Origin of the sequence: Streptomyces sp. NPDC052020, from assembly GCF_040680575.1 — a bacterium.
Taxonomy (GTDB): Bacteria; Actinomycetota; Actinomycetes; order Streptomycetales; family Streptomycetaceae; genus Streptomyces.
Genome location: NZ_JBFAWY010000037.1, coordinates 1 through 57671, shown reverse-complemented (window position 1 = coordinate 57671; position 57671 = coordinate 1). Strand labels below are relative to the sequence as shown.

At 72.5% G+C, this 57671-nt stretch carries 44 protein-coding genes and 8 pseudogenes (1 of these 52 running past the window's edge); 29 read left to right on the top strand and 23 right to left on the bottom strand.

Going from position 1 to position 57671, the window contains the following annotated elements:
* The 4 genes and pseudogenes from AB0L74_RS28800 to AB0L74_RS28785 form a co-directional block, all read left to right on the top strand.
* Positions 1 to 1600 carry the 3' portion of a methyltransferase gene (locus AB0L74_RS28800; protein WP_365658544.1) on the top strand. Its footprint begins 152 nt before the window's first position, so the window shows 1600 of its 1752 coding nt (coding positions 153-1752); the start codon falls outside the window, past its left edge; the stop codon is at positions 1598 to 1600.
* Between the two features lie 215 nt (positions 1601 to 1815).
* Positions 1816 to 3006 (top strand): FAD-dependent oxidoreductase, encoded by a 1191-nt coding sequence (locus tag AB0L74_RS28795; protein ID WP_365658541.1) that lies wholly within the window; start codon positions 1816 to 1818, stop codon positions 3004 to 3006.
* An 11-nt stretch (positions 3007 to 3017) separates the two neighbouring features.
* Entirely contained in the window at positions 3018 to 3956 is a 939-nt protein-coding gene (locus AB0L74_RS28790; RefSeq protein WP_365658538.1) for a sigma-70 family RNA polymerase sigma factor, read from the top strand.
* Positions 3957 to 4027: 71 nt separating this feature from the next.
* Positions 4028 to 4219: pseudogene (locus AB0L74_RS28785) on the top strand (VOC family protein); the annotation flags it as partial.
* Positions 4220 to 4288: 69 nt separating this feature from the next.
* On the opposite strand, the pseudogene AB0L74_RS28780 reads toward AB0L74_RS28785, so the two are convergent.
* Both AB0L74_RS28780 and AB0L74_RS28775 read right to left on the bottom strand, forming a co-directional pair.
* A pseudogene (locus AB0L74_RS28780) lies at positions 4289 to 4677 on the bottom strand (oxidoreductase); the annotation flags it as partial.
* Positions 4670 to 5263, bottom strand: coding sequence for a CGNR zinc finger domain-containing protein (locus AB0L74_RS28775; protein WP_365658535.1), 594 nt, complete (start codon positions 5261 to 5263; stop codon positions 4670 to 4672). The pseudogene AB0L74_RS28780 and the gene AB0L74_RS28775, both read right to left, overlap by 8 nt.
* A 91-nt stretch (positions 5264 to 5354) precedes the next feature.
* On the opposite strand from AB0L74_RS28775, the gene AB0L74_RS28770 reads away from it, so the two are divergent.
* The 5 genes and pseudogenes from AB0L74_RS28770 to AB0L74_RS28750 form a co-directional block, all read left to right on the top strand.
* On the top strand, positions 5355 to 6149 hold the full coding sequence (locus AB0L74_RS28770; RefSeq protein ID WP_365658532.1) for an MBL fold metallo-hydrolase: 795 nt from the start codon (positions 5355 to 5357) through the stop codon (positions 6147 to 6149).
* 124 nt (positions 6150 to 6273) lie between these two features.
* A complete protein-coding gene (locus AB0L74_RS28765; RefSeq protein WP_365658529.1) occupies positions 6274 to 7359 on the top strand; it encodes an LLM class flavin-dependent oxidoreductase in 1086 nt (361 codons plus the stop codon).
* 81 nt (positions 7360 to 7440) lie between these two features.
* Positions 7441 to 7758 (top strand): hypothetical protein, encoded by a 318-nt coding sequence (locus AB0L74_RS28760; protein ID WP_365658526.1) that lies wholly within the window; start codon positions 7441 to 7443, stop codon positions 7756 to 7758.
* 62 nt (positions 7759 to 7820) lie between these two features.
* Positions 7821 to 9092: an MFS transporter gene (locus AB0L74_RS28755; protein WP_365658523.1), complete on the top strand. Its 1272-nt coding sequence runs from the start codon at positions 7821 to 7823 to the stop codon at positions 9090 to 9092.
* Between the two features lie 487 nt (positions 9093 to 9579).
* Positions 9580 to 10029: pseudogene (locus AB0L74_RS28750) on the top strand (LysR substrate-binding domain-containing protein); the annotation flags it as partial.
* A 232-nt stretch (positions 10030 to 10261) separates the two neighbouring features.
* On the opposite strand, the gene AB0L74_RS28745 reads toward AB0L74_RS28750, so the two are convergent.
* The 5 genes from AB0L74_RS28745 to AB0L74_RS28725 all read right to left on the bottom strand — a co-directional run bounded on the left by AB0L74_RS28745 (position 10262) and on the right by AB0L74_RS28725 (position 15702).
* Positions 10262 to 10822, bottom strand: coding sequence for an XRE family transcriptional regulator (locus AB0L74_RS28745; protein WP_365658520.1), 561 nt, complete (start codon positions 10820 to 10822; stop codon positions 10262 to 10264).
* A gap of 4 nt (positions 10823 to 10826) precedes the next feature.
* On the bottom strand, positions 10827 to 11015 hold the full coding sequence (locus AB0L74_RS28740) for a hypothetical protein (RefSeq protein WP_365658517.1): 189 nt from the start codon (positions 11013 to 11015) through the stop codon (positions 10827 to 10829).
* Between the two features lie 5 nt (positions 11016 to 11020).
* Positions 11021 to 13195, bottom strand: coding sequence for a helix-turn-helix domain-containing protein (locus AB0L74_RS28735; RefSeq protein WP_365658514.1), 2175 nt, complete (start codon positions 13193 to 13195; stop codon positions 11021 to 11023).
* A gap of 1208 nt (positions 13196 to 14403) precedes the next feature.
* Positions 14404 to 14706 (bottom strand): hypothetical protein, encoded by a 303-nt coding sequence (locus AB0L74_RS28730; protein WP_365658511.1) that lies wholly within the window; start codon positions 14704 to 14706, stop codon positions 14404 to 14406.
* 330 nt (positions 14707 to 15036) lie between these two features.
* Positions 15037 to 15702 carry a helix-turn-helix transcriptional regulator gene (locus tag AB0L74_RS28725; RefSeq protein WP_365658508.1) on the bottom strand — a complete coding sequence of 222 codons (666 nt, stop codon included), beginning with the start codon at positions 15700 to 15702 and terminating at the stop codon, positions 15037 to 15039.
* 197 nt (positions 15703 to 15899) lie between these two features.
* Here AB0L74_RS28725 and AB0L74_RS28720 point away from each other — a divergent pair, with 197 nt between their 5' ends.
* From AB0L74_RS28720 to AB0L74_RS28700, 5 genes are all read left to right on the top strand, one after another.
* Positions 15900 to 17231, top strand: coding sequence for a cytochrome P450 (locus AB0L74_RS28720; protein ID WP_365658505.1), 1332 nt, complete (start codon positions 15900 to 15902; stop codon positions 17229 to 17231).
* A 24-nt stretch (positions 17232 to 17255) separates the two neighbouring features.
* Positions 17256 to 18470, top strand: a complete 1215-nt coding sequence (locus AB0L74_RS28715; protein ID WP_365658502.1) for a cytochrome P450 — start codon at positions 17256 to 17258, stop codon at positions 18468 to 18470.
* A gap of 264 nt (positions 18471 to 18734) precedes the next feature.
* Complete coding sequence (locus AB0L74_RS28710; protein ID WP_365658499.1) at positions 18735 to 19361, top strand: hypothetical protein; 627 nt, start codon at positions 18735 to 18737, stop codon at positions 19359 to 19361.
* A gap of 4 nt (positions 19362 to 19365) precedes the next feature.
* Positions 19366 to 20589: a DUF6545 domain-containing protein gene (locus tag AB0L74_RS28705; protein WP_365658496.1), complete on the top strand. Its 1224-nt coding sequence runs from the start codon at positions 19366 to 19368 to the stop codon at positions 20587 to 20589.
* Between the two features lie 149 nt (positions 20590 to 20738).
* The gene (locus AB0L74_RS28700; protein WP_365658493.1) at positions 20739 to 22205 is read left to right on the top strand and encodes a cytochrome P450; all 1467 of its coding nucleotides are present in this window, start codon (positions 20739 to 20741) and stop codon (positions 22203 to 22205) included.
* Between the two features lie 172 nt (positions 22206 to 22377).
* Here the strand turns inward: AB0L74_RS28700 and AB0L74_RS28695 are convergent.
* The 3 genes and pseudogenes from AB0L74_RS28695 to AB0L74_RS28685 form a co-directional block, all read right to left on the bottom strand.
* Positions 22378 to 22530 (bottom strand): annotated as a pseudogene (locus AB0L74_RS28695) (NADPH:quinone reductase); the annotation flags it as partial.
* A 396-nt stretch (positions 22531 to 22926) separates the two neighbouring features.
* Positions 22927 to 23352 (bottom strand): hypothetical protein, encoded by a 426-nt coding sequence (locus AB0L74_RS28690; protein ID WP_365658490.1) that lies wholly within the window; start codon positions 23350 to 23352, stop codon positions 22927 to 22929.
* Between the two features lie 48 nt (positions 23353 to 23400).
* A complete protein-coding gene (locus AB0L74_RS28685; RefSeq protein ID WP_365658487.1) occupies positions 23401 to 24003 on the bottom strand; it encodes a hypothetical protein in 603 nt (200 codons plus the stop codon).
* Between the two features lie 1125 nt (positions 24004 to 25128).
* Here AB0L74_RS28685 and AB0L74_RS28680 point away from each other — a divergent pair.
* The gene (locus AB0L74_RS28680; RefSeq protein ID WP_365658484.1) at positions 25129 to 25656 is read left to right on the top strand and encodes a DinB family protein; all 528 of its coding nucleotides are present in this window, start codon (positions 25129 to 25131) and stop codon (positions 25654 to 25656) included.
* Between the two features lie 325 nt (positions 25657 to 25981).
* Here AB0L74_RS28680 and AB0L74_RS28675 read toward each other — a convergent pair whose 3' ends face one another.
* Entirely contained in the window at positions 25982 to 27112 is a 1131-nt protein-coding gene (locus tag AB0L74_RS28675; protein ID WP_365658481.1) for a ParB/RepB/Spo0J family partition protein, read from the bottom strand.
* Complete coding sequence (locus AB0L74_RS28670) at positions 27109 to 28374, bottom strand: ParA family protein (RefSeq protein WP_365658478.1); 1266 nt, start codon at positions 28372 to 28374, stop codon at positions 27109 to 27111. Before AB0L74_RS28670 ends, AB0L74_RS28675 begins: the two co-directional genes overlap by 4 nt.
* Before the next feature lie 303 nt (positions 28375 to 28677).
* Here AB0L74_RS28670 and AB0L74_RS28665 point away from each other — a divergent pair, with 303 nt between their 5' ends.
* Positions 28678 to 29148 carry a GNAT family N-acetyltransferase gene (locus AB0L74_RS28665; protein ID WP_365658475.1) on the top strand — a complete coding sequence of 157 codons (471 nt, stop codon included), beginning with the start codon at positions 28678 to 28680 and terminating at the stop codon, positions 29146 to 29148.
* Between the two features lie 145 nt (positions 29149 to 29293).
* On the opposite strand, the pseudogene AB0L74_RS28660 reads toward AB0L74_RS28665, so the two are convergent.
* From AB0L74_RS28660 to AB0L74_RS28645, 4 genes and pseudogenes are all read right to left on the bottom strand, one after another.
* A pseudogene (locus AB0L74_RS28660) lies at positions 29294 to 29707 on the bottom strand (helix-turn-helix domain-containing protein); the annotation flags it as partial.
* 132 nt (positions 29708 to 29839) lie between these two features.
* Positions 29840 to 30160 carry a hypothetical protein gene (locus AB0L74_RS28655; RefSeq protein WP_365658472.1) on the bottom strand — a complete coding sequence of 107 codons (321 nt, stop codon included), beginning with the start codon at positions 30158 to 30160 and terminating at the stop codon, positions 29840 to 29842.
* 454 nt (positions 30161 to 30614) lie between these two features.
* Positions 30615 to 30869 carry a GNAT family protein gene (locus AB0L74_RS28650; protein ID WP_365658469.1) on the bottom strand — a complete coding sequence of 85 codons (255 nt, stop codon included), beginning with the start codon at positions 30867 to 30869 and terminating at the stop codon, positions 30615 to 30617.
* A gap of 9 nt (positions 30870 to 30878) precedes the next feature.
* Complete coding sequence (locus tag AB0L74_RS28645; RefSeq protein WP_365658466.1) at positions 30879 to 31250, bottom strand: beta/gamma crystallin domain-containing protein; 372 nt, start codon at positions 31248 to 31250, stop codon at positions 30879 to 30881.
* Positions 31251 to 32580: 1330 nt separating this feature from the next.
* Between AB0L74_RS28645 and AB0L74_RS28640 the strand changes: the two genes are divergently transcribed.
* From AB0L74_RS28640 to AB0L74_RS28625, 4 genes are all read left to right on the top strand, one after another.
* Positions 32581 to 33696, top strand: a complete 1116-nt coding sequence (locus AB0L74_RS28640; RefSeq protein WP_365658463.1) for a bifunctional DNA primase/polymerase — start codon at positions 32581 to 32583, stop codon at positions 33694 to 33696.
* Positions 33693 to 35222, top strand: a complete 1530-nt coding sequence (locus AB0L74_RS28635) for a phage/plasmid primase, P4 family (protein WP_365658460.1) — start codon at positions 33693 to 33695, stop codon at positions 35220 to 35222. The genes AB0L74_RS28640 and AB0L74_RS28635 overlap by 4 nt, the downstream gene beginning before the upstream one ends.
* On the top strand, positions 35219 to 35614 hold the full coding sequence (locus AB0L74_RS28630) for a DUF6009 family protein (protein ID WP_365658457.1): 396 nt from the start codon (positions 35219 to 35221) through the stop codon (positions 35612 to 35614). Before AB0L74_RS28635 ends, AB0L74_RS28630 begins: the two co-directional genes overlap by 4 nt.
* A 397-nt stretch (positions 35615 to 36011) precedes the next feature.
* On the top strand, positions 36012 to 36935 hold the full coding sequence (locus tag AB0L74_RS28625) for an endonuclease/exonuclease/phosphatase family protein (RefSeq protein WP_365658569.1): 924 nt from the start codon (positions 36012 to 36014) through the stop codon (positions 36933 to 36935).
* Positions 36936 to 37293: 358 nt separating this feature from the next.
* Here the strand turns inward: AB0L74_RS28625 and AB0L74_RS28620 are convergent.
* Positions 37294 to 37647, bottom strand: a pseudogene (locus AB0L74_RS28620) (hypothetical protein); the annotation flags it as partial.
* A gap of 496 nt (positions 37648 to 38143) precedes the next feature.
* Positions 38144 to 38974, bottom strand: coding sequence for a glycoside hydrolase domain-containing protein (locus tag AB0L74_RS28615; RefSeq protein WP_365658454.1), 831 nt, complete (start codon positions 38972 to 38974; stop codon positions 38144 to 38146).
* 363 nt (positions 38975 to 39337) lie between these two features.
* Between AB0L74_RS28615 and AB0L74_RS28610 the strand changes: the two genes are divergently transcribed.
* The 5 genes and pseudogenes from AB0L74_RS28610 (at position 39338) to AB0L74_RS28590 (ending at position 46486) form a co-directional block, all read left to right on the top strand.
* The gene (locus tag AB0L74_RS28610; protein WP_365658451.1) at positions 39338 to 39733 is read left to right on the top strand and encodes a hypothetical protein; all 396 of its coding nucleotides are present in this window, start codon (positions 39338 to 39340) and stop codon (positions 39731 to 39733) included.
* Positions 39734 to 40373 (top strand): annotated as a pseudogene (locus AB0L74_RS28605) (alpha/beta hydrolase); the annotation flags it as partial.
* A gap of 222 nt (positions 40374 to 40595) precedes the next feature.
* On the top strand, positions 40596 to 41582 hold the full coding sequence (locus AB0L74_RS28600; RefSeq protein WP_365658448.1) for a hypothetical protein: 987 nt from the start codon (positions 40596 to 40598) through the stop codon (positions 41580 to 41582).
* A gap of 66 nt (positions 41583 to 41648) precedes the next feature.
* Positions 41649 to 43550, top strand: coding sequence for an HSP90 family protein (locus AB0L74_RS28595; RefSeq protein WP_365658445.1), 1902 nt, complete (start codon positions 41649 to 41651; stop codon positions 43548 to 43550).
* A gap of 2 nt (positions 43551 to 43552) precedes the next feature.
* A complete protein-coding gene (locus tag AB0L74_RS28590) occupies positions 43553 to 46486 on the top strand; it encodes a hypothetical protein (RefSeq protein ID WP_365658442.1) in 2934 nt (977 codons plus the stop codon).
* Positions 46487 to 46660: 174 nt separating this feature from the next.
* Here AB0L74_RS28590 and AB0L74_RS28585 read toward each other — a convergent pair whose 3' ends face one another.
* Positions 46661 to 47431, bottom strand: coding sequence for an MBL fold metallo-hydrolase (locus AB0L74_RS28585; RefSeq protein WP_365658439.1), 771 nt, complete (start codon positions 47429 to 47431; stop codon positions 46661 to 46663).
* A gap of 234 nt (positions 47432 to 47665) precedes the next feature.
* Between AB0L74_RS28585 and AB0L74_RS28580 the strand changes: the two genes are divergently transcribed.
* The gene (locus AB0L74_RS28580) at positions 47666 to 49444 is read left to right on the top strand and encodes an FAD-dependent oxidoreductase (protein WP_365658437.1); all 1779 of its coding nucleotides are present in this window, start codon (positions 47666 to 47668) and stop codon (positions 49442 to 49444) included.
* Positions 49445 to 49574: 130 nt separating this feature from the next.
* Here AB0L74_RS28580 and AB0L74_RS28575 read toward each other — a convergent pair whose 3' ends face one another.
* Positions 49575 to 50201 (bottom strand): TetR/AcrR family transcriptional regulator, encoded by a 627-nt coding sequence (locus tag AB0L74_RS28575; protein WP_365658434.1) that lies wholly within the window; start codon positions 50199 to 50201, stop codon positions 49575 to 49577.
* Between the two features lie 99 nt (positions 50202 to 50300).
* On the opposite strand from AB0L74_RS28575, the gene AB0L74_RS28570 reads away from it, so the two are divergent.
* Both AB0L74_RS28570 and AB0L74_RS28565 read left to right on the top strand, forming a co-directional pair.
* Positions 50301 to 50954 (top strand): CatB-related O-acetyltransferase, encoded by a 654-nt coding sequence (locus AB0L74_RS28570; RefSeq protein WP_365658431.1) that lies wholly within the window; start codon positions 50301 to 50303, stop codon positions 50952 to 50954.
* Positions 50955 to 51012: 58 nt separating this feature from the next.
* Positions 51013 to 51982, top strand: a pseudogene (locus AB0L74_RS28565) (macrolide family glycosyltransferase); the annotation flags it as partial.
* 50 nt (positions 51983 to 52032) lie between these two features.
* On the opposite strand, the gene AB0L74_RS28560 reads toward AB0L74_RS28565, so the two are convergent.
* The 3 genes from AB0L74_RS28560 to AB0L74_RS28550 are packed head-to-tail and all read right to left on the bottom strand — an operon-like array spanning position 52033 to position 56139.
* Complete coding sequence (locus AB0L74_RS28560; protein ID WP_365658428.1) at positions 52033 to 52413, bottom strand: GtrA family protein; 381 nt, start codon at positions 52411 to 52413, stop codon at positions 52033 to 52035.
* Positions 52413 to 53363: a glycosyltransferase family 2 protein gene (locus AB0L74_RS28555; RefSeq protein WP_365658425.1), complete on the bottom strand. Its 951-nt coding sequence runs from the start codon at positions 53361 to 53363 to the stop codon at positions 52413 to 52415. The genes AB0L74_RS28560 and AB0L74_RS28555 overlap by 1 nt, the downstream gene beginning before the upstream one ends.
* 19 nt (positions 53364 to 53382) lie before the next feature.
* The gene (locus AB0L74_RS28550; RefSeq protein ID WP_365658422.1) at positions 53383 to 56139 is read right to left on the bottom strand and encodes a YfhO family protein; all 2757 of its coding nucleotides are present in this window, start codon (positions 56137 to 56139) and stop codon (positions 53383 to 53385) included.
* Between the two features lie 885 nt (positions 56140 to 57024).
* Between AB0L74_RS28550 and AB0L74_RS28545 the strand changes: the two genes are divergently transcribed.
* Positions 57025 to 57552: a hypothetical protein gene (locus AB0L74_RS28545; RefSeq protein ID WP_365658419.1), complete on the top strand. Its 528-nt coding sequence runs from the start codon at positions 57025 to 57027 to the stop codon at positions 57550 to 57552.
* Positions 57553 to 57671 lie beyond the last annotated feature (119 nt).

The following is a 57671-nucleotide window of genomic DNA, read 5'->3' as shown; positions in this document are numbered from 1 at the left end:
GATCCGGGTCCTGCTGGACGTGATCGTCACCATCGGCGGGGTCCTCGTCCGCGAGGAGGAGGGCTACGCCCTCACCCCGGTGAGCCGCAGGTATCTCCTCACCGGCGGCGCGGACTACCTCGGTGCCGTCGCCGGCACCCACCTGCACGACTTCGTGTGGGAGGCGGAGCGGCGGCTGGCCGAGTCGGTCCGGGCCGGCGGCAGCGTCGTCACCGATGTCGGCAACCCCCACGAGCACCCGTTCTGGCGCGCCTTCGCGGAGGCCAGCGGCTGGATCGCCGCCCAGGGAGGACAGGCCCTCGCGGAACTGCTCACGCCCTGGGCGCGGGAGCGCGCCGCACTCAGGGTCCTCGACCTGTGTGCCGGCAGCGGTCGCTACGGCTGCGCGCTGGCGGCCGCGCTGCCCCAGGCCGAGGTCACCCTCCTGGACTGGCCGGGTGTGCTGGCGGTCCGCCGGGACGCCCCGGAACGCCGTGCGGTGCGCGAACGCGTCGGGGAGATCGCCGGTGACCTGTTCACCGTCCCCTACGGGGAACCGTACGACCTGATCCTGCTCAACAACGTCCTGCACAACTTCGGCCCCGACCGGTGTGAGGCCCTGCTGGAGCGGGTGGCCGCCGCTCTGCGGCCCGGGGGCCGGGTGGTCGTCCAGGAGCTGGTCCCCACGGGCGCCGACGCCCACCGCGACCATGTCGCCCACGTCTTCTCGATGATGATGCTCGCCCTGACGGCACAGGGCCGGACCTACTCCCTGGACGAGCTCACGGCCATGCTCGGCACCGCGGGCCTGGAGGTCACGTCCGTGCACGACGCCCCGGACCACATGTTCACCGTCTTCCTGACGGCTGACAGGACGCCGTGCCGGGGCGGCGGGAATGATGATCCGGTCACGCACGGGGAGCCGACGAGGGGCGGCCGGATGCACCGGGAACTGATCGCGCTCGCCCTGCGCGTGCGGCCGGGGCAGGAGACGGCACTGGCCCGCGTTCTCGCCGGGACACCGGCGGACGGCCCCCGGCGCGCACGGTCCGCGCCCGCGGTGGCCACCTTCACCGCCGCGGGCCGGGTGGTTCACCTCGCGGGGGTCACCGAGCCCCTCGCCGCCCCGGACCGCCTGACCGCCGGGATGGCCGGGATCGCCGAGGGATCCGACGAGGAGCGCAGCGTCCGCGCGCTGTGCCGGGTCCCCGAGGACGTCTCGACAGCCGCCCACCTCGCCGGCGCCCGTCTCGACCGGCGGGCGCACCACGTCCGGCCGGGGCCGCCGGCCGAGCGGGTGCACCACCGGGCCCTGCTCTATCCCGTCCGGCCCGGACACGGCGAGGCGCTGTGCCGCCTGCTCGCCGCCGGCGTCGCGCCCGGCACCCCCCGGCAACTCGCCTCGGCCCTGGTGAGCAGCACGGTGTACGGCAGGGACGACACCGTGGTGCGCTACTGGACGGCCCCGGCCGAGGAGGAGCTGGACAACGTCGCCCGGGTCGCGCCGCGCTCCGGACTCGGCGCCCGGCTGAACCGCCTGCTGGACTTCGCCGCCGACCTCACCACCCCCCAGGGCTTCCGCGCCTTCTTCACCGCCTGCGCCATGACGCCGGTGAGCTGACGGGGGGCGACATCGCCCCGGTGACCCCGGCCAGGGCTGGTCGGTCGCAGGGGCCGGGCGGCACCGTCTCGGCTGCCCGGGACAGGCCAGCGCCTGACGGTGGCTCAGGTCCGACCGCTCCTCCTGGTTCGGTGACGCGCCTCACACCTGGCGCCTGTCAGCAATCGGGGCGCCGTCTCGTTCAAGGGGCACGCGAACGAGACAGGAGCAACGCCATGAAGTACCGCATCGTCGTACTCGGCGCCGGATACGCCGGGGCCTTCGCCGCCGGAAACCTGGCCCGCCGGCTCTCCCCCGCCGACACCGAGATCACCGTCGTCAACGCCGAGCCCGACTTCGTCGAGCGGATGCGGCTCCACCAGCTCGCGGCCGGCCGGGACCTCGCGTTCCGCAAGCTCGCCGACGTGTTCGCCGGCAGCGGGGTGCGGCTGCGCCTGGCGCGCGTCACCGGCGTCGACCCCGAGCGCAGGACCGTCGCCGTGACCGGCGGTGACGGCGACGGCGAACTCGCGTACGACACGCTTCTCCACGCGCTCGGCAGCTCCGTCGCCCACCATGGCGTCCCCGGGGTGGCCGAGTACGCCTTCGACGTGGCCGGACTGTCCTCCGCGCTGCGTCTGCGCGAGCGCCTGGCCGGCCTGGGCGCGGGCGGCACCGTGCTGGTCGTCGGTGAGGGGCTGACCGGCATCGAGGCCGCCACCGAGTTCGCCGAGTCCCGGCCCGACCTCTCGGTCGCGCTCGCCGCCCGCGGCGAGCTGGGCGCCTGGCTCTCCCCGAAGGCCCGCCGCCACCTGCGCCAGGCCTTCGACCGGCTCGGCATCACCGTCCACGAGCACACCGCTATCGAAGCCGTCGAGCCGGCGCGGGCGATCGCCGCCGACGGCAGGTCCGTCCCGGCCGAGGTGACCGTGTGGTCGGCCGGGTTCGCCGTCCACCCCATCGCGGCCGACAGCGGTCTGGAGGTCACCGGAACCGGCCGGATCGTCGTCGATCGCACCATGCGCTCGGTCTCGCACCCGGACGTCTACGCCGCCGGTGACTGCGTCCACGCGATCGGTGACAACGGCCGGCCGCTGCCGATGTCCTGTGCCTCGGCCGGCTCCACCGCCACGCAGGCGACGGCCGCGATCATCGCGCGCCTGACCGGCCGCGAGGTCCCGGTCACCGGGCTGAAGTACCACGGCAACCACATCAGCCTCGGGCGGCGGGACGCGATCTTCCAGATGGTGGACGGGGATGCCCGGTCGACGTCCTGGTACCTGGGCGGCCGGACCGCCGCACGGCTCAAGGCGGGCGTGCTCAAGGGGGCCGGGTGGGGCATCGCCCATCCGACCTTCGGCGTGCCGAAGCGCCGGCGCCGCCCGGCCACCGGGCCCGACCGGGCCGGTGTGAGGGCCGCCGCATAGGGTGTTCCGCCATGGACAGCGCAGCCATCGAACGGTTCGAGGCCAGCCGGGGCCGGCTGGCCTCGCTCGCGTACCGTCTGCTCGGCTCCGCCGCCGACGCCGAGGACGCCGTACAGGACACGTTCCTGCGCTGGCAGGCTGCGGACCGCGAACGGGTCGAGGCGCCGGAAGCGTGGCTGACCAAGGTCGTCACCAACCTCTGCCTCGACCGGCTCCGCTCCGCGCGGGCGCGCCACGAGCGCGCCGCCGGCACCTGGCTGCCCGAGCCGCTCCTCGAGGGCGATCCGATACTCGGCCCGGCCGACACCTTCGAGCAGCGCGAATCGGTGTCCCTGGCCGTGCTGACCCTCATGGAGCGCCTCTCACCGGTCGAGCGGGCCGTCTACGTCCTGCGCGAGGCCTTCTCGTACAGCCACGCCGAGATCGCCGGGATCCTCGGCATCACCGAGTCCGCGAGCCAGCAGCATGCCCACCGCGCCCGGACCCGGGTCGCCGCCGAGCGCCGCCGCGGCGGCGAGACCGACCCCGCGTCCGCGCGCCGGGTCGTCGAGGAGTTCCTCGCCGCCGCCGCGTCGGGGCGCACCGAACGGCTGGTGGCGCTGCTCACCGACGACGTGACGGCGGTCTCGGACGGCGCCGGACTGGCCAAGCGGCTGCTGCGGTACACGACACGCGAGCGGGTCGCCTCCCATGTGCGGGCCGGCTTCAAACCCACGCCGGCGAAGCGGCGGCTGGCCGGCGGCTCGCCCGCGTTCCATGTCGCGCTGGTCAACGGCGACCCGGCCGTCCTCGCCGTGGTCGACGGCCGGGTCGCGGGCACCGTGGTGTTCGAGGTCCGCGACGGCAAGGTCGCGTCCCTGCGCGGCATCGCCGCCGCCAACCGGCTCGCGCGCCTCAACCACGCCTGGCGGCAGCACGAACCCGACACGCCGTTCCTCAACGTATGGTGACCTGTCATCGCGATCCCATGACCTGGGTGAGAGCGAGAACGGCGCTCCTTCGGCCCCGCGCTGACAGCCTGCCCGGCACGCCCGCCCGCGTCGCCTCCTAGCTGGCCGTCGACGACGTCGACCGTCGCGCCGAAACCGCGACGGCGATCGGCGCGCGTCTTGTCGTGCCTCCCTTCGACGCGGGCGGTCAGGGCCGCATGGCGACCCTGATCGACCCGGTGGGCGCTGCCTTCTCGCTGTGGCGGCCCGGCAGGTTCTCCGGATCGACGCGCGCCCCCAGCCCTGTGCTCAAAGAGTCGGACCGGACGCGGGAGTGTCGTGGCGTCGAGAGGTCAGACGCGGAGCATGTCGGTCGAGACCGCCCAGAGGCGCTCGGCGACAGCGGGATCGAGCGCCCATTCTTGACACCGTGCGGGTGCTGCGCGAGGCCGGCGTCGTTCGTCACGGTGTAGGCCCCCGTGCGCGTCATCGGGGTAGTGGCCTCCAGAGGGGGCGGACTTTGGGGCGGCGGCCGCGACAAGGCCGGTGGCGGTCCCTGCTGGACTGTCTTGTACGTGAAGACTCCGGCGGCCTCGGCCGCGTCGAGTGACCGCTTCTGTCGCTGAGTGAGGTTCCGCCGCGGGCCCGTCGCGACACCGCCGGGGTTCACTGCGTTGGCGACGATGCCGTCGGACGCCCACAGGCGGGTCGCCCCGACGGCGAACGCGGCGTCGTCAGTCCGTCGCGGTGCGGCGGGCGTAGGCGCGGGCGGCTCGGGCGCGGTCGCCGCAGCGGGTGGAGCACCACTGGCGACGGCCGTGCTTGAGCAGGAAGCGGTTGCAGGGCGGGGAGGCGCAGGCGGCTAGGCGGGCGGCGTCCGGGGAGGTGAGCAGATCGGCGGCGTCGGCGGCGACGACGGCCAGGGCGTGCTCGACGATCGCGGTGGTGGGGTGGGGGGTGGCGCGGTAGGGACCGGCCTTCTCGTCCCACAACAGGAGGGGTGCGGTGGGGACGCGGGTCATCGCGTCGTTGATCGCCGTGACGGCGGCGGGCAGGGCGGGCTGTCCGGCGACACGGGAGGCCAGTAGCGACCTGACCTGTTCGCGCAACGAGCGCAGCTGCGTCGCGCATACCTCCGCCAAGCCGGCGTCGGCCGGGGCGAGGTCGCGCCGCGCCAGCCACCGCTCGGCCCGCGCCGGGGTTCCCAGGAGGTCGGCTGTGTGCCCGCCGGGCAGTGCGACGGCACTGTTGGCCAAGGCCAGGGCCGGATGCTCCGCCTCGCCCGGTGCCGACGGCAAGGCGGCTTCTTCCGTCACGAACTCTTCCATGCCTCTCATGGTACGGGTTGCATCCATCCGTGAGACACACGTACAGTCGACTCACGGTTAACGCGCAACCTATCCGTGAGGAACTTTTTTCGTGTCTTCCCCGACCCCGCAGACCGCCCCCTTCCCCGTCCGCGTCTTCGGCGGCCCGACTGCCCTCTTCGACTACGGCGGCCTGCGCTTTCTCACCGACCCGACCTTCGACGGCCCCGGCGAACACCAGGCACCGGCCGTCGTGCTGACCAAGACGGCGGCGGCCGACGGCAGCCCGGCCGATCTCGGCCGCGTCGACGTGGTCCTGCTCTCCCATGACGAGCACGCCGACAACCTCGACACCTCCGGCCGGGCCCTGCTCGCCGACGTCCCGCTGACGCTCACCACCCCCGGCGGCGGAGAGCGTCTCGGGGAGGCGGCCACCGGCCTCGCCGACTGGCAGTCGGTCGAGCTCGAGCGCCGGGACGGCGGGCCCGGCACGGTGACCGTGACCGGCGTGCCCGCCATCCACGGCCCCGGCCCCCGCGAGGAGGTCGAGCCGATCACCGGCCAGGTCGTCGGGTTCGTCCTGACCGGCGAGGGCCTGCCCACCGTCTACGTCAGCGGCGACAACGCCTCTCTCGACGCGGTCAGGGACATCGCCGAGCGCTTCGCCCCGGTGGACACGGCCCTCCTCTTTGCCGGAGCGCCCCGCTTCGCCGAAGTCTTCGACGGCGAGGTGATCGTTCTGGACAGCGCCCAGGCCGCCCAGGCCGCGAAGATCCTCGATGCCGGCCACGTGGTCCCCGTCCACTACGACAGCTGGGCCCACTTCACCGAGGGCCGTGACGAGCTCGTCGCCGCCTTCGCCGCCGCCGGTCTCGCCGGCCGCGTCGACTTCGGCGTCCGCGGCTGACCCCACGCACGCTGGGCACAGAGACCGGACACGGCCGGGCGCCCGCCGACAGAGACCCGCCGCGACTGTCGGCCGGCGCCCGGCGCCTCCCTCACCTCCCGCACCACCGAAGGACCGCACGACCATGACCGACCCGATCCGCGGCACCCGCCATGGCTCCGCCCCCGCCCCTCTGTCCGTACTGGACTCCGCCATGACCGGCACCGGCCAGACCGCCGCGGAGGCTCTGGCCGGCAGCATCGAACTCGCCCGGCTCGCCGACCGGCGCGGCTTCACCCGCTACTGGATGAACGAGCACCACGCCATGCCCGGCGTCTCCACCTCCAGCCCGCCCGTCCTGCTGGCCCGGCTCACCGCGGAGACCAGCAGGCTGCGGCTCGGCGCGGGCGGGATCATGCTGCCCAACCACCCGCCGCTGGTCGTCGCCGAACAGTTCGGCATGCTGGACGCCCTCGCCCCCGGCCGTATCGACCTGGGCCTGGGCCGCGCCCCGGGCACCGACCACGCCACGGCCGCCGCCCTGCGCCGCGGCGCGAGCGGCGCCGAGGACTTCCCCCAGCAGGTGGCCGAGCTGCTGCACTTCCTCGGCGACGACTTCCCCGCCGAACACCCATACGCCGGCCGCGTGTACGCCGTGCCCGGGCCCGCCCAGGACCGGCTCAACGGCGTCACCCCGCCCGCCGGCCGCCTGCCGGTGTGGCTGCTCGGCTCGTCCGGCTACTCCGCGCAGCTCGCCGCCCGGCTCGGCCTGCCGTTCGCCTTCGCCGCGCACTTCAACCCGCGCGATGTCGTGGCCGCCCTGCGTCTGTACCGCGAGCGCTTCACCCCGTCCGAGGCCCTGGCCGAGCCGTACGCGCTGGTCAGCTTCACCATCGCGGCATCCGACGACGAGCGGGAGGCCCGCCGCCAGGCCGGCACCCTCGCACACGCCATGCTCCGCATGTTCCAGCGCAAGTCCTACCTGCTGCCGTCCCCCGAGGAAGTGGACGCCTACACCTACGACGCCCAGGAACGCCAGATCGTCGACAGCTGGCTGAACCACGTCCCGCACGGCACCCCCGGGCAGGTCACCGCCCACCTGAACCAGGTCCAGCGGGACTCCGGCGCGGACGAGCTCATGATCGGCGGCGTCGGCCACTCCGTCCAGGCCCGGCTGCGTTCCACCGAGCTGATCGCCGACGCCTACGGCATGCCCGACACCCCGCGCTGACACGGGACGGACGATCCTCCGCCCGCCAACGCCCCCGTCACCCGAAGTCCCCCGATTCCCGGGAGTTCCCGAGGAGTTCTCGTGGCCACCGTTCTCGCCCTGTCCGGCAGCCCCTCCCAACGTCCCGTACCGCGCTCCTGGCCGAGCACACCGCCACGGACCTCCGGGCCCGCGGCCACCGGACCCACGTACTCACCCCGCGCGGCCTGCCCGCGGCACCGCTGTTCACCGCGCTCGGCGCCCAGGTCACCCAGGGGCCGGTTCGTCCTGGGCCGGCACAGCACGACCTCCCCGGACGGCGCGATGGCCCTCGCCCACGACGCCGAGCGGCAACTGGCCCACATCATCGGCCACTTCGTCCGCGCTCTCCCGTTCCGCGCACACCTGAACGCCGCCTGACGACCACCGGGCCCCCCCGTCCGGCAACCCGCCACCCCGGCCTCCCCGAAAGTACGGATCACATGGGCCACCCGCCCCTCGCCTCCCCACGCACCCCGCCCACCGCTGCGCTGTCCCCCTCCATAGCCGCGGCGCAGAAGCGCACCCTGACCGTCCTGCTCGTCTCCCAGGTCCTCAGCGGTGCCGGCCTCGCCGCCGGTGTCACCGTCGCCGGGCTGCTGGCCGGGCAGATGCTCCACGACACCTCGCTGTCCGGGCTGCCCATCGCCCTGCTCACCGCGGGCTCCGCCGGCGCCGCCGTCGTCATCGGACGCGTCTCCCAGCGCCTCGGCCGCCGCCCCGGACTGGCCGCCGGATACCTCACCGGCGCCCTCGGCGGTGCCGGCGTCGTCGTCGCGGCCGCGCTCGGCAGCCCCGCGCTGCTGTTCGTCTCCCTGTTCCTCTACGGCGCCGGCACCACGTCCAACCTCCAGGCCCGGTACGCGGGAGCCGACCTCGCCCCGCCCCATCAGCGTGCCCGCGCCACCTCCACCGTCATCGTCGTCACCACCGCCGGCGGCATCGCCGGCCCCCTGCTCGCCGCCCCCGCCGGGCACCTCGCGACCACACTCCACCTGCCCGCACTGACCGGCCTGTTCCTCCTCTCCACGGTCGCGTTCACCCTGGCCGCACTCACCCTCCTCGTATGGCTGCGCCCAGACCCGCTGGTGCTCGCCCGAGCCCTGCCCGCGGCCTCGGACGAGGGCGCACCCGCCCTTTTCCCCTCCCGGCCCGGCCCCGGCCTGCTCGTCGGCGTCGTGGTCCTCGTCCTCAGCCAGCTCGTCATGGTCGCCGTGATGACCATGACCCCCATCCACCTGCACGCCCACGGCTTCGGCACCGCCGCCTCCGGCCTGGTCATCGCCCTGCACACCGGTTCCATGTACCTGCCGTCCCCACTGGCCGGCCACCTCGTCGACCGATTCGGCGCCACCGCCATGAGCGTGGTGACGGCCGGCACACTGCTCGCCGCGGGAGTGGTCGCCGCCCTCGCGCCCGGACGCTCCATCAGCCTGATCGCCCTCGCCCTCGTCCTGCTCGGCGTCGGCTGGAACTTCGGCCTGGTCACCGGCACCGCGATCGTCACCGACAGCACACCCCTCGCCACCCGCGCCAAGGTCCAGGGACTCGTCGACGTCGCCATCGCCCTTGCGGGGGCTGCCGGCGGCCTGGCCTCCGGCGTCGTCGTCGCCTCGGCCAGCTACCCGGTCCTCGCCGTTCTGTGCGGCGCCCTCGCCTTCGTAGCCGCGCCTGCGGCCATCGTCGCAGCCCGCAAGCGCTTCGCGCGCGCCTGACCGGCGTGGTCGGGGCAGGGACGGGACACCGCAGCACTGGAAAGAGCCCGATCGGTGACCATCACGCTCCCCTTTTCGGCCGACCTACCGTGCCCGTTCGGTGCCCTGTCCAGCGCAGATGGCGATCTCGGCTACGCGTTCGGAGTGCGTGCGGGAACGCAGCGGGCTGGCCGGCGGTTCGGCCGGTGCGGACGCGCCTGCGGATGGCCGCGGACCTGGTGGGCGAACAGTGCGAGGGCGTGCTGCCGCAAGCGGACGGGAAGGCGGGCTACTTGTCACAGACGCCCGGTGCCTTCCGGTCCCTCACCTCGTGGTCCGCCGGCGGCTCGGGCTCGACGGCCGTACCGACATAGCGTGACGGCGCCGGTCACGAGGACGCGCACGCGCCGTCTCCCCGGGGCAGCGCGAACCGGGAGCGCGTCACCAGGAGACCTCTCCCTCGTCGTCGAAGAAGCGGCCCGTCGGCCCGTCGGCGCCGGCCGATACGCAGGCACGGTTGCTGCACGACGGCCGGGCCGACGTAGCCCTGCTGCATCGGCCATTCGACGACACGGCCGGCTTCGACACCGAGGACCTGCACTTCGAGGGTCAGGTCGCGATCCTCCCGGTGGGCCACCCTCTCAGCGCCCGCCCCCACGTGCGGCTCGCCGAGGTCAGCGACCTTCCCGACCTGCCCCTGCCCCGCTGGCCTCGCCCTGACGGCACCTTCCCGGACGGCCCCGGACCGCGGGTGCGCGACCACACGCAACTCACCCAGCTCATCGCCCTCGGCCGCGCCTGCGCGGTCGTGCCGGAGTCGGGCCGCACCGGCCTGCGCGAGGACCTCACCGCCGTACCGGTCTCCGACGCCCCCCACGTCACCACGGTCATCGCCTGGCCCCCGCACAGCCGCTCAACGGCGGTCGCGGGGCTGGTCCGCGCCGCCACCGCCCTGTGACCGCCGGCGGTGAACGCCGGGGCACCGTGCCGGATCTCGGGGACAGCGTCCGGTCCGCCATCAGCTCCCGGCGCATCGCGCGGTACGAGGTGACCGGCCCGCACCGGCGTCGCCAAAACCGCGCCCCTGGCACCGCCAGGCTCCGACGCGAAGGCACAACAAGCCTGCCTCGGTGGCACCTATCGCGCCTCGGCTCAGGCGACGGCACCTCATTTCGTCGGCGGTTCTCGCCTCAGTATTCGAGATCCAGGTAATCGATGTCGTTGATGGCGACGTCCGAGAGACCCGCAGCGCGGGCTCCGCCGTCCTGGAAGTACACGTCTTTGAACCCTTCGGCGATGATCTGGCGCATCTGCCGGTCGCCGGCCCCGGCGTCGCGGGCGTCGAACAGGCGGCGGGCGTACTGCGGGGGAAGGTGCACGGTGAGCCGCCGGAAGCGTCCGTCGTCGGTCGTGCCGACCGGCGCGGTGTACCCGAACCGGGCCCGGGTCTCCACGGTGATCCCTCGGGTGCGGGCGGCCTCGCGGCGCCGGCGCTCGCGGACCCGGGGCTGCCACCGCCGCCGTACCGCGGCCTCGATCCTCGCGGCGATGTCCTTGGGCGGGTTCTTCCTGGCGCCCCGCCGGTAGCGGTTGACGGAGTCCGCGGTGACTCCGATCTCCGCCGCCACCGCCTTCGCCGTGCCCAACCGCCTGAGCAGGTAGCCGATCTGCCCCTTGAGGGTCTTGGGGGGTTCCCGGGTGAAGGTCTCCTGTTCGGCGCGCTCGATGGCGTCCTCGATCTCTCCCGCCACGGCTTCAGCTCCCTTCGGGGGTGGGGTCCCGGCCGTCGGGGCCGGCCGGCCGGAACCAGTTCTTCCGCATCTCGCGCGGGTCATGCCGCCACAGCTCGGAGCGGAGCCGGGTGCGCGCCTCCCGGCGGCCCGGCGTCCGCTCCGGCTCCGGGCCGGTCTCCAGTGACCGGGCGGGGCGGGTGCCGGTGGTCACGGCGCTTACTCACCGTCGTCCATGACGGCGTCGCCGCCCTTGATGTGCCGGGCCGGGTTGTAGCCCTTCTCCATCAGGTCGACGGCCCACAGCAGTTCCTGGACGCCTTCCAGCTTCGCCAGGCCCGGCGTGGGGCCGAGGCGGAACCCTCCGGGCTGGGGCTTGCCCGAGGCGGCGTAGGGCAGGAAGTCCAGCGGCGAGGGTCCGGGACTGGGATAGACGACGCAGTCGGACAGCACGGCGAGCGGGTACAGGCCCGTCATCCGGGACATGTTCAGCAGCTTGCGGTGCATGTTGACCCGGGCCTTGGAGATGACGGCGGCGCGGATGTCCGGGCGCCAGGTCGGCCGCTCCAGGGCCGGCCACCGCTCCCCCGCCTGGTAGTTCTTGCCCTGCGGGCGCTCGCGCAGCTTGCCGACGCCGCCCTTCACGGTCGCCTTGATGGCGGACAGGACCGCGGCCAGGGCCGGGTCGTCCCTGTGCCGCTCCATCGCCGACAGGAACTCCTGATCGGACAGGTCCCGGGTGACACCGAGATCGGCGAGGGTGTCGACGTAGGCGGTCTTGAGCCGGTCGTGCCACGGGTCGAGGTAGGCGCCGGTCTCGCGGCGCAGGTACGCCTCCAGGGGCCGGACGTTGTAGCCGAGCTCCTGGGCGTAGGCGACGGTGTGCGTCTGGTACCAGGCCGGTCCCGTCGGGCGCTCGCCGGTCGGCGTGAACGGCGACGGCAGGCGCGGGTCCAGCTCCACGTGGGAGAGATCGACCAGCCAGGAGCCGGGGATCTTCGGGTTGAACGCCGGGCTCACGAAGTGCACCGGCTCGGACAGGCCTACCGTGAGGCGGGCGGCGGCCGCGAGGAACGCGGTGTTCAGGTCCAGGCCCACCGCGTACGGCAGGCAGCACTCCTCATCGGTCAGGAGGTCGACGTCGCGCACCCACTGGTACGCCTCCTCGTTCAGGAACCCGCCCCTCCAGCCCGAGTTCACGACGACGGGGTGCTCGGGGGTGGCCTCCGGCGGCGCCGGGTCCAGCGGCTCCGTCCCCAGCGAGCCGGGATTGTGGCCGGGCACCCAGTTCCCGGTCGCCTCGTCCCGCACCGCGCGGGTGGGCGGACGCAGCGCCGTCATCAGCTCCAGTCCCGTCACGGCGGTGGAGCCGCGCGGGGTGATGACCCGCTGGGCGTAGACGCCGAGGACCCGGGCGATGTCGGCCGGCTCCATGCCGGCGACGCCGGGCCAGGACCGCTCGTCGAGGGCGTCCCACGACAGGACCGCCAGCTGGACGCACTGCCGTTCACGTCCCTGGGCCTTGCGGTAGATCCGCGCCCAGGGGCCGAAACCGCGCTGCGTGAGCTGCCACTTCGCGCGTCCGGTCTCCTGGACCACCGGGTGGTCGTCGGGCAGGCGCAGGGAGCGGCGCTGCTCGCGGCCCTCCAGGCGCTCGGGCAGCCCGAGCCGCACGGCCGCGGACGCGGTGAGCACGATGAGCGGGTCGGAGTCCTTGCCGTAGCGGTTGAGCTTCGGGGCGCCGAGGCCGGACTCCCGCAGCGTCCACTCCACCAGCTGGGGAACCGTGGTCGCCGGGCAGTCGAGCACGATGCCGTCGGCGCCGTACGCGCAGCCGTCACCGTCCAGCACCGCGAGCGGACCGTGCGGGAACCGGGGATCCGCGGCGGCGGGTTCGGCGGCCCTCACCGCGGCCGGACGACGCGACGACGCCGCCGGGCGCGCGGCCGGACGGCCGGTACGCCCAGACGCGGCCGGACCAGTGGCACGCCCGGGCACGGCCGGGGCGGCGGGCGCCTGCACCGGCACGGCCGTCCCCGCCTCGGGCGCCTCGGAAGCGGCCGGGGCGGTGCACGCGGCCGTCCCCTCCTGCCGCGGTGCGGCGACCGGGGCCTGCGCGACGACGGGGGCGGCGGGGGTGCCGTGCGCGGGGTACTTCGCCGCCCAGCCCTTCAGCAGCCGCTGGTACGCCGTCAGGCGCGGCTCCTTGGGCTCGCTCCGGCCGTTCTCCCAGTTCTTCACGCTCTGGGTCGTCGTCTTCAGCGCGGTCGCGAGGCGGGCCTGGGTGACGCCGGCGGCCTCCCGCAGCCGGGCGCGCTCCGCCGGCGGCGGAAGCTGCGGCTCCTCCTCGAGCAGCGCGTCGACCGACGCGAACAGCTCTTCCTCGGTAGCCATCCGCACTCCTTTCGCACCTCGAACCCTAACCCAATTTATCCTTGTGTTTAGCCCATCCATGTAACCCGAGCGGGTTGAGTCCGGGGTGCGGTGTGCCGTCGATCGACAGGTGTCCAGCCCCCTCGCCCGGTGACCGTGGCTGCGGAGGGGCGAGCCGGTCTTCGACCGGGCCCACCAGATCCTGACCGAACGCGGGCAGCGCGAGCCGGACGAGGATGCCGTCGCGCAGGCTGCGGCAGAGCTACTGGACCGGGCCTCGGACGGGCCAGACCACGAGCCTGGCCGCCGGGCGGCGGAGCCTGCGCCGTGGCGGTTCGCCGCCTGCGAGGCGGTCCTCACCCCGCCCGACGCCGCCGTCCAGGGCCTTGCCGGATCGCCCGGCCGGATCGTCTTCGGCGACAACGGCGGTGGCGACCGGCTCGCGGTCGGCCTGACCCCCGGGCCCTGCGGCCGGACCGGGCAGGTCGTGATGCTGGGCCACGAGCCGTACACGGGAGCCGAGTTGGCCGCCCACTCGTCCACCGGCCCGGTACGGGGGGTCAAGCCGCGCCGGCCCCGCGCACAGTGCGAGGCGCCGCCGGTCGTGGTTCACGTCAACGTGGCCCACCTGCCCAGCGCCGAGGCCGCCGCGCAGCCGGAACTGGAGGTGCTCTGCGTCGGGGTGCGGGACGGCCCTCCGCTCGATCTCACCCCCTGTGACCGGACTCCCGCGTCCGCGGACCCTCACCGCCTACCCGGGCGCCCTCGCCGGCCTCCGGCAGATCGGCCGGCTCACCGGGCCCGAATACCTCGAAGCCGGGCCGGCGGAACGGCGGTCGCTGCTGGACTCGGGGGCCGTCCCCGCAGCCTGGCGGCGGCCGGCATCGCCGCGCGCGGACTGGGCGACCAGGGGCGGCTCGTCGATCCGTCCAACGAGATCCCGGCCCTGTGGGGCCGGCCGCCGATCGTTCGCGTCGTCATCGACGGTGACCTGAGCCCGTTGCCGCCCGCCTGAGCGTGAGGCTTCCCGGCCGCACCCGGCAGGGGGCGTCATCCCGCACCCGAGGGGAGACCCTGGCCGGCCGGCTCGCCAGCGCCCCCGAGGCCGTCGCCGGCCTCCTCGCCGGCCGCGTTTCCCGCCACGGTCACCGGCCCCGGCCACGTCGGCGGCACACCAACCGCCGCAAGATGGCGTCGGCCCCGGCCGGCGGTCCGCAGCGCTTGGCGGCTTACATCGGGCTCCAGGTGACGTCGGCGGCGATGCGGTGCTGGGTGCGGCGGGCACGTGCCGCTGTGTCGATCTTGCGGATGGCGCGCCGGGTGCGGTTCAGGCTGCGGGAGAGTTGTTCGATCACCTCACGTGCTTCGGCGAAGCCGCCCTCGGCGCCGGACGCGGCGGGCTGCCACGCTCCCGCCGCGTCGCGCTGCCGGCCGATGGCCGCGCACGTGTCGATCAATTGCGTCATCAGGATCTGGAGCTGGGTGACGTCCTCGGCGGCGAACGCGTCGGTACTCAGTCGTTGCGCGGTCAACGGGTTCCCCCTTGGTGCTCCGCCGCGCGTGTGCACCGACGCACCGGACACGGGCGTGCGGTGGTGCGTTCGTCGGCAGGCGGAGTGACGCAGACGGTTTCGGGCAAGGCAGGCTGCACAGTCGCCGTCGCGGTGTTCTGTGCCGACGGCGAACGCCCCTGATGGTGCTGCACCTCGGGCAGGGTGTCAACAATCGGAGAAAGCCCACGTCAGACGTGGTGCGCCAGGATTTCGGCATGCCATCATGCGTGGCACCCGCGCCACGATCGGCGACACGGTGGTACGCACGCGGGCCGGTCGCGGCCAGTGCGCGGTGCGGGCACCCCCGGGTCAACCGCCGCGTCGCGCGCGCGCCTCGTCGCGGAGCTGGGCCAACACCGGCAGCAGGGTGACGACGTCGATTTCGCCGGCGCCGCGCAACGCCACAGAGGTGGAGTCGAACTCCTCGGCGAGGGTGGCCAGGACGAGAGCGCGCAGGTCGGTGTCGACCATCTGGGTCAGGTGCGTGATGAGGGCGGTGGCTTCGTCCCGGTGACAGAAGCCCCGGGGCACCCGCGAGGGCGGCGTGCGCCGCTGGGAGACCTGGTCGAAAAACCTCTCCAGCCGGTCGGCGTGGGCCGCGTTCGCACTCCGCTTGCCGTTGAGCAGGCTGGAGATCTGCTGGAAAGAGATGTTGGTGGCCTCCTCCATGTCCCGCAGCGAATACGGCTCGCCTCCGCACTTGGTGCGGGTGTCGCGCAGGAAGTTCAGCCGCTCACGGAACAACCGCCTCTGGAAGACCTCCAGGGCTTCCTTGCCCTCTGGCTCGACCTCCGGCATGGCGCCCTGGAGCAGCTCCCCGACGCGCTGCGGGGTGATGCCGGTGTGGAAGGAGACGAACTGCGGGTTCAGAAACCGCTCGACGGGCTGGCCGAGATAGGCGGCGTACTTCTCGATGTCGCCGCGCAGACGCGCGATCTCGGCTGCGGCCGCCTTCTGGCGGGAGGAGTCGGTCACCAAGTCTCCAAAGGGCCACGGCGTCGGCGGTGCGCAGTGAGGGTATCCGGTCGGGACGCCGCCAACCAGAGCCGTCTTCAATTGTTGACACCTCCACAGGCGGTCCCTCAGGATCACATACACCCGGGCCGCGCTCAGCGCCCGGGCGGCTCGTGCGGCCCGGCCCCGCCTCCCCTGGTGATCACGGAACTGGTGCGATGACCTCCCACTCTCCCTACGCGACCGATCTGTCCGACACCCGGTTACCCCCGCCCGGCTGCCCGGCCCACCAGGACGCCTGCCACATCACCGGCGACGATCTGCGGCACGACCCCGCCGCCTTCTACGAGGCCCGACGGCGCGCGTACGGAGGCGTCGTACCGGTGGTCCTCGACGGCGTGTTCGCGTGGCTCGTACTCGGCTACGCCGAGCTGAAAGAGGTCACCCAGCGAGGAGAGACCTTCACCAGGGATTCCCGTTACTGGCGACCCCGCGAGGGAAGCGTTCCCGAGGGCTGGCCCCTGGAGCCGCACACCGTCTGGCGGCCGAACGCGGTCTTCGCCGGCGGCGAGGAGCACACACGGCTGCGCGGGGCCCTCACCCGCGCCCTGGGCAAGGTGAAGGCCCAGCGGGTCCGCCGGTCCGCCGTGGAGACCGGTCACCGGCTCATCGACACGTTCGTCGGCGCCGGCCGGACGGATCTGCTGGCCCGCTACGCGCTTCCGCTGCCGCTGCTCACTCTGATGCGGCTGTTCGGCTTCCCGCCGGCGGCCGAAGCGCCCCTGCAACGCGCGATCGCGGCCCTGCTGGCCTGCGGCGACGACGCACCGGCGGCCGCGCGGCAGGTCATGGACATCGTCACCGGGCAGGTGAGGCGACGCCGCGAGGAGCCGGCCGGGGACCTCACGACCTGGCTCATCCAGGAACACGATGCCATGTCCCCCGGCATGTCGCGGGACGCGGTGGACACCGAGATACGCGAGCAGATCTGGCTGACCATCAACGCCGGCCACGGAGCGACGGCCGTCTGGATCGCGAACGCCATAGAGCAGCTGGTCAGCCGCCGCGACGTGCAGGCCGGTATGTGGGCCGGGTGGATGGACGTCCAGGGAGCGCTCCGGGCAACCCTGTGGGAGCGGACCCCCTTGCAGAACGTGATCGGCCGGTGGGCGACGCGGGACGTCGTCGTGGGCGGCCGTCACATCCAGGCGGGCGACATGCTCGTCCTCGGCCTGGCCGGCGCGAACACCGACCCGTGCCACGGGTCCGCGAGCGACCGCGCGGACTTCGCCACGTACAACGAGGCCTTCTTCTCGTGGGGCAACGGGCCACACCAGTGCCCGGTGCCCGATCTCGCCCAGGCGATCGCGCGGGCAGCGGTCGAATGCCTCTGGGACCGTATCCCCGACGTCCACCTCACCGATCCCGGCCGGCCCGTGGAATGGGAGCCGGGCATCATGATGCGCTGTCCCCGCGCCCTGCCGGTCTCCTTCGATCCCGCCCAGCCCCACGCCGCGACTCGGCGTCGCGCCCCAACCGGAGGTTGCTGAATGGCGCTTGCCCTCGACGATCCCGTGACCACTCTGGATCCCTATGCCGCCGACGTGGTCGCGGAAGGGAACCGACTGCGCCGGCTGGGCCCCCTGGTGCCGATCGAGCTGGACGGCGCCGTGAGGTGCTGGGCGACCGCGGACTACGCCACCGCCGACAGGATTTTCACGAGCCCCGATTTCAGCAAAGACCCCGTCCACTGGAAGGACTACCAGGACGGCCGGATACCCGCCGGCTGGCCCCTGCTGCCGCTGATCACCATGAAGAGCATGCTCAACCGCGACGGTGCCGACCACCTGAGACTGCGCTCCCTGCTCAGCCAGGCCTTCACCCCCAAGCGGATCGAGCGGCTGCGGCCGGTGATCGAGAAGATGGCCGACACCCTGCTGGACGGTCTCTCCGCCGCCGGTGGCGCGGTCGTGGACCTGCGCCGGGAATACGCGTTCGCCCTGCCGATGGGCGTCATCTCCCACCTCTTCGGCGTCGAGGACCGCGCCGACCGTCAGCTGCTCGCCCAGTACTACGGCACGGTCATCGGCAGCCAGAGCACTCCGGAGCAGATGCGAGCCGCCCAGCTCGGCCTGGGCCGGATCATCGGGAAACTGATCGAGACCAAGCGGACCGGTCCTGGTGACGACCTCACCTCCGCCCTGATCGCGGCCCACGACGGCGAGGACCGGCTCAGCGCGGAAGAACTCGCCGAAACGCTGCTCCTGATGCTCTTCGCCGGCCACGAGACCAGCAAGAACCTGATCACCAACGCGGTCCGCTCCCTGCTGGAGCACCCCGACCAGTTCGCCAAGGCCCGCGCCGCGTCCGGCACGGACTGGACCCGTGCGGTGGTGGAAGAGACGCTGCGCTGGCTCAGCCCCATCCGCGTGGTGATGTTCTACTACGCGCGCACCGAGCTCCTCCTCGACGGCGTCCGGATCAGGGCGGGTGACCCCGTCCTGATCTACGTCGCGGCAACCGGCCGCGACCCCGAACGCTTCGGGCCGACCGCCGACACCTTCGACGTCACCCGTACCGCCGCCCGCCACCTGTCTTTCGCCAAGGGCGCCCATTACTGCGTCGGAGCACCCTTGGGGCGGATGACCGCCTCCGTCGCCCTGGACGCGCTGTTCCGCCGGTTCCAGGTGGCCTGCCCCGACCCTCGCGCCCTCGTCCCGGAATGGACGTACGCCTCCAACTCCGTCCAAGCCCTGCCCGTGACCCTCACCGCCCTGGTCCCCGCGTAGCGGCGTCCCCTCGGCGGCTCTCCCCCGGGCGGTGCTCCCGGCGCTCCCCCTCGGGCCATCACCGGTTCACCGCCGGCCTGGTACTCTCCCCCCGCAACTCGATTGGCACAGCTGGTCATGGCGTGACCAGAGGGGGGAGATGAGGCCGTCACCGACCATGACCGGCCCGCACCACCACCGCCCCACCACAGCACGACCGCCCCGCGGCATCCGCCCGGTTGTGCCCACGACCAGCGAGACCCCGGGACGGGAGGACCCACAGGCATGAACCACACCGGCGCCGCGCCCCCGTACCGCGCCGGCACCCACGGACGTGCCCACCGCGACGGAGCCGCTCCTCGCGGCCGTGCCTTCAACGGGGACGTCCGCCGAGCCCGTCGCATCTTCCGCAAGAAGCTCGGCCTGGCCCCAGGCGCAAGCCTGCAACAACTCGTCGACGCCATCGCCGACCTCAATCAGCGGCCGATCACCGTCCAGGAGATGGATCTCGACCCGGCACTGAGCGGACTGTGCCTGCGCGGCCCCACTCAGGACCGGATCATCATCAGCCGCGACAACACGGCCTGGCAGAAGTTACGCGTCAAGGTCCACGAACTGGGCCATCTGCTGCCCTGGATCGCCACGGACACGGACGACGCGTGCGTCAACGGCCACGGCATCCAGCTCCGCCCCGACCACCTGGCCCACCAACTGACCACCCTGCCACCGGATCTGGTACGCGACGTACTGAGCGCGAACCGCCCGGCCAAGCTCCGCGCCGTCTACGACTCGGGGGAAGAACTGGCGGCCGAGGCCTGGGCCACCGCCGTACCGCGGCTCCTCGCCGCCGACGGCGGCACCAACGCCGCCGCGGACGCCATCACCAGCGCCTTCACCAACCGCTCCTGGTAACGCGATGTGGCTGACTCTCCTGACCGCGGTCAACCTCACCATCGCTGTCGCCACCCTGAGCCTGGGCATCACCAAAGCCCTGGCCGCACGGCACGAGCCGGGCCGCACGCTGAAACTGACCGCGTCGGTCCTCCTGCACGCCGGCGTCATCTTCCTCCTGGCCACCCCGCCCGTCTACCGAGCCGTGGGACGGGCCGTCCACTCCGCCAACCTTCCGGCGCTGCTGATCGACATCGCCACCCTGCTCTGCGTCGGCCACGCCCAGTACATGACCCTGCTGTGGCACCCCGAACGGCACACACCGGCCGCGCGGCGCAAAGCCCTCCGGCGCTGGCTGCCCTTCTACACGGCGGTGACAGCCGCCATGACCCTCCTGTACGCCGTGGCCGACCTGCCGGGCGCGGCTCGTCCCCTCCGCTTCGCGCCCGCCTACGCCGACGTGCCCGCGGTCCTCGCCCTGAAGATCATCTACTTCGGCGCCCTCACCATCACCGTGCTCGCCACGATGAACCAGTGCCGGCACGTCACCATGCCCGACCGCCCGGAACTCGCCCAGGACGTCCGCCGCTGCATGCAATGGTTCGCCCTCGCCGTCGGGCTCGACCTGGCCACGGCCGCCTTCACCCTCACCGCGATGATCAGCGTTCTCACCGGCGGCGGACACCGACTGGACTTCCTCGCCGACGCCTCCTGGGCCGCCACCATCCTCAGCGGGATCGCCGCCAACCAGTCCCTGGGCCGCCTCGTGCTGGCCACGACCCGCAGTGACCGCCGCGACCGCCGCCTCCTCAAACCCCTGTGGCGACTCGTCGTGGCCGGACAGCCCGATCTCGTCATCCCCACGGCCTGGTGGGAAAGCAGCCGGATCAGACTCGACCGCATGATGATCGAGACCCTGGACGGCGCGCGGACCCTCAAGCCGTGGATGAGCAGCGCCCCCGCTCTCGCGGTATCCGACCTCCTCGGCGGGTCAGGGACAACACCCGGACCCGCCATCCCGGACGCGGACCATACCGCGGCCCAGGCCGCCGCCGTCCTGCGTGACGCCGCCCTGCGGCGGGCGTCGGACAGCCCTCCCGTCAGCCAGGGCAGCCGTCCCCCGTCGCTCCCCGGCGTCAACGTGCCCGCCTCCGAGCAACAGGCGTACTTGGTACGGGTCGCCCGGTACCTGCATCACCCACTTGTCGACCAGGCCCTCCAGCGGCCCGCCCCGGCGACAGCACCGTGACCAGATCACGGCGCCGCTGACGACCGGGCCGTCCGACAGCGGTCACGCGGGTGTGACGCAAAGATCAAGAACAACCCGCATTCCGGTGATCGATCTTGGGCATGCATCGGCCGCACCTCAGCGACCCCACCCGAGGAGTGCCCAGCGTCATGAACACCCCGCACCCCGCCCCCGCCCCCGCCCCCACGCCCACCGCGCCAGGCGGACTGCCGATCGTCGGACACGCCCATCACCTCGCCCGCACCCCCCTGTCCTTCATCACCTCTCTGCGGGAACACGGCAGCGTCGTCCGCATCCGTATCGGCACCACGCCCGCCTACGTGGTCACCGACCCCGTACTCACCCGCCAGGTCCTCGTCACCGACGCCGCGCACTTCACCAAAGGCGGCAAAATCATCGACGCTCTCCGGGTGTTCTTCGGTGACGGACTCGCCACCGTCGCCGACGGCGACACCCACCTGCGCAACCGGCGCCTGTTGCAGCCGATGTTCAACAAGGCCCACATAGCCACCCGGACCGACGCCATGATCGACCAGGTCGCGTCGATGGTGGCCGCCTGGGAGGACGGCGAGCCGCGCGACGTCTTCGCCGACATGAACGACGTCACGCTGGCCGCCTTCCTGGTCGCCCTGTTCGGCACCGACCTGCCGGGCCACCTCCAGGGCGAGTTCACCAGCCTGATGCCCGCCATCATGAGGGGCACCATCCGGCAGACCATACTGCCGTCCTGGGTCACCCGCCTTCCGCTGCCGGCCCACCGCGCCCACGCCGCCCGGGTCGACCGTCTGCGCACCCTGATCGACCAGGCCATCGACCACCACGCCGGCCGGCCTCTCCCTCCCCCGCCGACCTCCGCGGACGCCGCCGGATGCCCGCACGCGGCAGGCCGGACGGGGCTGTTCGAGACCCTTCTCAACGCACCTGATCCGCTCACCCGGCAGCAGTTGCAGGACGAGGCCATCACCCTGCTGACCGGCGCCATCGAAACCACCGGCACCACCCTGGCGTGGACCCTGTACGAGATCAGCCGGCATCCTGAGATCGAGCGGCGGCTGCGCGCGGAACTCGCCTCCGTGTGCGCGGGCCGGCCGTTGCGCGGCGACGACCTGGACCGGCTGCCGTTCGCACGCCAGGTGTTGCAGGAGGCCGTCCGCAAGTACGGGCCGGCCTGGATGGTCACCCGTACCGCCACACGCGACATCGACCTCGGCGGGCACCGCATCCCGCAAGGCGCCGACGTCGTCTGGAGCCCGTACCTCCACCAGCACGACCCCGACCACTTCCCCGACCCGGAGACCTTCGACCCAGGCCGCTGGACCGCCGAGCGCGCTCCGCGTACCCGCGGCTCCTTCCTCGCCTTCGGTGACGGCCGCCGCAAATGCGTCGGCGAGAACTTCGCCTGGACGGAATTGCAGATCATCCTCGCCACGGTGCTGCGGTCCTGGTCCCGCCTGGACCTGGCGTCAAGGCCGCCCCGCGCCCAAGCCGTGGTCACCGTCAAACCCGACCGTCTGACGATGGCCTTCAGCGGACGAACCAGCCAGTGCCGTGAGACCACGGCTCAGGCGGGCACCACCACGGGGACCAGTGAACCGGAACCCGCGGGATCCAACTGACCGACCTGCCAAGGCTCCCACCGAGCGCCCGGTGATGCCGGGGTGCCAGGCGGGAGCCGAACGGCCCTGCGTGCCCGGCGCCGACGATGCCGGCCGTCGGCGCCGGGCGTCAGCCACAACCCGGGCGAGTCCCTTCTCCTCACCCGGGCCGCGCACGCCGTCCCCGCCCGGCTCAGTTCACCAGCACAACCCTGCCGCACACCTCCCCCGCGTCCATCTCGCGGTGGTCCGGCACCGCCCGGTCCAGCGGCGACACCTCGTGCACGACCGCGCGCAGGCCCCCGTGCGCGGCATCGGCGAACCGGGACGACCGCACGGCCTGCCGGGCCTCCCGCCGCTTCGCCGCCTACGTGACCGAGGCGTTCCGCGCCCCACCAGAGACGGGAGCGCCTACGCCGCTGCCGCCGGCACCACGCATGCGGCCCACGCACTCGCCCAGGCCGCCGTGAATCCGTCACCCGCAGATCCGTCCGGGGAGGGCAATCCGGCGCCGCGGGCCGAGCCTACGTATCCGAGGCGACGGGCGCGGGCCCACGCGGACGCGGTCCGTCGGCGTGCCTCGGTCGCCGTCCTCATCGTGTCGGCGCTCCCCCGTCATCCGGATGGCGATCTCGACGCGCTGAAGTTCACGATGGCTGGGTATAGTACAGGCGCACCTCTTACTCAGGCGCAGGGCCGCCACCGGTTTTCCGGTGGCGGCCCTGTTTTGTCCTCAGGCGCCTCAGGCGACCTGGAGTTTCGGGCGGCCGTCCGCCGCGGGCGGGACGGCGGCGTAGGCGGGCAGCTTCAGGTTCGGCAGCTCGCCGGCCTTGATGCTGGCGATCGCGGCCCTGAAGGCGGCCTCCATGTCCTGGGAGCTGGCGTACTTCGCTGCCAGAGGGTGCAGACGGTAGGAGTTCCCCTTACCGCGGTTGCCCTCCTCGTTCTGCGGCCGCAGGACGATGTTCAGCTCGCACAGGGGGGCGATGAGGTTGCTGATGGCCTGCGGGGTGACGCGGTACTCGCTCGCCATGTCCTTCTGGCGCACGGGAAGGTAGCCGCCGAAGTCGCTGCGGTAGACCAAGTACTGCAGGAACTTGACCGTGGCCCCGGAGACCGGTAGGGCCCAGATGCGTTCGGACACGACCGGCGACATTACTTCAGCCATCGGTATCCCTTCCTCGTGCCGGGTGGTGGAGAGGTTGACGGGTGCCTATCACCCTGTACGCCTTCCCGTTCCATAGTGTGAGTTGCGGGTGAAGTCGAGGTCCAGTTCCTCTTGGTGGACGTCCGGGCCGATGGCGTGGGGAAAGGCCTCGGGGTCGCGGTCGTGCTGGACGGCGAGTTGCTCGAGGACGGCATGCTGGGCGTTGCTGTTGCCGTGGAACCACAGGCGTACGTTCAGCTGGATCACGCCGTTGCCGAGCTGTTCGACCCACTTGTAGCCCACCAGGGCCTTGATGGCCCGGTTGACCGTGGAGCGGGTGATGCGCTTGCCCCCCTTCTTCGCGGCGAGCTCGTTGAGGCCGTCGGTGATCTCCTGCTGCGTGTAGCGGGCGATGCCTGTGCCGCGCTGCTGTCCGCCGGCGACGTAGAGGAAGACACAGAGCTGGGACTTGGTGATGGAGTTGGCGACGGCGAGCTGGGCCAGGAGCTGGGTGAACCAGTTGGAGGCCAGGCTGTAGCCGGCGTCTCCCGCCATGTCGTGGACAGCCGTGTGATCGGGCTCGTACTCGAACGTGACGTTCTTGAGCTTGCGGCGGCTACGGGGGTCCGCGCTCTGGGTGACTTCGCCAAGCTGCTCTCCGAGGACCTGCAAGAGATCGTCAAAGCCCGCATCGTCCGATGCGGCGTCAGGGACGACTCGGGGCCGTCGGCGTGCTGGTGGATCGGCTGTCACAGGACCTCCTTTGATACTCAGGCGATCCAGAGACTAGCTCAAATATCAAGCGGTGCTTGCGTTTCGCTGCGGCGATGCGCCGGGCCGTCCCCCTAAGAGACCTCCGCGCCCCGGAACACCCGAAGAATCAAACACAGCTTGACTTTTCCAGCCTTCTAGCGACGAAAATCAAGCACAGGTTGACTTCCCGTGTCGCCATTCCGGCACATTCTCGCGGTTGCCACTCGCCCCGACGCACCGTTCCGGCGCTCACCGCCACCCTCCTGACCTGCGGCTTCGTCCGCCCGCGCAGGCCCCGGAGAAAATCAACCACAGCTTGATTTTCCGCCCCGAATGTGCCCGCCAGATTGACATTTCAGAGACCCGAATGTGCTCTCCAGGACACCATGGTCTTCGCAAAACCGCAGGTCACAGCCTTAGAAGCCGCCGCTGCTCTTACTAAAGAGGCAGCTGACTGCCTCGCTCCACGCCGGAGTCGGAGGAATGGAACGACGCTTCCCGGGCCCCGGTCCGGACGTTGCCGTTCTGCCTCAGCCAACCGCCGGCCCCTCACTGACCGGTACCACCGAACGCCGACCCACGTGGCGGGATGCCCGCCCACGGACAGGCGGAGGTACCCGCACCACCCACTCGGCCCAGCCACGTTCTTCTTGTGAACCGTCACGGCAGCCACCACCCGAGTCTCGGCACCGCTGGTGCTGTCCACTGCCCGCACCGCATGACGGCGCCGCACGCGAAGCGAGCGTTCGCACGGGCAGGGCCGTGTTCACCACGGACAAGAAGCCTTACAGGGCCTTGAGTCCCTCCCCCGCACCCTGGCGCTTTCGTCAGGCGACCGCTGACAAGCCTGGGGTCGCACCAGACGGCCCCGACGGTGATCTTCTGGTGGCGGCAGTCCAGCTGGTGCGGGGTTCCACCTTCTGACGCCTGGCACATCGCCTTCCGTGACGCAACGGACCTCGCACGGACGTCGACGCCGCGACGCGTGTTCGTCGTCAGCGAAGACACCCGTAGGCCGCGGCCGCCGCCGTCAGGGTGGAGCTCATGCACAGGACTCCAGATGGACGCCCCATCCCGCCCGGCAGTGCCGACGAACGCACCATGCTGGAAGCATGGCTGGACTTTCACCGTGCGACCCTCGCGCTGAAGTGCTCGGGTCTCGAAGAGGGACAGTTACGGCTTGCTGCGGCATCCCCCTCGACGATGACGCTTCTCGGTCTCGTTCAGCACATGGCCGAGGTGGAGCGGAACTGGTTCCAGCGTGTGTTCGCGGGTCGGAAGGTGTCACCGGTCTTCGGGGAGAGCAATGCCGACGGCTTCGCCCTTCACCCGGAACGAGGACTCGACGAGGCGATGGCTGCCTGGGAAGCGGAGGTCGCTCAAGGCCGTGAGCTGATCGCTGACGCATCGCTGGACGACTTCGGCCACCTGTCCGAACAGGAAGCGGGGCACGCCGGCGATGAGGGGGTATCCCTGCGTTGGATCATGGTGCACATGATCGAGGAATACGCGCGTCACAACGGTCATGCCGATCTGATCCGCGAACAGATCGACGGAGTTACCGGCGCGTGAGCGGTTGTGAGACATGCTTGCGCGGTCGGAAGGGCCGCGAGGGTCCTTTGCATATGGGCCACGAGCAGGTCTGACCGGCCGGCCTGGTTGCCGCCCGGCACGGCGGGCGCAGACCGCGGCAGCCGGTTCCGCTTCAGCTTCGACCCTGGAATTGGCCTCCTTCTGTCCGTGGGAGCTCGCCCGCAAAGTGACGGCCCCGCGTCCCGGCAGGCCGGGACGCGGGGCCGTGGCGGCGGCCCGGGCATCCCCATCGCGTCGGCTGGCGGACCGGCTCAGATGACGGCGAGGCGGCGGGCGGCCTATTCGCTGGGGTGCGGAGTGCGGGTCAATTCGCCGGAGCGTGGGCTGCCTGTTCCGCGAGGGATAGGGCCAGCTCCCGAAGCCTCGCTGGATCCCGCTGCAACCCCTTCATGCCCAAGAACTGAAGCAGGTCGAAGAAGGCATCGTCGGACTCGACCTTGCGATCCAGGAGCAATGCCAGGGCGCCGGGCTGGTCATACGGCACCTTGCGGACTTTCTGCACCTCATCAGCGGTGTTCTCGCTGGTGCCCGTTACCCGAGAGACGGTGCGTGGCTCGGGAACGCCTTCCTTCCGCTGACGCGCCTGGTGCTGGTCCGCTCCGTCCGTGGTGCCGGGGTGCTGTGGCTTGTCACTGATTACGTCGTAATCACCGCTGCTGTCGCTCGCGGTCCTCGGTGTGACCGCCGTGTCAGCCCGCTTGCCCGACTTGGCCGCCTGCTTCTCCGCTTCCTTGCGGGCTCGCTCCGCCTTCAGCTCCTCCAGAGCGCTTTCTTGGTCCTCCTGCGGCCTGTTGCCGACGGCACGCAGCAGGTCGATGGGTTCCTCACCGATGCGGGCCTGAAGTTCGGGTGTGAGGTTGAGCAAGGCAAGGCGTTGAGACACCCAGCCCTGTGAGCGGTGAAGCCGCTTAGCCAGGGCTCGTTGGCTGCCGTGGATGGCCAACAGCCGCTGAAGGGCCCGGGCTTCGTCGAGCTCTTCCAGGTCTTGGCGGTGGATGTTGGCAACCAGCGCGGATTCGAGGAGTTCCTCGGATGTGGTGCCCTGGTCGTCACTGACCATTACCTTGACGGTGCCGAGGCCGGCTTCGCGTGCGGCCGCGAGTCGGCTACTGCCATCGATGACGACGTGGGTGGTATCCGGCTCGAGGTCGGCTTCTCGTTGCGGGTTGGCCTTGACGTAGGCGTCACGGTTCATCACCGTGATCGCCTGCTTCTGGCCGTGCGTCTTCAGACTGCCCGCGAGGTCCGTCAGGTCTCCGAGGCTCGAGCGGGGGTTGTCCGGGTTGAGGCTGATCCGGTGCGGCGGCAACTCTGTGGGAGGGGCGATGCCCTCGGTGGGGACGCCGGTGGCGGCGGCCACGGCCTGACGGCGAGCGCTCACAGGCCGCACTCCCCCGCCGAAACGGCCGGCGCCAAGCCGATCTGCCTTGCTCACAGCACCTCCCTGGCGAGCGCCCGCATACCGACTGCCTGCTGTGACTTGGGCGCGTACGACAGCAGAGGTCGCTTCACTCGGACGGCTTCCTTCTGTTCCTTGAGGTCTCCGATCAGCCCGACAACGCGTGGGTCCTTTATGTCGACCCAGCCTTGGAGGGAAGACGTGGCGATGTAGCCGCGGCGGGAGTCGTAAAGGTTGACGACGATGCCGAGGTAGTCGATGTCGACTTGGAGGTCGGTGCGCAGGTCGTCGATCTGTGTGGTCAGGAGGTCGTAGGCGTCCGCGGAGCTGTCCTCGGCCTGCACGACGATCAGGGCGCCGGACTGGCCGGGGCCCTCCCCGTCACGACGCCGTCCGTAATAGACGGCGGCGTCCATGCTGAGGCCGAGGCTGGGCGGGCAGTCGACGATGATTACGTCGTAATCACTCTCGAGCGGGGCGAGAGCCCTCTCCAGCGCGGCTTCCCGGGCCCGCACCGCAGACAGCCGCACATCGAGCAGGAACGCGTCATTGCACGCGGGCAGGAGGTGGAGCCTGCCGTCGAAGGTCTCGTCGTCGACGGAGACGATGAGGTCGCGGAGGTCGCCCTTCGGGTCGCCTGCCATGTGGTTGGTGAGGCTGTCGCCGTTCATCGGCAGGGGAGTGGCACCGAGCTGGTTGGTGAGGTGGCACTGCGGGTCGAAGTCGACGAGCAGCACTCGTAGCCCAGGCCCGGGCAGGTTCTCGACCTCGAGCGGGTCGTGCTCCTGGGCGCCGCTATCCGCGTGCGTTTCGCTGGCACGCACAGCCCTGGTGAGTGCCTTGGCGACGCGGACAGGGTGGAGCCTGCCCGGGTCCTCCGCCAGCGCCTCGCCCAGTCCGGCGGTGATGGCGGTCTTACCGACTCCGCCCTTCTGGTTGCAGACGATGAAGCGGCGGGTCACTGCCGGGCGTTCGATTTCTGGGGCCGGGTTGGTGTCGAGCCACAGCTGGACAGCCTGAGCGAGGCCCTGAATGAGGGAAACGCGACGGTCGGCGGCGATCTGCCTGAACTCTTCCCACTGGCCTGTGGGGAGGAAGGTGGAGAAGGGGTCTGCGCCTGCGGTGTCGATGGTGGCGGTGGCGGAAGCGAGGCCGCACCAGTCCCTGATGCCCTGTTCGACGGCGGCTTGGATCTCGATGCCGTGCTGAGCGGCCCTGATTTTGAGGTTCTGCCGGAGCCATGCCGGCAGCTTGGAGACGACCTTCTCGCGGTCGCTAGAGGAGGCTGGCGAACTCATGGGGGTAACCATACTAACGTTCATGATCGTTCAGGACATTGACGCGTTAGTTAGCCCAAGTGGCTGAGGGTTCACACGCTCAGCCCGGTGATTACGCCGTAATCACCGCCCCCCTGACAGCGGCCCAGCCACACCTCCGGCCAGGAGGGCGGAGGCCGGGGAATATGGCTGTGCCCGAGCAAGATGAACGCTCCGGAGCGGACGTCATCGCCCTTCAGGGCACCGAAGCCGACTACCTACAGGCGTCGGGGAGAAGTAGAAGTCGGATGCAGTGGCACCGTGTGTCTGCGAGCATGCGTCGCTGTGGAGATCAACAACTTCGTCGTCCGACGCGCGGTCACCTCCGACGCGGCTGCGGTGGCTGACGTGTGGCTGCGTTCCTTCGCGGCGGCGCTTCCGGGTGTGCGCCGGGCGCATACGGATGGCCAGGTCCGGTCCTGGTTCCGGGAGGTGGTCGTGCCGCGCCAGGAGACATGGGTGGCGACGGTCGATGGGTCGGTGGTCGGGATGATGGTGCTGGACGGTGAAGACCTGGGTCAGCTCTATCTCGATCCGGCCTGGCAGGGTCAGGGCATCGGCGGCCGCCTCGTGCACCTGGCGAAGCAGCGTCGCCCGGCCGGGCTGGCACTGTGGACATTCCAGGTCAACGAGTCGGCGCGACGCTTCTACGAGCGGCACGGCTTCGTCGCTGCCGAGTCCACCGATGGACACCGCAACGAGGAACGCGAGCCGGACATCCGGTACGTATGGTGCCCTGGGGAGCAAGCGCCCTGAGGACGCTCGCGCCGTCTGGGCGGGGTTGTCGCCCACCCAGTGGACGCCCTTCTCACTGCGGACGCGGGCGCGTTCACGGCGTTCGGGGGCCGGGACGTCGCGGTGGCGGGCGTTGGCGTTGCGCCGGCCAGCCCAGCATGAGCCTGGGGGATTCCTTCCATGTCCTGGCGCGCTGGAAGGTGACACCGCGACGGGCGAGCAGGCCCCGTAACGCCTCACGGCCGGTGCGGATCACCCGGCCGTGGACTTTCCGCCGGTAGGCAACGAGCTTGCGCTACGACCAGCGGGCGAGAGGCCGGCCCGGCTTGGTGGCGGGTGGAGGCCGTCTGGACGGCGAAGTCCTCGTCGTCACGGCTGAGCAGGCGGGGACGGTCTCCCGCCCACCGAGGGTCCAGGCAGGCGAGGCCGATCTCGTTGAACCGGTGAATAACGTCCCGGACTGTCTCCTCGTCGGCCTGCACCGACTGGGCGATCACCGGCGCCTGTTCCCGCCGGCCGAGGCCAGCAACATCATCGCGCGCCGGTAGCGCACCGAGGTGGTGCTGCCCCGGCGCACGATCTGCTACAGCCTCTGCCCTTCGGGGTCGGTCAGTCTGCGCACACGGACGGGCTCGGCCACCGCGCCTCCAGTGGTCAGATCGGACGTCACCCCGCATCCACCGCCACAACCGGCCAACCCGACCCGGCGAACCTATGCGGTCACAGCACTAGATGAGGTGACCGCGGCGCGGAGGGTGTGCGGATTGCCGACGGGGGCGAGCAGCGCGGCGACCCGCCGGTGCTGGTAGTGGCGTTTCACGAGGCCTACCGGGCTGTCGAGGTCGGTGCCTTCGGTGCCTTCGGTGACGCGGGACAGGCGGGGGCCGGGGCGCGTGGCGAGCAGGGCGCGGGCTCTGGCCAGATGCGGGGGAGTGGCGCTGAGCCGGGCCAGATCCTCGGCCGCGGTGATGGTCGTGTCGCGATCGTCCTCGGGCTTGCGGGGCGGGCGAGCAGGCGGCCGCGGCGCACGCACGCGTCGGCGACCGCGCGGCGCACGCACGCGTCGGCGACCGCGTGCAGATGCTCGGCCGCGTGCAGATGCTCGGCCGCGTGCAGATGCTCGGCCGCGTGCAGATGCTCGGCCGCGATTCCCATCAGGCCGGGGTTGCCGCGGACCCGTTCGCGATGCGGTGGAGCGGTGGCGGGCCGTCACGCTCGTCTCGGACACGCCGGCCATCTCCGGCAGACGGCGGGGGAGGGGCGCAGGGCGGATCTCTCTGTAGCGGATCAGGGGTGGGCTTCATCCGCGCGCCTGGCAACGCGCCGCCCGGCCCTGAGGCACGACGAGAACCCGCCCGGGCGTCAGGGACCGGGCGGAGGCGGTCACGCGCGGCCGGGCTCCGGCCCTTCGGCTGTGTCCGGCCGCGCGGTATCTCCTCGTATCACCGCGTACCGCCACTGCCCGTCGCGGAACTCCATGGCACGCATCACGCCTTCGCGGGTGAACCCGGCCTTCTCCAGGGATCGTTGCTCGGCGACGTTGCCCCAGTCTCGGTGTCCGCTTCGAGCCGTACGACGGGAGAGTGCGCGAACAGGTAGTCGACGAGGAGGCGCTGCGCGGCGGTGCCGATGCCCCGGCCGCGCGCCTCGGGCCGCGGTTGCGCGCCGACGTTCCAGTACGGGGTGCGCCCCGCGCTGGTCCGGCGCCAGGCGATGATTCCGAGCGCGCCGCCGCTGAACATGCCGGCAGCTCAGAAGATCTGAATAGATGTGATGTTCGGTGGCTGGTTGGGGTAGGTCACGATGTTCCAGCGACTGATCCTGACGGTAGCGCCGTTGGCGTCGTTCATCTGGATGTCGTTGTTCCCAGTGGAGATCTTGTCCACCCAGGCGCCAGCTCCGAGTCCCATGGTTCCCGCGTTGGCGGCGCAGAATTCGAAGGGCCCGGAAGGGCCGACAATGAGCGGACGACTATAATGGCCCCATATGTGCAATAAGTCGTCACTAGTGCAAGGTGTCTGATTCATGGCGGGCGCGGCATTCGCCGGAGTTGCAACGCTGAAGCCTGCGGCCAGTAACGCTACGGCGAACAGACTCCGGGCGGTCTTCCTGATGGTGGGCACGATGCGATATCTCCTTGAGAGGTGGGGCCACGCTGCGTGAGCCGGGGTTGCTTCCCAACGATGAGGCAACTGCCCGGTCGGGCGTGACAGTCGGCCCTTCTGCGTTTCAAGCCTGGCGCAGCGCTGTGTCGGCCAGGAACGGCGTGCGGGGTTTGTTGCCTTCCCGTTACACGGACCGGTTCTGCCGCGGCTGCCACACCTACGGCCTACCGCACGCCGTCGGCGAGTGCGTCGGCTGCCGGCGGCAGGTCCCCGTCGATGACAAGCACAGATACTGTCGCCTCTGCCGGGCTCAGGCGACCTGGGCGAGCAAGGCGAGCGGCAGGGCGTCCGTGATCGAGCCGTAGCTGCGACAGGTGACCTGCCAGCAGCCGTTCTTCGCGAACCTCCAACGGCCCAAGAACGGCGGGCCCAGGGTCGGCAAGGCGGGCGGCGCGTCCGGAAGACGCCGCCGCTTCCCGAACCGCATCGCGTGCTCACGACGTCCACGCGACTGACGCTGTTCACTGCCACTCGGGACTTCCGCCGGTCCGACCGGGAACTCCACGCCGACCTGGCCAGAACCTGGCTGGTCCGGGCCCGGCAGGCCGCTCGGGTCCTGGGAGAAGCCCGCGGCTGGAGCCGCTGGATCACCAGCGACGTGAACCGAGCCCTGGTCATCGTCCTGTCCGGCCCCCGGGCATCCATCGCGCCGTCGAAGCCTGGGTTCGCACTCTCCTTGACGGTGGTCCACGGCCCGAGCCCCGGTCCCGGCACACGGCTTGGGCCTACCTGGGTGAGGTCCAGCCGGTGCCGCCGGAGTGGTCCAGCCGCTACGGCCACCTGCGAGAGGCGGTGTGCGCGGGGGAGTGCGGGCCGGTCGGTCGCTTCAGTCGCTTGGGTGGCCCCGGTGGGGTGCTGGGGCGGCGTGCTGGGAGGGAGCAGCGACCGAGATCCAGCGACTGAAGACCCGTTGAGTCGCTCTCGGCAGAACAAAAAAGCACAGGTCAGAGGCGGTTTGTCGCGCGGTCAGCGACTGAAGCGACCGAAGCTTCGGATATATGAGGCCATTCGTGCGCGTGCGTGTGCGTCATATATAGAAGCCTTCAGTCGCTTCAGTCGCTGTCTGGGTCTCTGCTGGTGCGCTGACCTGCGCTGATGTCCGGACGCAGCAAGCAGCGACTGAAGGGCGTTCAGTCGCTGCCCGCGCGTTCAGTCGCTGCGCTTCTCCCCTGGTCACCTGATCGACGCGGTGTGACGCCTGTTCCGCATGTGCTCCGCGGCTCGGCGGTAACTGTTCGCTAGGCTGTGTCCATCGTTGAGTCGCTTCAGTCGCTGATAGGGGGTGCACATGCCTGCTGACCTGCGCTTTTCTGGCAGCGACTCACGGCATCCGGCCCCGGCGTCTTCAGTCGCTGAGTCCGCCCTGCCGATCGCCCGCTGGTGCGCCCGCCAGGGCTGGCCCGTCCACCCGCTCGCTGCGGGCCGCAAGACACCGGCCGCGAACTGCGGCGACTGCCGCACCCGCCCGCACCCGCCCGCCGACTGCCCCTGTCTGCCGGCCGGCCGCTGGTGCCACGGCTTCCATGCCGCCACCCTCGACCAAGACCGCATCCAGCAGTGGTGGGGCACCCACCCGCAGTTCGGCATCGGCGTCTCCTGCGGCCCGGCCGGGCTGGTCGTCATCGACATCGACGCCCACGACGCCGAGCCTCCCGCCCGCGACCGGATCCTGCCCGGCATCCCGATCGGTGACGACGTCGACCTCACCGGCCTGGCCAACGGGTTCCACACCCTGGCCGTCCTGGCCGCGCTGCGCGGCCGGCCCAGCCCCGCGGACGACGAGACCACCCTGCGGGTCCGAACCCCCTCCGGGGGACGGCACGTCTGGTACCGGGTCACCGACGGCCGCCGCTGGCTGTCCTCCGTCGGTTCCGGCACCGGCCGTGCCCTGGCCTGGCAGGTCGACATCCGGGCCCACGGCAGTTACATCATCGCTCCCGGCACCACCACCCACAGCGGCACTTACACCCCTCTCGGCGAAACCCGCCGGCCCGCCCCCCTGCCCATGTGGCTCGCCCAGGAACTCGAGCGGACCGGCCACCTCCCCGCCCGGACCGTCCCGGCCCCGCGGCCGGTCCCGCCCCGCGCCCAGCAGGCCGTCCTCGCCGCCGGCGGCGGCCGTGACCGCACTGAGCATATGCTCGCGGCCGTCCTGGCGCCCGTGGAGGCATGCGGCCGGCTCGCCGAGGGCGCCGGCTTCTCCGACGCGCTCAACCGCGCCGCCTACACCCTCGGCGGGCTCGTCGCCGCAGGCCGCCTGCCCCAGGCAGAGGCCGAGCAGGCACTCAAGGAAGCCGCGGCCGCCGCCCGTCCGGGCCAGGACCGCCGGGCCGCGCAGATCATCCGAAGCGGACTCGCCGCCGGCCTCAAGCACCCCCTCTACGCGAGCGGGAGGCGCCCGTGACCTCGTCCTCCGCCGAACCCGGCACCCTGTTCGAGTTCGACCCCGAAGCCGTCGCCGCGCAGATCCGCGCGCAGGGCGGCTCCGTATCGTTGCCCCCGCAGGCGCCCCCCGAGCGGACCACGACCGGCGAGGCCACCGCGAACGGCCTGCTGCCCGACACCCTCACCGACCGCGGCAACGCCAAGCTGTTCGTCAAGCTCTACGCCAACGACTACCGGCACGTGCCCGGCATCGGCTGGTACCGGTGGGACGCCACCCGCTGGCAGCTCGACGAGGACGACACCGTGCTGTGGGCGGCCGGCGACCTCGCCGAGAACATCGCCACCCACGACCCCCGCGGCGTGTTCACCACCAGCGCCCTGCACAAACACCGCCGCCGCGCCCTGTCCACCACCGGCATCAACGCCATGCTCACCCAGGCCAAGTCCGCCCCCGGCATGGTCCTCAACGCCGCCCGCCTGGACGCGGACCCCTACGCCCTGTGCACCCCGGACGGCATCGTCGACCTGCGCACCGGACTGGCCCGGACCCCCGACCCGAACAAGGACTTCCACTCCCGCTCCACCACCGTCGGCCCCAAGCCCACGTCCACCCCCCGCTGGGAACGCTTCCTCACCGACACCTTCGGCGACGACGCCGGAGGACGGGAGATGATCTCCTACCTGCAACTGCTGCTCGGCTACTCCATCACCGGCGACGTCGGCGGCCAGGTCCTGCCCTTCCTGTTCGGCTCCGGCAAGAACGGCAAGTCCGTCCTGCTCGACGTGCTGATGAAACTGCTCGGCGACTACGCCGACGCGGCGCCGCCCGGCTTCCTCATGGCCAAGCCGTACGAGGGCCACCCCACCGACCTCGCCGAGCTCCACGGCCGCCGCGTCATCGTCTGCTCCGAGGTCAAACCCGGCGACAAGTTCGACGAGGCCCGCGTCAAACTGCTCACCGGCGGCGACCGCATCAAGGCCCGCCGCATGCGGCAGGACTTCTTCAGCTTCACACCCACCCACAAGCTGTGGCTGCTGGGCAACCACCGCCCCGAAGTCGGGACCGGCGGCTTCGCGTTCTGGCGCCGCATGCGCCTGCTCCCGTTCGAGCGTGTCGTCCCCGACCACCTCAAGATCGACAACCTGGCGGACATCCTCGTCACCGAAGAGGGCCCCGGCATCCTCGGCTGGCTCATCGACGGCGCCCGCCGCTACCTCGGCGGCGACCGCGACCTCACCGGCCCCGAACGCGTCCGCATCGCCACCACCGCCTACGCGGAAACCGAGGACCACACCGGCCGCTTCTACGAAGAGTGCTGCCGCCTCGCCCCGGAACTGCGTGCCGAGCAGACCACCCTCTACGCCGCCTACAAGGCCTGGTGCCAGAATGAGGGAGCTCCGGCCATGTCCTCACGCGCGTTCGCCGCCCGTACCCGGGAACTCGTCGGACTGGCCTCGCCGAAGGAGATGATCCTGTCCAACCAGCGCAAGCACTACCCGGGCATCGGACTGCTCACCGACGAGGAAGGGGAGGCCGGCCGATGAGCTCCCTGATCACCGAGGACGAGATCAGCCACGAGACCGAGCTCGTGTGGCTGGAGGACATCACCGCCCTGGACTACGTCCGCCAGAGCCTGGACCGGCTGCCCACGCGGAAGGGGCGGCCCGCCTACCACCGCGACGGTCGCATGGTCGGCTACGCCGTTCTCGGCCCGACCGCCAAGCCTTCGCGTGCCTCGGGTACCTTCCGTCGCCGCGTCTTCTGGCTGCTGCCCCACGATCGCGACAGCCAGCCCGACGGCCTGTACACCAAGAGCGCACCCGCCGAAGCCGTCGACCCCCGGACCCTTCAGCCCCGCGCCAAGGGGTCCAAGACCGAGCGTTCCGAAGGCGGCCCGCTGTCTCCGGCGATACACGGGCACCGAACCTCGGCATGAGACAGGCGGGCCGGCCGCGGTGCCCGGCCACGCGGTGACAGCCGAGGGAGAGCGTGAGACGGCGGTGGCACGGTGGCCACCGTCGACCGACCGGCGTCGCCGACATCGCCCCCGCACACTGGCCGGGGCGGCGCTACGGCCCTCGCCGAAGGCAGCCGGTGCCACCGCGCCGCCCGCTGGGCGGGGGCGATGACACCCGCGCGCTGATGGCACAGCGGAAACCGATCCACCCGGCGATGCGTCCTGGACGACGAGCCGAGCGGATGGGGACCAGGTGGACCGGGCGGACAGCGGCGTGACGCCGACGGGAGAGGCAGCGGCGCCCCGGCGGGCGCGACGCCGGGCCGGGCAGCGGGCTCCGGGCGGGGGCGGGGAGGGGGACGCCGGAGGCCGGTGGATCCGGACGCGGGGGCGGGTGCCCGCCGCGCTCGCCGTGCTGACGGCCGGGCTGCTGGCGTTCCACCAGGCGGTGCCCGGCTCTCCGGGCCGCCTCGGCAGTCTGCTGGAAACGTTTCTGCCGTGGCTTGGCCTGGTGGTCCCGGCACTGCTCGGTCCGGCCCTGCTGCGCCGTTCGACCACCGCCCTGGTGGCCCTGCTCCTGCCGGTGGCGGCCTGGACGTACCTCTTCGGCGGGCTGCTCCTGCCCGCGCCGAAGCCCGGCCCGCACGACCTGCTCGTGGTGCAGCACAACGTCAGCGACGAGAACACCGACCCGGAGGGCACGGCCCGCGCCCTGGCCGCCGCCGGGCCCGATGTCGTCGCGGTGCAGGAGCTGGTGCCGGCGGCGCTGCCGGTCTACGACAAGACGCTCGCCCCCGACTACCCGTACCACGCGGTCGGGGGCACCGTCGGACTGTGGTCGAGGTACCCGCTCACCGGTGTCCGGCCGCTGGACATCAAGCCGCAGGGAATCGCGGGGCCCTGGAGGCGCGGACTGCGGACCGTGGTCCACACGCCGCACGGCGAGATCGCGGCGTACGTCGCGCACCTGCCCTCGGTCCGCATCCGGGCGAGCGGGTTCGCTTCCTCCTGGCGGGACCAGAGTGCCGGCCTGCTGGGCAGGGCCCTCGCCGCCGAGCAGCTGAAAACCGTGATCTTGCTGGGCGACCTCAACGGCACGGTCCACGACCGCGGACTGGCCCCGCTGACCTCACGGATGAACGTGGCGCGGCGGGGCTTCGCCTTCAGCTTCCCCGCCACCCTTCCGCTGGCCCGGATCGACCAGGTCATGGCCCGCTCAGCGACGGTCACCCACATCCGCACCCTGCCCGCCACCGGCAGCGACCATCTGCCGGTCGCCGCCCGCATCAGACTGCGATGAGAAGTGATCCCACCGAACCCGACAGATCGCGGACGATTACGTACGTGATCAGACCGGCGACACCGGAGGGCAGCCCCGTCCGGGTCTTGCCGGCGTCCCGGCGGCGGTCACCGCGCTGTCGGAGGACGGCGAGAGCTCCGGGACGGAGCGGATCGCCGCGGGCCCGAAGGCGGTCCACCGCCCGTAGCGGACCGCGGCCACCGCGAACGGCCGCCCGAAGGTGCGCGGGATCGCCGGTCAGCTCACCGTGCCTCGGGGAGGAGGACGATGCCGTCGTCGGCGGCGTGCAGGATGTCGCGGGGCGGAAGGTGACGCCGCCGAAGGTGATGGGGACGTCGACGGCTCCGGTGCCGTTCTTCGCGCTCTTGCGGGGGATCGTGCCCAGCGCCTTGATACCGAGCCGGAGTTCCGCGAGCGCCGCGCGGTCGCGGACGGCGCCGTGCAGGACGAGACCGGCCCAGCCGTTGTCCTGGGCCGCGCCCCCGATGAGGTCGCCGACGAGAGCGGTGCGCAGGGAACCGCCTCCGTCGACGACGAGGACATGGCCCTTGCCGGGGGTGCGCAGCAGGCGCGGAGCAGGCCGTTGTCCTCGTGGCAGGGAACCAGCGGTTCCAGGGCGCTGTCGCCGGGGCGTGACAGGGGAGGAGGGGCAGGGTGCCGACGCGCATGGCGTAGTAAGCGGTGAGCGGGGGAGGATGTCGGCCGGATTCACGTCGGCCAGGCAGGAGACCGCGGCGGCGTGCGTGGAGTGCAGTGCCCGGCCGCGTGCGCGCGCGGCCGGGCCCGGTAGAAGACGGCGTGCAGGAACGCCTCCTTCGTGGGCCGGGGGCCGTCCAGGTGGGTGCCGTGCAGGTCGGCGCGGGAGCCGGGCCCGGCCCCGGACCACGCGGAGGCGCCCGAGAGAGGGGTGCGCGGGCCTCCGCGGCCGGGTGCCAGGGGTTGTCTGTGCCCGGCGAGTGGGAGAGGCGGCGGCCGTCGATCCGTCCCGTTCGACGGCCGTGACGCCGGCGTACTGCGATCAGCGCCCCGACAGCCCCCTCGCACAGTCGGAACGGCGCCGGCGGCGACCCGCCGGCACCTCGCGGTCACCGTACCGGCGCCGCCGCCCCCACCCTGCGGATACGTCGGCGCGGGCGGCACCCCCCGCCGGGACCGCTCCCCGGCCTTTTCCGGGTCCAGCCGCCCCCGCGGTGCCTCAAGACCGCCGGTCAGCCGATGATGGCGACCGGGGCGTCCCAGGCGTTGCGGTCGACGGTGATGGTGTGACCGCCGCGGGTCTCCTTGCTGTTGGCCTTGTACTGGTGGCCGCGGCTGTGGTTGGTGTACAGCTTCGGGTCCCAGGGCCAGTCCCTGGTGGTGGTCTCCTGGCCGTTCCACAGGGCGTACCAGAGGTTGCCCGGCAGGTTGGTGCGGTCCTTGGCGGTGGCGATCGCCTTGGCACTGGAGCTGCTGAAGCCGTACAGGCCGGCGCGGTAGGTCTTGGCGCGCAGGGTCTTGGTGAAGGACCGCACGTAGGTGAGGGTGGCGTTGTTGCACGCCTTGTCGGTGATGTCGTACGACTCCATGTTGAGGTAGATGGGGCTGCCGGCCTTCATGCCGAGCGCCGAGGCCTTGGCGATCGCGTCGTTGGCGTTGCTCACCCCGACCGAGGCCGCGGTGGCCGCGGTGAACCTCTCCTTGTTCCTGCTCTTCTGGCAGGGCGGCTGGGCGCCGACGTACAGGGGGATGACCCGCCAGCCGAGCGTGCTGACCGACTTCACCCAGGACTTGGTCAGGTTGGGCTGGGCGCAGCCGCGGTTCTTGCCACCGACGTAGACCGCGACGCCGCCGTAGTAGGCGTCCTTCTTCCACGCCTTCATCGCGGTGAGCGAGGGCGCCGTGCAGGCGTCGAACGCCCGGCCCGTGTAGGTCTTCTGCGCCGGCCACGCCGGGGCGGCCATCGAGGTCTGCGCCGCGATCCCGGCGCCGGCCACCACGACGACACCCGTCGCGGCCACGGCGATGTAACGGTTCTTCCTGGACAATCGGTGCTTGGGCATTCCCCACCCCATACGCCATATCAGATCGCCTCCGGTACTCCGGAGCCCGCCTACCCTACCCAGAGACGTGGGGACCGCGGCGACCGGCCGGACCGGCCTCGCAGGGGCCCCCACCGGCCGCCGGGGCGCGGCGCCCGGTTCGCCGTCGCGCCGCCCGCCGAACAGCGTCACGACCGCGTCCCGCGCCACTCGCGACGCGGTCGGCCCGCACCGCGGCAGACCCTGGACCCACCCGATCGCCTGCCGGATACTGGCCCGAGTCGTTCGTTCGCGGAGCCTGTCAAGGCTGAGCCGGGGGGTCTCATGAGTTGGCGGCACGAAACGCTGAAGTATCTGAGGGGGATGCTGGAAGGCTGCCGATCGGTGATCGCAGCGCAGGACGCCAACGTGACGGGTATGGAACTCCTCGGCGTCCAGGAGTGGACGGTGCCGTGGGGAATGGACGACGGCACCGTCGTGGTCCGGCTGACCATCATCCGGGACCCTGAATCCGCGGGCTGCAGAAGGCCGGTCCGGGGGCGGGTGGTGGTAGCGGCCGGAGCCAGGGGCTTCGAAAGGACCGGCGCCGAGGTGGGGCTGCCTCGGTTCACCGACGATCTCTCCCAGGCTCGCGGGTTCGCGGACCTCGACGAGCGGGACCGGTCGCTGACGAAGAGTCTCACCCTTGAGCTGGTGGAGGGCGTCGACGGGGAAGTGACCTCCATTCGCGAGGAAGCGGGGGGTGCGCTGAGCTTCGGGGTCCTTCTGGCCGACCGCTGATGGACGCCCGCGTTCGCGTCCGTACCGGCGCCGCTGGTCCTGCTCGGCCACCCCGGCGGACTGCGCAAGATGTACCCCCGGCTGGTGGCCCGGGCCCGGCACTTCGCGGAGGGCTTCGCCACGGCCACCGTCGAGCTCCCCGGAAGCGGTGACCGGCCTCGTTGGGCCGCCGTCGAGCGGGCCCGCGCCGACCTGCGCCGGGCACTTGAGGCCGGCGAGCCGGTCGACGGGGAGACGACCGTGGACCGGCTTGTCCTCCCGCTGGTCGACAAGGCGGTCCCGGAATGTCGGACCGCCCTGGACGCCCTCCTGGCGCTGCCCGGGATCGGCGGTCCGGTCGGTTACCCGGGGGGAGTGATCTCCATCGGGATCCGGCTGGCGGCGGTCGATCCGCGTACTCGGCCGCCGTTCTGTTCGCCGGGAGTTACGTGCCCCGCGCCATGGTCGACGAGGCCCGGCGGGTCACCATTGCGCTGCACGTCCTGTTGCGGTGACGACGAAGGGAACGGCCGGCAGGCGGCCTGGACCTGTTCGACGCCTTCGGCTCCAAGGAGAAGACACCGCACGCCAATCCGGGCGGGCACACCGGCGTCCCGCGGTTCGCGGGGGACGCCAGTTCCTCGCCCGGCACCTGAGGTGAGGCCCTACCGTCAGGCCGCCCACAACCGGTAAGCCGGGTGGGCCGGGGCCGCCGGCGCCACCCTCCCGGCTGCCGAAGCCGACGAACCGGGAGGGAGGGGAGGGACGGGAGGAGGAGTCGGCACCGGCCTGTAAAGCCCTGATGGAAACTTTGTGGAAGTGGTGTCGGCGAGGCCCCTTATGCTGCACCGAACGATCAAGCGGGACCAGGGGAGGGCGCGACATGTTCGGCAAGCTGTTCGGCAAGGGTGCGGGGAGACCGGTGGCGGATCCGCATGCCCTTCCCGTCCCGCGCAGACAGAAGAACGGGACGTACACGCTGCGCGCGCTCGGGGACGCGCGGGTGCTCGCGCTGGTGGAGGCGGCCGACGCGGGTGACTGGACGGCGGTCAAGGCGGCACTGGCCCCCTTCGATCTCGGCCGCGACCACCACGTCCTCGGTGAGCTCGCCGACCTGGACGGTGTGCAGGACTGGATCGGCCGGGCCGTCGAGGAGGACAAGGAGCACCGGGCGACGGCCCTGCTGATATCCGGGGCGCGCCACGTCAGCTGGGGCTGGGAGGCGCGCACCGCCGAGCGTGCCGTGAACGTCACGCAGGACCAGTGGCGAATCTTCCACGAGCGGCTCCACATCGCCGAGGAGCATCTGCTCCAGGCCGCCGAGCTGCGGCCGGAGTGGGTCACGCCGTGGCGCCGCCTCCTCACCTCCGGGCGCGGCATGTCGCTGGGCCCCGCCGTCAACGAGACCCGGCTCGAGGCCGCCCTGCGCCGCGACCCGCTGGACCTGGAGACCCACGTCGAGTGGGTGTCGCAGTTGCAGCCCCGCTGGGGCGGCGAGTCAGGCCAGGCCCTGGCATTCGCCCGCGACGCGTTCGCCCGCGCCCCGCGGGGGCACCGCCTCGGATGCGTGATCGCCATGGCGCACATCGAGGACTGGGTCGAGTCGGACCATGGGGACTGCCTCCAAACCGACGACATCCGGGCCGAGCTGCGGGCGGCCGCCGACCACAGCGTCCTCCACCCCGCCTACGTGCGCCGCCCGGGCTGGCAGCACGACTTCAACATGTTCGCCATGGCCCTGTCGCTGGCCGGTGAGCGCCACACGGTCCGGCGCGTCTTCCAGGCACTCGACGGCGCCTACACCGGCTGGCCCTGGACCTACTTCGCGGAGCCCGAGCAGCAGTTCGCCCGCCGCCACCGCCGCGCCTGAGCGCACGTCGCTCCCGGTCCAGCCACCGCCCGTCCCCCCCCCGCCCCTCCCACCCCGGACTGCCCGATGACTCTGCCCGACACCGCCGCGAGCCAGGCCGGCGCCGACCGCACCTTCCAGGTGGATCTGCGCGGCCTCGTCGACCTCCTCTCCCACCACCTCTACTCCAGCCCCCGCGTCTACCTGCGCGAACTGATGCAGAACGCGGTCGACGCACTGACCGCCCGGCACGGCCTCGACCCGGCCGCCCCCGCCGGCGCCTTGGGAATCCGCCTGTACGCCGACGGCTCGGTGGTGCGCGTCGAGGACGACGGCGTCGGTCTCACCGAGGCCGACGTGCACACCTTCCTCGCCACGATCGGCCGCAGCAGCAAGCGCGCCGTGGGGGCCTCCCCGGACGAGCCCATCCCGGGCTGGGGGAACATCGCCGAGCGAGGCGGGGACTTCATCGGCCAGTTCGGCATCGGCCTGCTCTCCTGCTTCCTGGTCGCGGACGAGATCCACGTCCTGAGCCGCTCCGCCCGCACCCCCGACGCCCCCGCCGTGGAGTGGCGGGGACGCGGCGACGGCAGCTACACCGTCCGCACCCTGCCCTCCTCCGCACGCCCCCGGCCCGGCACCACCGTCACGCTGACGCCACGGGCCGACGCGGGCGAGTGGACCCGTCCGGCCCAGGTGCACGCGCTGGCCCGGCACTTCGGCTCCCTGCTGCGCCACCCGGTGACCTTCGACGACGGCACGGGCGGCCCGGGTGGTCCGGGCGGCCCGGGGGCGCCCGTCAACCCCGAGCCCGCGCCCTGGGCGCGTACGTACCCCACGCCGGGAGCCCGCTCCCGCGCGCTGGCCGCCTACGGCGAGGAGGTCTTCGGGTTCACGCCGCTGGACACCATCGAGCTGGACCTGCCCGCCGTGGGCCTGAAGGGCATCGCCTGCGTGCTGCCCGAGACGGTGCCGGCCGGGCGCCGCCATGGCCACCGTGTGCACGTCAAAGGCATGCTGCTGTCCGAGCAGGCCGAGGAGCTCCTGCCCGCATGGGCGTTCTTCGTCCGCTGCGTCGTCGACGCCGAGCACCTGCGCCCGACGGCGTCCCGCGAGTCCCTGTACGAGGACGACACGCTCGCCGCCGTCCGCGACGCCCTCGCCGACCGGCTGCGCGCGTGGATCGCCCGGACCGCCGCCAACGACCCGGACCTGCTCGCCCGCTTCCTGCAGACCCACCACCTGGCCGTGAAGTCGCTCGCGGTGCACGACGACGAGATCCTGCGGATGCTGCTGCCCTGGCTGCCGTTCGAGACCACCGACGGGCACACCACCCTCGACGAGTTCGCGCGCACCCACCGCACCCTGCTCGTGACGTCCAGCGTGGAGGAGTTCCGGCAGGTCGCGGCGATCGCCTCGGCCGCCGGGCTCGGCGTCGTCAACGGCGGCTACACCTACGACCGCGAACTGGTCCACCGGCTGCCGGAGATCCGGCCCGAGGCCGTCGTCGCCGACCTCGACCCGGCGACCCTCACCGCCCACCTCGACCCCGTCGACCGGGAGACGGAACTGGCCGCCGCGGCCTACCTCGCCCTGGCCCGCGACGCCCTCGCCGTCTTCGACTGCGACGTCGCGCTGCGCACCTTCCAGCCCGCCTCCGCCCCCGCCCTCCTCATCGACAGCCGCGAGGCCCGGCACGAGCGCACCCGCTCCCAGCTCGCCCGTGAGCAGCAAGGCGGCCTGTGGGGCGACATCCTCGGCGCCCTGCGCCAGGAGGCACCGCGGGCCCAGCTGATCCTCAACCAGCTCAACCCGCTGGTCCGCACCGCCGTCGCCATCGACGAGCCCGAACTGGCCCGCACCAGCGCCGAAGCCCTCTACGGGCAGGCCGCGCTGCTGTCCCGGCGCCCCCTCAGGCCCGCCGAATCAAGCCTCATCAACCGCTCCTTCCTCGACCTTCTCGCCCACGCCCTCCACAAGGACAGCTGACGATGCCGACCGCACCCCAGACGACCGACGAGCTGTACCAGGCGCTCCAGGAGAACGACCGGCGCCCTTACGGTCGCGCGCGCACCGTCACCGCCGAGGAACTCGTCGACGCGGCCGAGTCGTTCGCCGACCCCGTACCGCTGATCCACGCGCTCTTCGAACTCCAGGAGGCGTACACCTACGGTGCCGAACCCCGGAAGTCGCCCGTCGTCTTCGCCCGCCTGCTCACTCTCTTCGACGAGCGGCCCGACGCCTTCGACGAGCGCCTGCGCCACACGCTGTTCTGGCGGTTCAAGTGGGTGGCCGGCGCCCTGCGCGCGCTGCCCGAGATACCGCTGGCCGGCCTGCGCCAGTGGCTGACGGAGATGCGCGACCGGTACGAGAAGGCCGGCCTCGGCCTCCAGCCCTACTACGGGCAGGCCTACCTGCTCGCCGCCCACGTCGGCGAGGACACCGACCTCGCCTACGAGCTGTGGGCGGGCCGCACCCGCACCAGGCTCAGCGACTGCGAGGCGTGCGAGATCTGCGAGCGCGCCCTGTACCACCTCGCGGCGGGCGACGACGAGCGGGCCCTGCGCGTGTGGGAGCCCGTCCTGGCCGGAAAGGAATCCTGCCAGGAGGAACCGGCCCGCTCCGTCTCCCACGCGCTGCTGCCCCTGCTGCGCACCGGCCGCACCGACCGGGCCCGCGAACTGCACCTCGCCGGCTACCGCGGCTGCCGCCGCAACCCCTCGATGTCCAGGGAGGTCGGCCGGCACCTGGAGTTCTGCGCGCTCACCGGCAACGAGGCACGCGGTCTGGAACTGCTCGCCGAGAACCGCAGCCTGTTCGACGAGGTCGACTCGCCGCTGGACCTGCTCGGCTTCCTCACCGGCGTGGAGGTCCTCCTCCAGCGCGTCGAGCTCCTCGGCCATGGCGAACTGCCCGCCGCCGGCTACGCCGGCCGCACCTGGACGGTGGCCGGCCTGCGCGCCGAGGTGCGGGGCCGCGCCGACGACCTCGCCGCCCGCTTCGACGCCCGCAACGGCACCACGGCCCACGCCGACCGCCGCAGGGCCCGTCTCGACCAGGCCCCGCTCCTGGACGCGCTGGAACTGACCCTGCGCACCCGCACCCTCGACGACGCGGCCCCGGCCGCCCCCGCTGCCGCGCCCGCCGCCCGTACCGCCCCGGACGTCCCCGAGCCGCTCCCCGAACTCCTCCGCCGGGCCCGCGCACTGGACGAACAGGGGCATCCGGACGCACCGGCGTGCTGGGCCCGGTTGCGCACGCTCGTGACCGCCCGCGACTACAGCCACCCCGACGACCCGGCCGTGGGCCCGCTCGGACAGCTGCGCGCGGACCTCCTGGCCGACGAGGCGGGCCGGGCCGGCGAGAAGGACGAGTTCGCCGCCGCCGCGGACCTCTACGAGGAGGCCGCGGGCCTGTACGACGACGCCGGAAAGCCGGCGCACGCCGCTATCGCCCGCGCCGGCGCCCTGGTCGCCGCCGCCCAGGTGCCCGCGCGGGGCACCGGCGGAACCGAGGCGCGGGCCGCCGCGCTGACCGCCGCCCACGCGTCCCTGGTCCGCCTGCACGAGGAGACGCCCGGCCTCACTCCGTACCAGGAGGCCCGCCTGCTGCGGCTGCGGGCGACCGCGCTCGGCCTGCGCCTCCAGACGTCGGGGAGCGAGGAGCACGTCGCGCCCGTCCTCGCCGAGGTGGACCTGCTGCAGGCGTTCGCCACCCGGCACGACATCGTCGGGCAGATCTCCGGTGCCCGGCTGCTGCGGGCCGGCACGTACGCCCTCGCCGGCGACCTGCCCGCCGCGGTCACCGAGACCGACGCCCTCCTGGACCGGCTGAAGGAGCACGGCCCCGCCTGGCACCTGCCCCGCACGCTCGGACTGCGCGGCCGACTCCACCTCGGCCTCCAGGACGCGCGGGCCGCGCACGCGGACCTGACCGAAGGGCTGCGGCTGGCCGCCGACTGGCCCGCCGACACGGTCGGCACCGCCCGCCTCCACGGTGATCTGGCCGAGACCTGCATGCACCTGGGCCGCCCCGACGAGGCGCTGCGGCACCTGACCCGCAGTGCGGAGCTGGACCTCCGCCACGGCAGCCGGACGGACGCGTTCTGCGCCTACGGCAACGCGGCCCAGCTCAGCCTGGACCTGGGCCGCGTCGAGGACTGCATCGCGCTGCTGGACTCCCTGCTGTCCGAACCGGACGTCGCCGCCGCGCGGCTCGACGACCGGCTCGTCGCCCAGCTGCGTCTGACCCGCGCCCGAGCGCTGCACGCGGGGGAGGACCTCAAGGCCGCCACGGCGGAGTTCGCCGCCCTCGCTGCCGAGTCGGCCGGCTGGGACGACGACCCGGGCAGCCACGCCATGATCGCCGCGGAGACCGCCGTACTCCTCGGCGAGTCCGGCGAGTTCGGCCGGGCCCGCCAGGCAGCGGACCAGGCACTCTCCGCCCACGCCCGGGCCCCGCGCTACGAGCGGCTCAGCAACTGCCTGCGCGAACTCGCGCGCCTCCAGGCCCAGCGGCAGGGCCCGGACGGCCTCGCCGACGCCCTGACCTTCCTCGCCGACGCCGGACGGGTCGCCGACGAGGCCCGAGCGGCCGGATACCAGGCCCACGGCCGTTCCCTGGACACGGCCCTGGCCTACGAACACGGGCGGGTCAACGCCTACGCCGGTGCGTACGAGGACGCCCTGGCCGCCCTGGAGAAGGCGCTCGCCCTGCTCGGCGAGCCGGGACCGGAGCGGGGCCGCGCCGAGGAGTGGGCCGAGTGCGTCCGTCTCGCCGGTGCCGTGGAGGGCATCTACCTGGAGCGCCCCGTCCCCGCCCTGGCCCGCCTCGACGCGGCGGTCTCCCGCCTCACCGCCCTGGGCCACACGGCGGAGACCGAGCCGCTGACCTCGCTGGCGGCCCGGCTGCGCGACGAGGACTGACGCGGCGGGCGCGGTGCCGGGGCGACAGCCCGCCCCGGCACCGGTGTCCGGCGCCATGCGCCCGCAGCGCGTCGCCCGGGCCGGCGCGGCCGACCCGGCCACCGTGCCCAAGCGGTCCGGGCGACCGCCGTCCCTGCCGGGGACCAGCTCAGGACACGGGACCTCGCGGGAGTACTAGCCGATCGAGAAGGTGACACCGGGTGCGGCATAGTCGACCGGACCGTCGAACCGGGCCGAGGCGCGTGCCACCGCCTGCTCCGGGGTGAGGGAAGGGCCGACATGGGTGACGATCAACCGGCCCGCCCGGGCCGCGCCGGCCGTGTCACCGGCGTCTTCGGGCGTATGGTGCACCTGTTCTCCCTGGGCCGGCGCCTGGGCGCTTTCGGCCTCGCACAGCAGCGCGTCGCAACCCTCGGCCAGCCGTGTGAGGTTCGCGCACGGTGCCGTGTCCCCGGAGTAGACCAGCGACCGGCCCTCGGTCTCGATCCGCACGGCGAAGGCCGGGATGCCGTGCGCCACTGCCCGGCTGGTCAACGTCAGCCCGCCGACGCGCGCTCGATGCCCGTCCTCGAGCTCATGCACGGCGAAGGCGGACTCGATCGGGCTGCGCGCCGAGGTGTTGGTGAGGAAGTGGGCCAGCCGGTCGGCGATGCCCGGCGGTCCGTACAGGGGGATGGGCGCCGCGAGCCGGATGTCCGCGAAGAGCGCCGCGTAATAGGCGGTGAGCAGGTCCGCGCTGTGATCGGCGTGCAGGTGCGAGATCCAGATCGCGTCCACCTCATCGAGGCGGACATGCCGTTGCAGCTGTGCCAGCGTCCCGCTGCCCGCGTCCACCCAGACCCGGGCGGAGCCGCCGGACACCAGATAGCCGGAGCACGGGTTGTCCACGCTCGCGTAGGGCGTCGCGGACCCCAGAACGGTGAGACGGAGAAGATCGCCGGTCATCCGGGGAGTCTATAGAACGCCTGATCGATAGGTGCGTTGGCGATGACTCCGCGGAAAGCCGTCCGCGATGTCCCAGCCGTCCGACAGAGGCGGGCCCCGCGCCGCCCGCCCCTGGCGCGTATCGATCGATCGGGATCGAACGCGGTGTGAGGGTGCCGTGCGCCGCCTCCCCTCCGGGCCGGTCCGACCTAGCATGACGCTTCCGCAACCGAGGGACCGGACGGAAGGCGGCTGATGGGACGGGAACGGACGCGACGTCAGGTGCTCTCCGCGGCCGGCGGTACGGCCGCCGCCCTCGCGCTGGGCGGACCCGTCCGGGCGGCGGGCGGCGCGGCCGGACGGACCGTCGCCGTCCTCGGCGGCGGGGTCTCCGGGCTCAGCGCGGCCCAGGAACTGGCCGAACGCGGCTACCGGGTGACCGTCTACGAACACTACCCCCACCTCGGCGGCAAGGCCCGCAGCCTGGACGTCCCCGGCAGCGCGGCCGGCGCCCGGCGCCCCCTGCCCGGCGAGCACGGCTTCCGCTTCTTCCCCGGCTTCTACCGCAACCTCCCCGACACCCTGCGCCGCATCCCGTTCCCCGGCAATCCCGACGGCGTCCACGGCAACCTCCGCGACGCCACCGAGGCCCTGGTCGCCCGGTCCGGGGGCCGCCCCGACCTCGCCCTTCCGCTGCGCACCCTCACCGCCCCGCCCGGAGCGGACGAGCTGACCGCCGCCGCCCTGCGCAAGCTGCTGACCGGAGCCCTGGACTCCGCGCTGCACCTTCCCGCGCACGAGACGGCGTACTTCGTGGACCGCGTCCTGGTCCACCTCACCAGCTGCGACCGGCGCCGCGAGGAGCAGTGGGAGAACGTACCCTGGTGGGACTTCATCCGGGCCGGCCAGATGAGCTACGACTACCAGCGGCTGCTCGGCGTCGGCCTGACCCGCGCCCTGGTCGCCACCAAGGCCGAGCAGGCCAGCACCCGCACGGTCGCCCGTACGATCATCGAGGCCTGGCTGCTCAACGGCGTCCTCGGCCGAGGGGTGGACGGCCAGCCCGACCGGGTGCTGAACGCGCCGACCAACGAGGCGTGGATCGACCCCTGGGAGCGCCATCTGCTCTCGCTCGGGGTGCGCTTCGAACTCGCCACCGACGTCCAGGAGGTGCTGTACGCGAACGGGCGGGTCAGCGGGGTGCGGGTCGCGCCCGCGGACGGCGGCCCGGCCCGTACCGTCACCGCCGACCACTACCTGTCCGCGCTGCCGGTCGAGCACGCCCGCGCCACCTGGGGACCGGCGCTGCGCGCCGCCGACCCGCAGCTTGGCCGCTGCGACGCCATCGAGACGGACTGGATGGTCGGTGTGCAGTTCTATCTGCGCCGGCCGGTGCGGCTCGGGCACGGCCACGCCGTCTTCGCGGACTCGCCGTGGTCGCTGACCGGGCTCACGCAGGCGCAGTTCTGGGACGGCCGTGACTTCGCCGCCGCTTACGGCGACGGACGGGCCGTGGACTGCCTGTCCGTGTGCGTCTCGGAGTGGAACCTGCCCGGCATCCGCTACGGGAAGACGGCCAAGCAGTGCACCCGCGAGGAGGTGGCCGCCGAGACCTGGGCCCAGCTCAAGGCGGCGCTGAACGACACCGGCCGGGCCGTCCTGTCCGACGCCGACCTGCACAGCTGGTTCATGGACCCGGCGGTGACCGGGATCGGCGGCCCCGGGCCCGCCAACCGCGACCAGCTCCTGATCCACCCGGTCGGCACCCTCCACCGCCGGCCCTCGGCGGCCACCCGCGTCCCCAACTTCTTCCTGGCCGGCGACTACGTGCGCACCGACGTGGACCTGGCCACCATGGAGGGCGCCAACGAATCGGCCCGGCGCGCGGTCAACGCCCTGCTCGACGCGGACGGCTCGGCCGCCGGCCGGTGCCGGGTGTGGACGGTCTTCCGCGCCCCCGAACTCGCGCTCCTCCAGCGGCTGGACGAGGTCCGCTACGGCCTCGGCCTGCCCAACACCTTCGACCTCGGCTGAGCGCCGCGGCCCGCCGCCCGGCCCGCCGCCACGCGGAGCCCTGGCCGGTGTACGTCAGGCGCCTGCCGCAGGTGAACAGCCGGCCGTGCCGCGCGCGACGTGCTTTCGGGCAGGCCGGCCGGAGGCGCGACTACACGCTCTCCTCCCGGCGGACGGAGAAGGCGCCCGCGGCGGCCGCCAGGACCGCCGCCGCCGCGGCCCGTTCCGGAAGGTGCGGGTCGGGATCGGTGCGCAGGAGCACCAGCTGGTGGTAGAGCGGCGCCGTGGCGGCGATCAGCAGGCTCCGCGCGTCCGTGTGCCGTGCGGGGAGTTCACCGCGCTCGACGGCGCGCTCGACGAGGATCTCGCACTGGGCGTACCGGCCGGCCCACAGCCGCGTCTGGGCCCGCGCGGCCTGTTCGGAGTGGAACGAGGCGGCCATCAGGGCGAGGGCGAACGACGGCCGCACGACCAGGGATTCCTGGATCTCCCGGTTGAGGGCCGTCAGATCGCCGCGCAGCGAGCCGGTGTCCGGCGGCCGCCAGTCGGCCTCCCCGGCGGCGTCGATGACGTCGACGAGCAGGCCGCCGACATCGCGCCAGCGCCGGTAGACCGTGGCGCGGTGCACTCCGGCCCGTGTCGCGACACCCTCCATCGTGAGTCCTTCGTGCCCGTTCTCGGCGAGTTCGGCGCGCACCGCGTCGAGCACCTGGGCGCGGACGCGGGCGGAGCGACCGCCCGGGCGGCGGCCCGGCCCGGGGCCCAGTGGGTCTGTCATCGGTGATCGGTATCCGGTTGAGTAAGGCGGCAGGGCTGTGCCAGCATCTTAACGCGGCGATTGTCGCTCTAGGCCAGCCAGAGAGGAACCGCCGCCCCGATGCCGCCCGTTCCCGCCGACCCCACCGTGCTCCACCCGATGCCCGAGCACCCGCGCGTGGTCCTGCTCAGGCCGCTGGTGAAGTCGCCGCTGATCGAGGTCGGCGACTTCACCTACTACGACGATCCGGACGACCCGACCGCGTTCGAGACGCGTAACGTTCTCTACCACTACGGCCCCGAGCGGCTGGTCATCGGCAAGTACTGCGCGCTGGGCACGGGCACGCGGTTCATCATGAACGGCGCCAACCACCGCATGGACGGCCCTTCCACCTTCCCGTTCCCCACCATGGGCGGCTCCTGGGCCGAGCACTTCGACCTGATCACCGGCCTGCCCGGCCGGGGCGACACGGTCGTCGGCAACGACGTCTGGTTCGGGCACGGCGCCACGGTCATGCCGGGTGTGCGGATCGGTCACGGCGCGATCGTCGCCGCCGGCGCCGTGGTCACCGGCAACGTCCCCGACTACGGCATCGTCGGCGGCAACCCCGCCCGGCTCATCCGCACCCGCTACGACGCTGCGGACGTCGCCCGGCTCCTCACCGTGGCGTGGTGGGACTGGCCCCTGCGGCACATCACCGAGCACCTACGGACGATCATGTCGGGGACCGTCGCCGACCTGGAGGAGGCCGCCGCGCGGATCGAGCGGCCCTAATACCGCGCCCTCGCCACCCCGCCCGCACCCGCCCCGCGCCAGAAACGAGTGATCGCCCATGTCCCGTCGCCGCGCCCGCATCGCGATGGCCGGCGTCCCCATCGTCAGCCATGTCCTGCCCAGCCTCGCGCTCATCCGTGAGCTGGTGGCCCGCGGGCACCGGGTCACCTACGCCAACGACCCGATCGTGGCCGACCGGATCGCATCCCCGGCGCGGAGCTGGTGCCCTGCGCCTCCACGTTGCCCGTCGCGGACAACGACTGGCCCGCCGATCCCATCGCTGCGGCGAGCCTCTTCCTCGACGACGCCGTCCAGGCGCTCCCGCGACTGCGCGCCGCCTACGACGACGATCCGGCCGACCTCTACCTCTACGACATCGGCGCTCTCGCCGCACGCGCCCTCGCCGAGGCGCAGGGCCGTCCCCTCGTGCAGCTGTCCCCGACGTTCGTCGGCTGGGACGGCTACCAGGAGGAGGTCGCCGCGCGGCTGCGGAAGCTGCCGGGCGCCGACGCGTACCGGGACAGGTTCGCGCGGTGGCTCGCGGAGTGCGGGGCGACGACCACGGACGTGGACGTCTTCTCCGGGCCGCCCGCACGGGCCCTCGCCCTGGTCCCGCGGGCGATGCAGCCGCACGCCGATCGGGTCGACACCGACACGGTGACCTTCGTCGGCCCCTGCTTCGACACCCGGGCGGACACGGACGGCTGGACCCGCCCGGCGGGCGCGGACCACGTGCTGCTGATCTCGCTCGGCTCGGCGTACAAGCCGGCCCGCGTTCTAGCCAGTGCGTCGCCGCCTTCGGCGACCTGCTCGGCTGGCACGTCGTGCTCCGGATCGGCAAGTACACCGACCCCGCGGAACTCGGCGCCGTCCCGCCCAACGTCGTCGTGCGCTCCTGGGTCCCGCAGCGGGCGATCCTGCAACAGGCCGACGCCTTCGTCACCCACGCCGGCATGGGCGGCTGCGGCGAAGGGCTCCTTGCCGGCGTTCCCATGATCGCCGTGCCGCAGGGAGCCGAGCAGTTCATGACATGCCGGCCGCCGCCGGCCCCGCGCTGTGAAGCACCGCCGCCGCTTCCCTACAGCATGATCCAGCGGGAGACCGCGAAGGTCACCGGGATCGCCGCCGCGGAGGCGAGCAGGGGGGCGAACCGGTTCCCGGCATGCAGCACGTCGACGATCACGTACACACCGGCCGTGGTGATCACGAAATTGGCGGCGTTCGTCAGCGGGAACAGCAGGAATTTCCGCCAGGTCGGCCGGGTCCGGTAGGTGAAGCGGGCGTTCAGGAAGAAGGACCCGGCCATGCTGAGCAGGAACGCGAGAACATGCGCGAGGAGATAGGGCAAACGCATGAGAAGCAACAGGTAAAGACCGTAATACGTGCCGGTGTTGACGACGCCGACCATGGCGAAGGTCGCGATCTGTCGCCGCATCGGACGGGACATGACGGTACGCATCAGGGAATGAGGTCTTTCGTCCGTTCCACGTTGCTCGCCTTCACCAGGAAATGCGGGCGTCCTTTGACCTCGTAGTAGATCCGGCCGGTGTACTCCCCGATGACGCCCAGCATCACCATCTGCACCCCCGCGAGCGCGGTGACGGCGGTGACGATGGTGACATATCCGGGGGTCTCCACGCCGTTGACGAGCGCGGCGCCCACGATCCACGCCGTGTAGAGCCCGGCACACGTCACCAGGGCCATGCCGAGGTGGAGGGCGGCGCGCAGCGGCCTGTTGTTGAACGACAGCAGCCCGTCGAGCCCGTAGTTGAGCAGGGACCTCAGGGTCCAGGAACTGCGGCCGTGCTCACGTAAGGCGTTCTCGTACTCGAATATGGTGCTGGGGAAACCGACCCACGCGAACAGGCCCTTGGAGAAGCGGTTGTACTCGGTCAGGGCCAGCACCGCGTCCACCACGCGCCGCGACAGCAGCCGGAAGTCGCCCACGCCGTCGACGAGTTCGACGTCGACGAGCCGGTTGACCAGCCGGTAGTACAGGCGGGCCGTGAGGGTGCGGGTGAGCCGGTCGCCGCGCCGGCTGCGCCGGGCGAGGACCTGGTCGTAGCCCTGGCCGCGCAGTTCCACCATGCGCCCTATCAGCTCCGGCGGGTGCTGGAGGTCGGCGTCCATGACCACCACCGAGTCGCCGGTGGCCTGGCGCAGACCGGCCAGGAGGGCGGCCTCCTTGCCGAAGTTGCGGCTGAAGGAGACGTAGCGGACGCGCGGGTCGCGGTCGGCGAGCTGTTCCAGGAGGGTGAGCGTCCGGTCGCGGCTGCCGTCGTCGACGTAGACGAACTCCATGTCGTGGCCGAGCGGCAGCAGGTCGTCGGCGACCTTCTGCACGGCGGTGTGGAAGCGTTCGATGACGTCTTCCTCGTTGTAGCAGGGGGCGACGATCGAGATGAGCATGGTTGTCTCCGGGACGCGGTCAGGGGGCGCTGGCGGTGCGGAGCGCGGGGCGGTGTGCGGCCCGCCGTCCGCGGACGGCGGTGACGGTGCCGAGCAGGACGAGGGTCAGGAGCGAGACGCCCCCGACGGCCGTGCCCAGCCGCAGGCCGGGCGGGCGGAAGGTGCAGGTGACGCTGGTCGCGGAGCCGTCCAGGGGGACGGCGATCAGCCCGTAGTACGTCTGGGCGGGCGCGGCCGGGGCCCCGCCCGCGGCACACCGCCAGCCGGCGATCCGGGGGACGGCGAGCACGGCGGTGCCTTCGCTGCCGGCCGGGAGCAGGGCCCGGACGGTGCCGTCGGAGACGGTCACCTCGCCGGCGCCCGTGGTCTTGAGCCGCTGGACGGCGGTGCGCAGGCGCGCGGTGTCCAGGCAGCCGACCGCGCCGTCCGGGACGGTGCCGGTCCGGGTGGGCGACAGCTCGATCCGTACCCGGCCGGACGGCGGGGCCGTGCCGAGCCGCTGCATGGCGGCGATCTTGGTGGTGTCGGAGGTGAACCGGCCGGTCAGCGGACGGGCCGGGGTGCCGGTGAGGCGGGCGGTGCCCGAGAAGCGCGGCGCCCAGAGGTAGACCTCGCTGCCGGCCGGGCACCGGGCCGCGATCGTCGGCCGGTGCGCGGCGGCGGCCTTCGTACGGGGGGCCTCGATCACCGCGCCCGCCCGGTCGCCGGCCGCCCGGTCGGGCTGCCCGCCGTCGCCGGTGCGCACGGTCAGCGGGGGCACGGTATAGACGCGGGTGCCCAGCAGCAGTTCCTGGTTGCGGTAGGGCGACGGCCCGAAGGCGGAGACGCCGGTGCGGGCGGTGGGCGCGGCGGACGGCCGGACGGTGACCAGGGGCGGTACGTCCTGCCGGGACACGGTCACCGGGCCGCGGTCGCGGGGGTTCCACCTCTGGTGCTGGTCCGGCGGGGAGTGCACCCGGGCGCCCACGGAGAAGATCGCGTCGGTGACGGCGTTGTCCAGGCTCTGGACGTTCCGGCCGCGCGAGGTCCAGCCGTCGCCGAGGGCGGTGAGGGTACGGCTGAAGACGTCCGCGGTGAGGCTGCTGTAGTACTGGGCGCCCTGGCCGCCCACCATCATCGGGTCGTTGCCCACGGTCTGCTCCCGGCCGGGGTCGGTGCGGTAGGCGGGCCAGCCGTCGGCCCTGGATATGGCCTCCGCCTGACGCTGCTGCCGGCTTCCCCAGGGCGCGTAGTCGTCCATGTGGTTCAGCCGCAGCCGGGTGGCCACGGCGGAGGCGGCGGTGGCCTCGCCGAGCTGGGCGCCGGCCAGGAGGGCGACGGCGAGCCCGGCGAGCGTGGTGCGGCGGCGCGCGGCCGCACCGCCGGCCGCGGCGCCCGCCTCGGCGGCGCGGCCGTCCCCGCCCGGCTCGCCGTGGCGGCCGCGCCCGGCGCCGGGCCCTTGCTCTGCGGCGGGACCGCCCCCGGCGCCGGGGCCCGTGGGCGCGGCGGGCCGGGCGGCTTCCGCGCGGCGCAGCAGGAGCAGTCCCCCGAGCGCTCCGGCGACGGCCAGGAGCAGCACCGGCCAGACGTAGGAGTGCACCAGGCCGCTCCGGCTCGCGATGGCGGCGATGAGGGCGAGCAGCGCGGTGGCCGCGGCCACCGCGCGCCGGCCGGGCACGCCGTAGGACAGCGTGTGCCAGGCCGCGATCACCAGCAGCGCGCACAGCACGAACGTCTGGCGGTAGGGGCTGCCGTTGGGTGTGGTGAAGGCGTGCCAGGCCAGGTGGGTCGGCGTCCACTGCGCCGACAGCGTGACGGCGGCCACCAGCAGGCTCCACCCGGCGCGCACCCGTACGGGGGCCGCCCGGTGGAAGGGCAGGGCGAGGGCCAGCAGCAGCGCGGTGGTGCCGACGAAGAGCGCCGGGGTGCCGAATCCGTAGGTCGCCGGCAGCAGCCGGGCCAGCAGGTCCTGCGTGGCGACCGGCGCGAAGTGCGTGACCCGGCCCGGGTAGGCGTGCTTGGTGCCGAAGTAGACGACCGTGACCAGCGGTGCGGCCAGGCCGACGCCCAGGGCGACGGTGACCGCGGCCCGGCCGGCCGCCGTCAGCGCCCGGCGGCGCGGCAGGCCGGAGAGCCACAGCCGCAGCAGCAGGACGAGGCCGGCGCCGAGGGTGGCCATGTACGCGGTGTAGAAGTTGGCGATCCAGGCGAGTGCCACGATCAGCACGCCGAGCGGCCGGCGCCGTCCGGCGAGCGTCCATTCGCCGACCAGGCACAGCAGGGGCAGGGCGATGAGGCCGTCGAGCCACATCGGGTTGTACGAGGCGTCGGTGAGCGACCAGCCGCACAGCGCGTAGGCGGCGCCCAGCAGCCCCGCCGCCCACCAGCGGCCGGAGCGCAGCCTGAGCAGCAGCCAGGCCATGGCGGCGCCGGCGCACGCCGTCTTCAGGACGGTGACCGCATAGACGGCGAGGTCGATCTCGTCCCTCGGGAACAGGGCCACGAGCAAGGCGAAGGGGCTGCTCAGATACGTCCCGAGGTCGGGCAGGAAGCTGGAGCCGAACCCGGACTGCCAGTTGACGAGCAGGCCGCCGTCGGACCGGCCGTGCAGCAGGTCCCACAGGTGGGCGTGGAACGGCACGTACTGGTTGCCCAGGTCGTTGACCGCGCGGGTGCGCGGGCCGAAGGGATGGCTGCGGGCGACGGCGTCGGCCGCGCAGAACACGGTGACGGTGATGGCCGCGGCGAGCAGTGCCGCGGCCTGTCGCGGTCTGCCGCGCAGGGTTGAGCGATCCATTCTCGGCGGGCCCCCAGGGAATTCGCTGCGCAGCGCCTCTTGCGGGGACGTCACTCCCTGTGCGCATCGGTCGTCCGACCGATTAGACCCGGGCCATTTCCTCATGGTTGCGCCGTCGCCGGTGAACGGTGGGCGAATGGTGAATGACGAACCGCGCTCGGGGCGCGCCGAAATAATTCGGGACGCACTCCGCCGCCCGAAAGGAAAACGGGACGCGTCCCGGGGAGGCCGAGGCCGAGCGCCGGCGGGGCGTCCGCCGGCCGACGGACGCGCCGGCGGGGCGTCCGCCGGCCGCGGATGGTCATCCGGCCGACCGCCCCTTTCGGGCGTCGTGCGGCCTGTGACAGCGCTGTGACGGGGAACCGATGATTCCGCTAACCCGCGTTCCATAACCTTTAGGCACAACGTCGCAGCCCGTACCGTTCGGCCCTTGAGGCCGAGGACGCGGGCATGCGGTCGGTTTCTCCACCTTCTCGCCGTCTCACCACCCAGAAGGGCAGCTCTCTCTTGATAACGCCTGTTTCCTCTACTTTTGAGCGTGCCTCCGTGTCCTCTCGCCGTCGCCGTGTGCTGCGTGGAGCCGTCGGCTCAGTCGTGCTCACCGGTGCGGTTCTCGCCTCCGCGGCAACCGCGTTCGCCGACAGCGACCCCGCGCCGACCGCCTCCGCCCCGGCGACCGTTCCCGTCACGGCCGACCCGTCGGCGCCCGCTTCCACCCCGGCGACCTCGGCCCCGGCCGCCTCCGCCCCGGCCACTCCCTCTCCGGCGTCGCCGTCGGCTTCCGCCCCCGGATCGCAAGCCCCCGCTCCCGCCTCCCCGAGCCCGTCGGCCACGGCCGCCGACCACGGTTCCGGCGGGCAGGGACCGGTCACGCCCGTCCGGTGCGTGGTGACGATCCAGCAGAACATCGGCGCGGGCACCACCGCGCTGATGACGATGAGCCCCTCCGGACCGTCCGTCCTGTTCCGGGGTTCCGGTGAGGACAAGCCGCTGCCGGGCCTGGCGCTGAACCGGGACCAGCCGAAGCTGCCCGCGAGCGCGGGCTTCCAGGCGGAGATCCTCCAGCCGTACAGCGACCGGCCGCAGTTGCTGACGAACATGGAGGGCGGCGGTCACCCGGCGTCGGTGACCTCCTTCCCCCGCCTGCCCGAGGGCTGCGGAACCGACGGCGGGGCCGCAGGCGGCACCGGGCAGTCCTCCGTGACCGCGAAGGGATCCGTGCAGGGCTCCGCTCAGACCTCCGTGATCCCCAAGGGCGGTGTCGCGGCGGGTTACGAGGTGACCGGTGAGGGCGACTCCGCGCTGCCGGGCGGCACCACCGCGGCGGCCCTCGGCGCCACCGGTCTCGCCGGTTTCGCCGGTGTCGTGTTCGCCACGCTGCGCCGCCGCAGGGCGGCCGCTCCCACTCGCTGACGCACGCACCCGCGCCCCGGGCCGGCCCGGCCCCGGCACAACGCCGGGGCCCCGCAGCCCCGCCCTGACTCCCGGAACCCGCTACGCCGACCCGCAGCATCCCGACCGCTGCATCCAGC

What these genes read in the sequence shown, in the direction of transcription:
- AB0L74_RS28795 (WP_365658541.1), top strand. Translation starts at nt 1,816, where the DNA reads ATGAAGTACCGCATCGTCGTACTCGGCGCCGGATACGCCGGGGCCTTC.
- AB0L74_RS28790 (WP_365658538.1), top strand. Translation starts at nt 3,018, where the DNA reads ATGGACAGCGCAGCCATCGAACGGTTCGAGGCCAGCCGGGGCCGGCTG.
- AB0L74_RS28775 (WP_365658535.1), bottom strand. Translation starts at nt 5,263, where the DNA reads ATGGAAGAGTTCGTGACGGAAGAAGCCGCCTTGCCGTCGGCACCGGGC.
- AB0L74_RS28765 (WP_365658529.1), top strand. Translation starts at nt 6,274, where the DNA reads ATGACCGACCCGATCCGCGGCACCCGCCATGGCTCCGCCCCCGCCCCT.
- AB0L74_RS28755 (WP_365658523.1), top strand. Translation starts at nt 7,821, where the DNA reads ATGGGCCACCCGCCCCTCGCCTCCCCACGCACCCCGCCCACCGCTGCG.
- AB0L74_RS28735 (WP_365658514.1), bottom strand. Translation starts at nt 13,195, where the DNA reads ATGGCTACCGAGGAAGAGCTGTTCGCGTCGGTCGACGCGCTGCTCGAG.
- AB0L74_RS28720 (WP_365658505.1), top strand. Translation starts at nt 15,900, where the DNA reads ATGACCTCCCACTCTCCCTACGCGACCGATCTGTCCGACACCCGGTTA.
- AB0L74_RS28710 (WP_365658499.1), top strand. Translation starts at nt 18,735, where the DNA reads ATGAACCACACCGGCGCCGCGCCCCCGTACCGCGCCGGCACCCACGGA.
- AB0L74_RS28705 (WP_365658496.1), top strand. Translation starts at nt 19,366, where the DNA reads ATGTGGCTGACTCTCCTGACCGCGGTCAACCTCACCATCGCTGTCGCC.
- AB0L74_RS28700 (WP_365658493.1), top strand. Translation starts at nt 20,739, where the DNA reads ATGAACACCCCGCACCCCGCCCCCGCCCCCGCCCCCACGCCCACCGCG.
- AB0L74_RS28690 (WP_365658490.1), bottom strand. Translation starts at nt 23,352, where the DNA reads ATGGCTGAAGTAATGTCGCCGGTCGTGTCCGAACGCATCTGGGCCCTA.
- AB0L74_RS28680 (WP_365658484.1), top strand. Translation starts at nt 25,129, where the DNA reads ATGCACAGGACTCCAGATGGACGCCCCATCCCGCCCGGCAGTGCCGAC.
- AB0L74_RS28670 (WP_365658478.1), bottom strand. Translation starts at nt 28,374, where the DNA reads ATGAGTTCGCCAGCCTCCTCTAGCGACCGCGAGAAGGTCGTCTCCAAG.
- AB0L74_RS28650 (WP_365658469.1), bottom strand. Translation starts at nt 30,869, where the DNA reads ATGTTCAGCGGCGGCGCGCTCGGAATCATCGCCTGGCGCCGGACCAGC.
- AB0L74_RS28640 (WP_365658463.1), top strand. Translation starts at nt 32,581, where the DNA reads ATGCCTGCTGACCTGCGCTTTTCTGGCAGCGACTCACGGCATCCGGCC.
- AB0L74_RS28630 (WP_365658457.1), top strand. Translation starts at nt 35,219, where the DNA reads ATGAGCTCCCTGATCACCGAGGACGAGATCAGCCACGAGACCGAGCTC.
- AB0L74_RS28615 (WP_365658454.1), bottom strand. Translation starts at nt 38,974, where the DNA reads ATGCCCAAGCACCGATTGTCCAGGAAGAACCGTTACATCGCCGTGGCC.
- AB0L74_RS28600 (WP_365658448.1), top strand. Translation starts at nt 40,596, where the DNA reads ATGTTCGGCAAGCTGTTCGGCAAGGGTGCGGGGAGACCGGTGGCGGAT.
- AB0L74_RS28595 (WP_365658445.1), top strand. Translation starts at nt 41,649, where the DNA reads ATGACTCTGCCCGACACCGCCGCGAGCCAGGCCGGCGCCGACCGCACC.
- AB0L74_RS28590 (WP_365658442.1), top strand. Translation starts at nt 43,553, where the DNA reads ATGCCGACCGCACCCCAGACGACCGACGAGCTGTACCAGGCGCTCCAG.
- AB0L74_RS28585 (WP_365658439.1), bottom strand. Translation starts at nt 47,431, where the DNA reads ATGACCGGCGATCTTCTCCGTCTCACCGTTCTGGGGTCCGCGACGCCC.
- AB0L74_RS28580 (WP_365658437.1), top strand. Translation starts at nt 47,666, where the DNA reads ATGGGACGGGAACGGACGCGACGTCAGGTGCTCTCCGCGGCCGGCGGT.
- AB0L74_RS28575 (WP_365658434.1), bottom strand. Translation starts at nt 50,201, where the DNA reads ATGACAGACCCACTGGGCCCCGGGCCGGGCCGCCGCCCGGGCGGTCGC.
- AB0L74_RS28570 (WP_365658431.1), top strand. Translation starts at nt 50,301, where the DNA reads ATGCCGCCCGTTCCCGCCGACCCCACCGTGCTCCACCCGATGCCCGAG.
- AB0L74_RS28560 (WP_365658428.1), bottom strand. Translation starts at nt 52,413, where the DNA reads ATGCGTACCGTCATGTCCCGTCCGATGCGGCGACAGATCGCGACCTTC.
- AB0L74_RS28555 (WP_365658425.1), bottom strand. Translation starts at nt 53,363, where the DNA reads ATGCTCATCTCGATCGTCGCCCCCTGCTACAACGAGGAAGACGTCATC.
- AB0L74_RS28550 (WP_365658422.1), bottom strand. Translation starts at nt 56,139, where the DNA reads ATGGATCGCTCAACCCTGCGCGGCAGACCGCGACAGGCCGCGGCACTG.